At 56.3% G+C, this 56,210-nt stretch carries 53 protein-coding genes, 3 tRNA genes and 1 rRNA gene (1 of these 57 running past the window's edge); 25 read left to right on the top strand and 32 right to left on the bottom strand.

What is annotated here, in order from left to right:
- From coaD to E0L35_RS05275, 6 genes are all read left to right on the top strand, one after another.
- Positions 1–205, top strand: partial view of a pantetheine-phosphate adenylyltransferase gene (coaD, locus tag E0L35_RS05300; RefSeq protein ID WP_027958630.1) — the 3' portion only. The gene continues 290 nt to the left of window position 1, outside the view; 205 of the gene's 495 nt are visible here — the last part of the coding sequence; its start codon lies off the left edge, out of view; its stop codon occupies positions 203–205.
- Between the two features lie 222 nt (positions 206–427).
- Positions 428–676 carry a YfhL family 4Fe-4S dicluster ferredoxin gene (locus E0L35_RS05295; RefSeq protein WP_008957577.1) on the top strand — a complete coding sequence of 83 codons (249 nt, stop codon included), beginning with the start codon at positions 428–430 and terminating at the stop codon, positions 674–676.
- 5 nt (positions 677–681) lie between these two features.
- Positions 682–1,980: an MATE family efflux transporter gene (locus E0L35_RS05290; protein WP_041159403.1), complete on the top strand. Its 1,299-nt coding sequence runs from the start codon at positions 682–684 to the stop codon at positions 1,978–1,980.
- A gap of 158 nt (positions 1,981–2,138) precedes the next feature.
- Positions 2,139–3,449, top strand: coding sequence for a TIGR00366 family protein (locus E0L35_RS05285; RefSeq protein ID WP_022522076.1), 1,311 nt, complete (start codon positions 2,139–2,141; stop codon positions 3,447–3,449).
- A gap of 91 nt (positions 3,450–3,540) precedes the next feature.
- Entirely contained in the window at positions 3,541–4,068 is a 528-nt protein-coding gene (locus E0L35_RS05280) for an acyl-CoA thioesterase (protein WP_009287460.1), read from the top strand.
- 23 nt (positions 4,069–4,091) lie between these two features.
- Complete coding sequence (locus E0L35_RS05275; RefSeq protein WP_138799851.1) at positions 4,092–5,096, top strand: ion transporter; 1,005 nt, start codon at positions 4,092–4,094, stop codon at positions 5,094–5,096.
- A gap of 1 nt (position 5,097) precedes the next feature.
- On the opposite strand, the gene E0L35_RS05270 is transcribed toward E0L35_RS05275, so the two are convergent.
- A complete protein-coding gene (locus E0L35_RS05270) occupies positions 5,098–6,492 on the bottom strand; it encodes a PLP-dependent aminotransferase family protein (protein WP_009287462.1) in 1,395 nt (464 codons plus the stop codon).
- 97 nt (positions 6,493–6,589) lie between these two features.
- Between E0L35_RS05270 and E0L35_RS05265 the strand changes: the two genes are divergently transcribed.
- On the top strand, positions 6,590–7,195 hold the full coding sequence (locus E0L35_RS05265; protein ID WP_022522075.1) for a LysE family translocator: 606 nt from the start codon (positions 6,590–6,592) through the stop codon (positions 7,193–7,195).
- 7 nt (positions 7,196–7,202) lie between these two features.
- Here E0L35_RS05265 and E0L35_RS05260 read toward each other — a convergent pair whose 3' ends face one another.
- On the bottom strand, positions 7,203–7,574 hold the full coding sequence (locus E0L35_RS05260; RefSeq protein ID WP_022522074.1) for an I78 family peptidase inhibitor: 372 nt from the start codon (positions 7,572–7,574) through the stop codon (positions 7,203–7,205).
- A 99-nt stretch (positions 7,575–7,673) separates the two neighbouring features.
- Complete coding sequence (locus tag E0L35_RS05255; protein WP_053856985.1) at positions 7,674–7,805, bottom strand: entericidin A/B family lipoprotein; 132 nt, start codon at positions 7,803–7,805, stop codon at positions 7,674–7,676.
- Positions 7,806–7,979: 174 nt separating this feature from the next.
- Between E0L35_RS05255 and E0L35_RS05250 the strand changes: the two genes are divergently transcribed.
- Complete coding sequence (locus tag E0L35_RS05250) at positions 7,980–8,417, top strand: HIT domain-containing protein (protein ID WP_138799850.1); 438 nt, start codon at positions 7,980–7,982, stop codon at positions 8,415–8,417.
- Here the strand turns inward: E0L35_RS05250 and E0L35_RS05245 are convergent.
- The 4 genes from E0L35_RS05245 to E0L35_RS05230 form a co-directional block, all read right to left on the bottom strand.
- Positions 8,406–9,437, bottom strand: coding sequence for a nickel/cobalt transporter (locus E0L35_RS05245; protein WP_138799849.1), 1,032 nt, complete (start codon positions 9,435–9,437; stop codon positions 8,406–8,408). The genes E0L35_RS05250 and E0L35_RS05245 overlap by 12 nt on opposite strands.
- 79 nt (positions 9,438–9,516) lie before the next feature.
- Positions 9,517–10,176, bottom strand: coding sequence for a DUF1007 family protein (locus E0L35_RS05240; protein WP_022522071.1), 660 nt, complete (start codon positions 10,174–10,176; stop codon positions 9,517–9,519).
- Positions 10,173–10,532: a hypothetical protein gene (locus E0L35_RS05235; protein ID WP_022522070.1), complete on the bottom strand. Its 360-nt coding sequence runs from the start codon at positions 10,530–10,532 to the stop codon at positions 10,173–10,175. Before E0L35_RS05235 ends, E0L35_RS05240 begins: the two co-directional genes overlap by 4 nt.
- Positions 10,529–11,089: a hypothetical protein gene (locus tag E0L35_RS05230; RefSeq protein ID WP_022522069.1), complete on the bottom strand. Its 561-nt coding sequence runs from the start codon at positions 11,087–11,089 to the stop codon at positions 10,529–10,531. The genes E0L35_RS05235 and E0L35_RS05230 overlap by 4 nt, the downstream gene beginning before the upstream one ends.
- 140 nt (positions 11,090–11,229) lie before the next feature.
- Here E0L35_RS05230 and E0L35_RS05225 point away from each other — a divergent pair, with 140 nt between their 5' ends.
- Both E0L35_RS05225 and E0L35_RS05220 read left to right on the top strand, forming a co-directional pair.
- On the top strand, positions 11,230–12,363 hold the full coding sequence (locus tag E0L35_RS05225; protein ID WP_138799848.1) for a glycerate kinase: 1,134 nt from the start codon (positions 11,230–11,232) through the stop codon (positions 12,361–12,363).
- A gap of 246 nt (positions 12,364–12,609) precedes the next feature.
- Positions 12,610–13,086, top strand: a complete 477-nt coding sequence (locus tag E0L35_RS05220) for a Dps family protein (RefSeq protein ID WP_138799847.1) — start codon at positions 12,610–12,612, stop codon at positions 13,084–13,086.
- 69 nt (positions 13,087–13,155) lie between these two features.
- Here the strand turns inward: E0L35_RS05220 and E0L35_RS05215 are convergent, their stop codons facing one another.
- Entirely contained in the window at positions 13,156–14,622 is a 1,467-nt protein-coding gene (locus E0L35_RS05215) for an aminoacyl-histidine dipeptidase (RefSeq protein WP_138799846.1), read from the bottom strand.
- Between the two features lie 27 nt (positions 14,623–14,649).
- Positions 14,650–16,812, bottom strand: a complete 2,163-nt coding sequence (locus E0L35_RS05210; protein WP_249362096.1) for a GNAT family N-acetyltransferase — start codon at positions 16,810–16,812, stop codon at positions 14,650–14,652.
- A gap of 361 nt (positions 16,813–17,173) precedes the next feature.
- Here E0L35_RS05210 and dctP point away from each other — a divergent pair, with 361 nt between their 5' ends.
- The 4 genes from dctP to E0L35_RS05190 all read left to right on the top strand — a co-directional run bounded on the left by dctP (position 17,174) and on the right by E0L35_RS05190 (position 22,076).
- Entirely contained in the window at positions 17,174–18,277 is a 1,104-nt protein-coding gene (gene dctP / locus E0L35_RS05205) for a TRAP transporter substrate-binding protein DctP (RefSeq protein ID WP_009288576.1), read from the top strand.
- Positions 18,278–18,342: 65 nt separating this feature from the next.
- On the top strand, positions 18,343–18,846 hold the full coding sequence (locus E0L35_RS05200; protein ID WP_138799844.1) for a TRAP transporter small permease subunit: 504 nt from the start codon (positions 18,343–18,345) through the stop codon (positions 18,844–18,846).
- On the top strand, positions 18,843–20,180 hold the full coding sequence (locus E0L35_RS05195) for a TRAP transporter large permease subunit (RefSeq protein WP_009288578.1): 1,338 nt from the start codon (positions 18,843–18,845) through the stop codon (positions 20,178–20,180). Before E0L35_RS05200 ends, E0L35_RS05195 begins: the two co-directional genes overlap by 4 nt.
- Positions 20,181–20,390: 210 nt before the next feature.
- Entirely contained in the window at positions 20,391–22,076 is a 1,686-nt protein-coding gene (locus E0L35_RS05190; RefSeq protein WP_022522063.1) for an iron ABC transporter permease, read from the top strand.
- 38 nt (positions 22,077–22,114) lie between these two features.
- Here E0L35_RS05190 and E0L35_RS05185 read toward each other — a convergent pair whose 3' ends face one another.
- A complete protein-coding gene (locus E0L35_RS05185) occupies positions 22,115–23,233 on the bottom strand; it encodes an ABC transporter ATP-binding protein (RefSeq protein WP_022522062.1) in 1,119 nt (372 codons plus the stop codon).
- Positions 23,234–23,476: 243 nt separating this feature from the next.
- On the opposite strand from E0L35_RS05185, the gene E0L35_RS05180 reads away from it, so the two are divergent.
- Entirely contained in the window at positions 23,477–24,502 is a 1,026-nt protein-coding gene (locus E0L35_RS05180) for a Fe(3+) ABC transporter substrate-binding protein (RefSeq protein WP_022522061.1), read from the top strand.
- A gap of 88 nt (positions 24,503–24,590) precedes the next feature.
- Here E0L35_RS05180 and cydC read toward each other — a convergent pair whose 3' ends face one another.
- From cydC to polA, 6 genes are all read right to left on the bottom strand, one after another.
- A complete protein-coding gene (cydC, locus tag E0L35_RS05175; protein ID WP_138799843.1) occupies positions 24,591–26,336 on the bottom strand; it encodes a thiol reductant ABC exporter subunit CydC in 1,746 nt (581 codons plus the stop codon).
- Positions 26,324–28,039, bottom strand: coding sequence for a thiol reductant ABC exporter subunit CydD (cydD, locus tag E0L35_RS05170; protein ID WP_249362095.1), 1,716 nt, complete (start codon positions 28,037–28,039; stop codon positions 26,324–26,326). Before cydD ends, cydC begins: the two co-directional genes overlap by 13 nt.
- Positions 28,023–28,142 carry a cytochrome bd-I oxidase subunit CydX gene (gene cydX, locus E0L35_RS05165; protein ID WP_051052215.1) on the bottom strand — a complete coding sequence of 40 codons (120 nt, stop codon included), beginning with the start codon at positions 28,140–28,142 and terminating at the stop codon, positions 28,023–28,025. Before cydX ends, cydD begins: the two co-directional genes overlap by 17 nt.
- Before the next feature lie 12 nt (positions 28,143–28,154).
- The gene (gene cydB / locus E0L35_RS05160) at positions 28,155–29,297 is read right to left on the bottom strand and encodes a cytochrome d ubiquinol oxidase subunit II (RefSeq protein WP_138799841.1); all 1,143 of its coding nucleotides are present in this window, start codon (positions 29,295–29,297) and stop codon (positions 28,155–28,157) included.
- Complete coding sequence (locus tag E0L35_RS05155; RefSeq protein ID WP_138799840.1) at positions 29,294–30,865, bottom strand: cytochrome ubiquinol oxidase subunit I; 1,572 nt, start codon at positions 30,863–30,865, stop codon at positions 29,294–29,296. The genes cydB and E0L35_RS05155 overlap by 4 nt, the downstream gene beginning before the upstream one ends.
- 236 nt (positions 30,866–31,101) lie before the next feature.
- Entirely contained in the window at positions 31,102–33,891 is a 2,790-nt protein-coding gene (polA, locus tag E0L35_RS05150) for a DNA polymerase I (protein ID WP_138799839.1), read from the bottom strand.
- A gap of 180 nt (positions 33,892–34,071) precedes the next feature.
- On the opposite strand from polA, the gene E0L35_RS05145 reads away from it, so the two are divergent.
- Both E0L35_RS05145 and speA read left to right on the top strand, forming a co-directional pair.
- Positions 34,072–35,031, top strand: a complete 960-nt coding sequence (locus E0L35_RS05145) for a homoserine kinase (protein ID WP_039860825.1) — start codon at positions 34,072–34,074, stop codon at positions 35,029–35,031.
- Complete coding sequence (gene speA / locus E0L35_RS05140; RefSeq protein WP_138799838.1) at positions 35,028–36,956, top strand: biosynthetic arginine decarboxylase; 1,929 nt, start codon at positions 35,028–35,030, stop codon at positions 36,954–36,956. The genes E0L35_RS05145 and speA overlap by 4 nt, the downstream gene beginning before the upstream one ends.
- 137 nt (positions 36,957–37,093) lie before the next feature.
- Here speA and E0L35_RS05135 read toward each other — a convergent pair whose 3' ends face one another.
- Both E0L35_RS05135 and thpD read right to left on the bottom strand, forming a co-directional pair.
- Positions 37,094–37,759 carry a fumarylacetoacetate hydrolase family protein gene (locus tag E0L35_RS05135; protein WP_022522053.1) on the bottom strand — a complete coding sequence of 222 codons (666 nt, stop codon included), beginning with the start codon at positions 37,757–37,759 and terminating at the stop codon, positions 37,094–37,096.
- A 118-nt stretch (positions 37,760–37,877) separates the two neighbouring features.
- Complete coding sequence (thpD, locus tag E0L35_RS05130) at positions 37,878–38,876, bottom strand: ectoine hydroxylase (RefSeq protein ID WP_022522052.1); 999 nt, start codon at positions 38,874–38,876, stop codon at positions 37,878–37,880.
- A gap of 286 nt (positions 38,877–39,162) precedes the next feature.
- On the opposite strand from thpD, the gene E0L35_RS05125 reads away from it, so the two are divergent.
- Positions 39,163–39,621 (top strand): META domain-containing protein, encoded by a 459-nt coding sequence (locus E0L35_RS05125; RefSeq protein ID WP_171051121.1) that lies wholly within the window; start codon positions 39,163–39,165, stop codon positions 39,619–39,621.
- A gap of 53 nt (positions 39,622–39,674) precedes the next feature.
- On the opposite strand, the gene E0L35_RS05120 is transcribed toward E0L35_RS05125, so the two are convergent.
- The 8 genes from E0L35_RS05120 to E0L35_RS05085 all read right to left on the bottom strand — a co-directional run bounded on the left by E0L35_RS05120 (position 39,675) and on the right by E0L35_RS05085 (position 45,456).
- A complete protein-coding gene (locus tag E0L35_RS05120; protein WP_138799836.1) occupies positions 39,675–40,325 on the bottom strand; it encodes a LysE family translocator in 651 nt (216 codons plus the stop codon).
- Positions 40,326–40,548: 223 nt separating this feature from the next.
- Positions 40,549–40,624 (bottom strand) — tRNA-Thr (locus E0L35_RS05115).
- Positions 40,625–40,696: 72 nt separating this feature from the next.
- Positions 40,697–40,771: transfer RNA gene (locus tag E0L35_RS05110), tRNA-Gln, on the bottom strand.
- Between the two features lie 6 nt (positions 40,772–40,777).
- A tRNA-Phe gene (locus E0L35_RS05105) sits at positions 40,778–40,853 on the bottom strand.
- A 214-nt stretch (positions 40,854–41,067) separates the two neighbouring features.
- Complete coding sequence (locus E0L35_RS05100; RefSeq protein WP_022522039.1) at positions 41,068–41,343, bottom strand: oxidative damage protection protein; 276 nt, start codon at positions 41,341–41,343, stop codon at positions 41,068–41,070.
- Positions 41,344–41,402: 59 nt separating this feature from the next.
- A complete protein-coding gene (gene mutY, locus E0L35_RS05095; protein ID WP_022522038.1) occupies positions 41,403–42,497 on the bottom strand; it encodes an A/G-specific adenine glycosylase in 1,095 nt (364 codons plus the stop codon).
- A gap of 137 nt (positions 42,498–42,634) precedes the next feature.
- Positions 42,635–44,974: an AsmA family protein gene (locus tag E0L35_RS05090; protein ID WP_138799835.1), complete on the bottom strand. Its 2,340-nt coding sequence runs from the start codon at positions 44,972–44,974 to the stop codon at positions 42,635–42,637.
- A complete protein-coding gene (locus E0L35_RS05085; RefSeq protein ID WP_009288590.1) occupies positions 44,974–45,456 on the bottom strand; it encodes an acetyl-CoA sensor PanZ family protein in 483 nt (160 codons plus the stop codon). Before E0L35_RS05085 ends, E0L35_RS05090 begins: the two co-directional genes overlap by 1 nt.
- 197 nt (positions 45,457–45,653) lie before the next feature.
- On the opposite strand from E0L35_RS05085, the gene hisB reads away from it, so the two are divergent.
- The 5 genes from hisB (at position 45,654) to E0L35_RS05060 (ending at position 49,028) form a co-directional block, all read left to right on the top strand.
- The gene (gene hisB, locus E0L35_RS05080) at positions 45,654–46,247 is read left to right on the top strand and encodes an imidazoleglycerol-phosphate dehydratase HisB (protein WP_027958866.1); all 594 of its coding nucleotides are present in this window, start codon (positions 45,654–45,656) and stop codon (positions 46,245–46,247) included.
- 76 nt (positions 46,248–46,323) lie between these two features.
- A complete protein-coding gene (gene hisH / locus E0L35_RS05075; RefSeq protein WP_022522036.1) occupies positions 46,324–46,965 on the top strand; it encodes an imidazole glycerol phosphate synthase subunit HisH in 642 nt (213 codons plus the stop codon).
- An 11-nt stretch (positions 46,966–46,976) separates the two neighbouring features.
- Entirely contained in the window at positions 46,977–47,723 is a 747-nt protein-coding gene (hisA, locus tag E0L35_RS05070) for a 1-(5-phosphoribosyl)-5-[(5-phosphoribosylamino)methylideneamino]imidazole-4-carboxamide isomerase (RefSeq protein WP_138799834.1), read from the top strand.
- Complete coding sequence (hisF, locus tag E0L35_RS05065; protein ID WP_138799833.1) at positions 47,720–48,493, top strand: imidazole glycerol phosphate synthase subunit HisF; 774 nt, start codon at positions 47,720–47,722, stop codon at positions 48,491–48,493. The genes hisA and hisF overlap by 4 nt, the downstream gene beginning before the upstream one ends.
- A gap of 28 nt (positions 48,494–48,521) precedes the next feature.
- Positions 48,522–49,028 (top strand): hypothetical protein, encoded by a 507-nt coding sequence (locus E0L35_RS05060; RefSeq protein ID WP_138799832.1) that lies wholly within the window; start codon positions 48,522–48,524, stop codon positions 49,026–49,028.
- 3 nt (positions 49,029–49,031) lie between these two features.
- On the opposite strand, the gene E0L35_RS05055 is transcribed toward E0L35_RS05060, so the two are convergent.
- Positions 49,032–49,634, bottom strand: coding sequence for a YjaG family protein (locus tag E0L35_RS05055; protein WP_022522032.1), 603 nt, complete (start codon positions 49,632–49,634; stop codon positions 49,032–49,034).
- Between the two features lie 122 nt (positions 49,635–49,756).
- Here E0L35_RS05055 and E0L35_RS05050 point away from each other — a divergent pair, with 122 nt between their 5' ends.
- Positions 49,757–50,446 (top strand): type 1 glutamine amidotransferase, encoded by a 690-nt coding sequence (locus E0L35_RS05050; RefSeq protein WP_009288593.1) that lies wholly within the window; start codon positions 49,757–49,759, stop codon positions 50,444–50,446.
- 20 nt (positions 50,447–50,466) lie between these two features.
- Here the strand turns inward: E0L35_RS05050 and mnmH are convergent, their stop codons facing one another.
- From mnmH to E0L35_RS05030, 4 genes are all read right to left on the bottom strand, one after another.
- Complete coding sequence (gene mnmH, locus E0L35_RS05045) at positions 50,467–51,567, bottom strand: tRNA 2-selenouridine(34) synthase MnmH (RefSeq protein ID WP_138799831.1); 1,101 nt, start codon at positions 51,565–51,567, stop codon at positions 50,467–50,469.
- Positions 51,564–52,601 carry a selenide, water dikinase SelD gene (gene selD / locus E0L35_RS05040; protein WP_022522029.1) on the bottom strand — a complete coding sequence of 346 codons (1,038 nt, stop codon included), beginning with the start codon at positions 52,599–52,601 and terminating at the stop codon, positions 51,564–51,566. Before selD ends, mnmH begins: the two co-directional genes overlap by 4 nt.
- Before the next feature lie 56 nt (positions 52,602–52,657).
- The gene (gene radA, locus E0L35_RS05035) at positions 52,658–54,028 is read right to left on the bottom strand and encodes a DNA repair protein RadA (RefSeq protein WP_053857190.1); all 1,371 of its coding nucleotides are present in this window, start codon (positions 54,026–54,028) and stop codon (positions 52,658–52,660) included.
- A gap of 154 nt (positions 54,029–54,182) precedes the next feature.
- A complete protein-coding gene (locus E0L35_RS05030; protein ID WP_022522027.1) occupies positions 54,183–54,629 on the bottom strand; it encodes a copper resistance protein NlpE N-terminal domain-containing protein in 447 nt (148 codons plus the stop codon).
- Positions 54,630–54,795: 166 nt separating this feature from the next.
- Between E0L35_RS05030 and hisC the strand changes: the two genes are divergently transcribed.
- Positions 54,796–55,854 (top strand): histidinol-phosphate transaminase, encoded by a 1,059-nt coding sequence (gene hisC, locus E0L35_RS05025; RefSeq protein WP_138799830.1) that lies wholly within the window; start codon positions 54,796–54,798, stop codon positions 55,852–55,854.
- 236 nt (positions 55,855–56,090) lie between these two features.
- Here hisC and rrf read toward each other — a convergent pair.
- A 5S ribosomal RNA gene (gene rrf, locus E0L35_RS05020) occupies positions 56,091–56,206 on the bottom strand.
- Positions 56,207–56,210: the final 4 nt, after the last annotated feature.

The following is a 56,210-nucleotide window of genomic DNA, read 5'->3' as shown; positions in this document are numbered from 1 at the left end:
CTCTGACTTTGAGTACGAGCTGCAGTTGGCCAATATGAACCGCGCACAAAACCCGGAGCTGGAGAGCGTGTTTTTAACCCCCGCGGTACAAAATTCGTATATCTCTTCAACCATCGTGCGCGAAATTGCCAAGCTTGGCGGCGATATTTCCCCCCTGGTGCATCCTCAGGTCGCCGAAGCGCTGCGTAACCACTACACTAGCTAGCCAACGCCATTGTTGAGTAAAACACTCAGGTATTGCTATTGATACCTTAGGGGTTTGTACGAAAAGTCGCTGAGCGAAGGCCAGACTAGGCAAAAATCGGCGAAAAAACGGAGTTTACAGGGTGTAAATGAGTATTTTGAGCCGATTTTTAACAACGTATGGACGAGCGCAAGCAGTTTTCGTGCAAAGCCCGAGTGTTAATGCCATCTGCGAGGTATGCCCATGGCCCTGATGATTACCGACGAGTGCATTAACTGCGACGTCTGCGAACCCGAGTGCCCCAATGATGCGATCTCCCCCGGTGAGGAGATCTACGTCATCGACCCTAACCTATGCACCGAGTGCGTCGGTCACTATGACGAACCTCAATGCCAACAGGTCTGCCCGGTGGACTGCATTCCGCTTGACCCTGAACGCCACGAAAGCCAAGAACAGTTGATGAAGAAGTACCGCATCATCACTGCCGCCTAAGCCGAATGCGGATTTGGGCCCTTGCTTGGCCAATCATCCTCTCCAATATCACCGTCCCGCTGCTCGGGTTGGTGGATACCGCTGTGGTCGGGCACTTGCCCGACTCCCGCTACTTAGCCGGCGTTACCCTCGGCGCCACACTGTTTAGCTTCCTCTATTGGGGGTTTGGCTTTTTGCGCATGGGTACTACGGGGCTAGTCGCCCAAGCCATGGGGCGCGAGAGCGATACAGACGTGCGCAACCTGCTGGGGCAGTCGCTGATCATGGCGCTGGTGATTGGTAGCCTGCTGATTGTGTTTGCCTCGCCGCTGATTACGCTCGGTTTATGGCTCTTAGATGGTAGTGAAGTAGCGACCGATTTAGCCCGCGAGTACGCCCATATACGCCTCTGGTCTGCACCGGCGGTGCTCGCCAACTACGCCATTCTGGGCTGGTTTTTGGGCCAACAGAACTCCCGCGTTACGCTAATGATTCTACTGCTCACCAACAGCGTTAATATCGTGCTGGATTTATGGTTTGTGGTGGGTCTGGGAATGACCAGCAACGGCGTGGCCTGGGCGAGCGTAATCGCTGACTACAGTGCCCTAGCGTTTGGCAGCTACCTGGTGCTACGCCAGCTAACCCGTCTGGATGGCCATTTTTTGCGCGAGCGTCTGCTGGCACTCGCAGCTTACACAGCCCTGTTTAACGTCAACGCCAACCTATTTGTGCGCACTCTCGGCCTGCTGTTTGCCATGGCGTTCTTTACCGCCCAGGGTGCTCGTCAAGGCGACACAGTGCTTGCTGCCAACGCTGTGCTGCTACAATTTATCATGCTCACCAGCTACGCCCTGGACGGCTTTGCCCACGCTGCCGAATCACTGATTGGGCGCGCCTATGGCCGTCAGGATTGGCAGGAATTTGCCGCCACTGTGCGCGCCGCCGCGCGATTTTCATTATGGACGGCTGGCGCTGCCGCCCTGCTGTTCGCGCTGGGTGGCAATGCGCTTATTGCGCTGCTCACTGGCCTTGAAGAGGTGCGTGCAACTGCGGCGCAGTACTTGCCCTGGATGGTCGTCATGCCGCTGATTGCGGTATGGAGCTACCTCCTTGATGGGGTGTTTATTGGCACCACTGCGGTACGTGAAATGCGTAACAGTATCTTTATTGGCCTAGCCGCCTATCTGCCCATTTGGTGGCTAACCCAGGGACTGGGCAATCATGGGCTCTGGCTGGCGTTTATGCTGTTCACGCTGGTGCGCTCGGCGGTGCTGATCGCCTACTACTATTTTCACTACCATCGCCCCTACCGGTTAAACCATTAGCGTTAAAACAGGCGCAATTAACCTCAACTACGCTAACGTAAGATTAAGCGGGCAGCTTCAACGTGAAAATTTCCGTACTCACCCGTATATTAGCTATGCCGTTACACTTCCAAGACCTTGCTTAGCCACTTCCTAATAATGAATAAAGAGAGCATCCCATGCTTAAAATGATCTCAAAACCGGCGGTAAAGCTGGTGGAGCGCTATCTCCCCGACCCGTATATTTTCGTACTATTGCTGACGTTAATTGCCTCGGCCGCCGCAATCGCCATTGAGCGGCAAACACCGCTGGCAGTACTACGCTTCTGGGGCGATGGATTCTGGGGCTTGCTGACGTTCTCTATGCAAATGCTGCTGGTACTGGTCACCGGTTTTATGCTGGCAAGCTCACCACCAGTAAAACGCATTCTGCAGAAAATAGCCGGTACTGCTAAATCCCCTGGCGGTGCAATCATCCTAGTGACGCTGGTCTCATTGGCGGCCAGCTGGATTAACTGGGGGTTTGGCCTTGTGGTCGGCGCGCTATTTGCCAAAGAACTGGCCCGATTGATCCGCGTTGACTATCGGCTATTAGTGGCCAGTGCTTACTCAGGCTTTGTGGTGTGGCACGGCGGTTTGGCAGGCTCAATACCGCTAACCATCGCTACCGAAGGGCATTTTTCCGCCGATCAAATTGGAGTGATTGGTACCGGCTCTACGATTTTCGCCTTCTTCAACCTCGCTATTGTGGCCTGCCTATTTATTGCCATCCCACTGGTAAACCGCATGATGCTGCCGGATGAGAAGGATAGCGTCTATGTCGACCCAAATGTTCTGAATGAAGAGCCCGAGCCGGTTGGCCGCATTACTCGTCCTGCTGAACGCCTGGAAAATAGCTTTACCCTCGCCCTGCTGGTCGGTGTACCGGGGCTGCTGTTCTTGCTTGATCACTTCCTGCTAAGGGGTGGCGGCTTAAACCTTAACGTCGTTAACTTTATGTTTCTGTTCCTAGCCATTGTGTTGCACCGCACGCCACGCAATCTGCTCAATAGCCTGCACGAAGCTATTAAAGGCGGCGCAGGGATTGTCATCCAATTCCCATTTTATGCTGGCATCATGGCCATTATGGTGCAGTCCGGGCTAGCAGAGAGCATGTCCGAGTGGCTGGTCTCCTTTGCCACCACCAATACACTGCCGTTCTGGTCGTTTATCAGCGCGGGTATTGTCAACCTATTCGTCCCTTCCGGCGGCGGCCAGTGGGCAGTTCAGGCACCGGTGATGCTACCGGCTGCTCAGGCCTTAGGAGCTGATATTCCGCGGGTTGCCATGGCGGTGGCTTGGGGCGATGCCTGGACTAACCTGCTACAGCCCTTCTGGGCACTCCCGGTGCTCGCCATTGCGGGCCTAAAGGCGAAAGATATTATGGGCTTCTGCCTGATTCAGCTTTTTATCACCGGCATTATTATTTCCGTCGGTCTGGTATGGTTTTAAACAACCGCCAATGACTGCCCGTCGCTCCGTTTGCCCAGCATATGAGTAACGGGCAGCCGTTATTGGTCTCACGTAGGAGCAGGAGCACCGAATGACAGACGCCGAAATCAGCGCTAACGCTGCCCTACCTGGGCAGCATGAACTCTCCATGACCGTATTGATGACGCCCGATATGGCGAATTTCAGCGGCAAAGTCCATGGTGGTGCAATTCTTAAAAAGCTCGATGAAGTCGCTTTTGCTTGCGCCAGCCGCTATTCGGGCCACTATGTCGTGACGCTGTCAGTGGATCAGGTGTTGTTTAAGCAGCCGATTCATGTCGGTGAGCTGGTCACCTTTCTGGCCAGCGTTAATCATGTTGGTCGCTCGTCGATGGAAGTGGGCATCAAGGTCGTGGCTGAAGATATTCGTAATAAGCTGATCCGTCATACCAACAGTTGCTACCTCACCATGGTAGCAGTGGACGCTGATGGTAAACCCGCTAGCGTACCGCCGCTCAAGTTGGCCACACCGCTCCAGGAACTGCGTTTTGAAAAGGCGGCACTGCGCAAAAAATTACGCAAACAGGCAGAAAAAGAGGAACTGCTGACCCAGCAGCATTACCAGTCCCAGGCCCATTAAAGACCCAACGACAAGGAGTTCGTATGCCCGCCAGGGAACGCTATCCACACCTGCCTAAAGCGGTTGAATACGCCCATATTGGTTGGGATTTTTTTATCCTGACGCTAGTGGTGATTAATCTATCGCTACTGCTGTTTGATTCGCTGTTTCTGCTTGACCCTATTAACCAGGGCATCGCCAACCTCGCCCCCGGTTTTCACACCTTCTACGATGACGTGATTCATAGCCGTTTTATCACCATCGACCTGGTATTTGTCAGCTTTTTTATCGCCGACGTACTGCTGGGCTGGTCAATCGCGATTGCCGAGCGGCGCTACCACCGCTGGTTTTTCTACCCCTTCGTGCACTGGTACGATGTGCTGGGCTGCATTCCCCTCGCGGGCTTCCGACTACTGCGTATTTTACGCGTTGTATCGTTAATCAATCGGCTGCATCGCATCGGCCTTATTGATGTTACCCACTGGTACATCTATCAATTTGTGGCCAAGTATTACGACATTCTGCTTGAGGAGCTTTCCGACCGCATCGCCCTGCGTCTATTGGGCAATGTACAGCAGCAGATACGCGCCAGCGATTCGCTGACCGAGCGCGTCATTGAACGTGTGATCATGCCCCGCAAAGCTCAGCTGATTCATGAGATCGCTCAGCGGCTGGAGAGCACTATCGGCAAAGCCTACCAGCACAACCGCCAATCCATTATGGCGGCAATCAGTGATTTAGTTAGCCGCACGCTACGGGAAAGCCCCGAGATTCAGCGCCTTAATCGCCTGCCCATGGGGCAGCAGGCCACCAGCGCGATGGAAGCATCACTCAGCGGCGTTGCTCAACGGCTAGTCGATGAGCTGCTGCTAGGCATTCATTCGGATGAGTTTAGGCAGTTAGTGGAGCGCACCGCCGACAGCGGCTTCGACACCTGGCTGACGGTTGACGAAGGCAGCAATCGGGTCACCGAGCAGGTGCTGTACGACGTCCTCGAAATGCTTAAAGACCAGGTGCGCCACCAGGGCTGGAAAGACCGCTACGAGTAATTCACAAAGTGACAGGGGCTAATGGGCGCTCGGTTAAACAGGCGGCGACGATACTCAATGCCTGAATCAGTTCACTGCGATCCGCCGCGGCCCCAACACATAGCCGAATCGCTTGGGGCGCTGGCGTGCTCCCGACACAAAAGGGCTCTGCGCTGCTGACCTTAACGCCCCGCTGCAGTAGCCGTTCACACAGCTCTACGGCCCGGCTCCCCTCTGGCAGCGCAAGCCATACATTGCTGCTGTGCGAACGCCCGCTTAAGGAAAAATCTTTTAGCCATTCGGCAGCCAACTGCTGACGCTCCGCGAGCTCCTGAGTTTGCCAGGTAAGTAATTTTTCCGCCGCGGGCTGATTAATCCAATGGCAAACCACATCGACCATTAGCGGTGGCACCATCCAACTCTGAGCGCGAAGGCCTGTCGCTAACCGCTCGTGCAAGCTTTTAGGCGCACGCAGTACGCCAATTCGTAGCCCACCCGCCAGCACTTTAGCGGTACTAAACACAAACAGCGTGCGCTCCGGCGCAAGCCTGTAAAGGGGTGTACCGCGCTGCTCAGCGGGTAGATACTGCACGCCATCTTCAATCAGCCAGATATCGTAGCGCCGTGCCAACGTTACCAGTCGCTCGCGGCGCGATTCGCTTAAACACGCGCCGGTGGGGTTGTTCTGTTCCGGCGTTAGATAAATCGCTCTAGGTGGCTGCCGGGCACACTGCGCCTCAAGCAGATCCATGCGCATCCCTTCACTGTCTTGACCAATGCCTACCAACTTTAGATGCCCCTGCTGCGCAGCGCTGATGGCACCGGGATAGGTCAAGGCATCAGCGGCCAACAGCTCGCCCGGCCTTAGCAAGGTGCTGAGCGCCAAACTAAGGCCATGCTGCCCACCCTGGGTAATGAGCAGCTCATCGGCCATCAGCGGCATACCCAAAGTATTTAACCAGCGAGCGAGTACTTCACGATGCTCATGACGCCCCTGGGCCTGTTGGTAAGTTACACCACGTGCTAATGCTGCCCCGGATTGACTTAAAGCGACCAGCGCTTCGCTCAACAGCGTCTGCCGCAACGGGTGGGGCGGTGGCAGGCTAAGGCTTAAATCGATCACACCGGCCGTTTCGTCAGCGGGAAACGTCAGGCTAAAAGCATTGTTTTGGTCTTGGCTCTTCACATAGGTGCCGCTACCCACCCGTGCCGACACCCAGCCATTGCGTTCAGCCTCAGCGTATCCCCGGGTTACCGTGCCAATGGTCACACCTAGCGCATCCGCCAAGCGGCGCTGGGGCGGCAATCGCTCCCCTGGCAGTAGTGTTCCCGCCTGGATAGCGGCTTCAATGGCACTGGCAATAGCGCGGTAGCGTGAACCAGAAAATTCAGCTAGCGAAGGCACCCACATTGTCATGGTGACAATAAAACCTTTGACGTCAATTTAAACCCCATTATGCTAGCAAAATCGGCAACAAAACAATCCTTATCACCAAATTGTATGGATACAATAAATGAATAGCGAATGGGTAATCCTCGGTCCGGCCGCGCTCTATATGATGTCGATGACGCTTACCCCAGGGCCGAATAACGTTATGCTTACCGCCTCTGGCGCTAACTTCGGCTTTAGGCGTACGCTGCCGCATATGTGGGGGATTTTAGGCGGCTGCTTTTTGTTGTTTGCAGGTATAGCACTGGGCTTGGGCGTGCTGTTTGAACGCTACCCGGCGATTCAAACAGCACTGCGCTGGATAGGCAGCGCGTATTTGCTCTATTTGGCTTGGAAAATTGCCAGCGCCCCGCCGCCCAATCTTAAGGCGCAGACCCATAGCGTACCCTTCACGTTTTGGCAGGCAGCGGCGTTTCAGTTCGCCAATCCAAAAGCGTGGGTAATGGGGCTGGCACTGATGGCGGGTTTTCTACCCGAAAGCGGCCAACCGGTATTTAATGCGCTGCTACTGGCAGGTTTTGCGGAGATGGTGGCTCTGCCCTGCATTGCCTTATGGGCGGCTTTTGGCACAGCTATTGGGCAGTGGATCAAAAGCGACGGCGCATGGCGGGGGTTCAATATCACCATGGGATTATTGACCGCCGCCTGCGTTGTGCTGATTTTAAGGTGACAAAACGTTAGCCACAGCGCAGATCTTCAATCATATCCTGATCGTCAAGATGCACATTCAAACGATCCGGGCGGTGATCCATGGTGGCCATATCACCAGGGCGAAGTACACGCACTTGTCGCGCACCGCTATCGCTTTGTAACTGTGCAGCGTTAGCCTCATCGAAAGGCTCACCGATAGCCGATTGAATCGCGTCTAAATCACAGGTGGCGGCGTACTCATCACTGGCGCCATTCGCCCCTACCGTTGGCGGCGGTGGCGCTGCGTCTACGTCATCGTTGGCAGGGGAAATCGGCATTTGCGAATTAACACAGGCTGTTAACAGCAGCGCACAAGCGCTAACAGCGGCAAACTTAACCAAAGAAGTACAGGGTTTCATCCTTGAATCTCCAAAAAGTAAGTTATGGGGATAGGCTATAAAACCCCACGGGCCAGGCGTTAGCCTAGCTCGTGGGATGCTACCATCTTTCATGCAACCTTAACTTGCTGCATCCTGGACAGCTTGACCACCCTCTTCAACATCCTGGCCAGCGCCAGCAATAGTATTGCAACCCGTTAGAACGCCCGCTGTTATCAGCAGCATAAAGCTCATGGCTAATAATTTTTTCATTTTCCGTTCTCCTTAACGAATCATTCAACATCGGGAAACTCCACTGGCAGCGTAATTTGCCACTTGGGAGTTTTTTCAGGGTAACAGCGTTTTGGCAATCGCGCTCGCTTTCCCTACTTCACTTCGCGGCTGTTATGCTAATAATTATTTAAACCGCTGCCTGGAGGCTATGATTTGATCAAATTCGAGCTAGATGAACGCCTTGCTGCCGACACCTTACCCATCGCAGACCTGCCGCTTAGCCGCGTGCTGTTAATGAATGACGCGCGCTACCCCTGGGTGGTTCTAGTACCACGCCAGATCTCTATCAGCGAGGTGTTCGAGCTTTCGGCCCATGACCAACAACAGCTTTGGTATGAAGCCACTCAGCTAGGTGAAGCAATGAAAACAGCGCTTAAGGGGGACAAAATCAATATTGCCTCGCTAGGCAATGTGGTTAGCCAACTGCATGTACACGTTGTGCTTAGACGGCACAGCGATGCGACCTGGCCGGCACCGGTATGGGGCAATGGCAGCCCCGAACCCTACGACCTGGATGGCCAGGCGCAGTTACGGGATCAGTTACTGGCACTTATCGACGGCTTGATATATAGACGACTTTTACCCCGTTAATGGGTGGCCTTGACGAGCAGGTGGCTCATTGAGGAGCGGCCCACTGGCAGGCTGTGCGACGCCCGCAACACTAAGCGAAATCCCTAGTACTACTATCAGCGCACCACCGGCCAAGGCCACCCAGCCGGTGGCTTTTTGTACGCTGCGCTGGCTGTACTGCTGCTTGGATAAGCGCCGCTGCGCCCAGCCACGGGCAAAAATGCTCGCCAGGGCAAGCGCTGATACGGTTATCCCAGTGCCGATCGACATGGCCACTACCGATGCTACCCCCACCTCAAACTGACCCAGCAAGCTGGCTGCCCCCAGCATTAATACCGCCCCACTACAGGGACGCATACCAATGGCGCCGACCGTCATCATCGCCGTACGCCAATCTAACGTCTGATGCGGTTCAATATGGTGAGCACCACCGCAACAGTGGCTGTGGTCATGACCATGGCTATGTTCGTGGTTTGGATTATGTTCATGGCCTGGGCTGTGCGAATGAGCCGCTCGCTCCGGCTGATAGGCTCGCCGCAACTGCTTGACGGCCCGCCAGCATAGCCACGCCCCTAACGCCGCCACCAGCAGAAAACTAGCCTGCTCGACCCAGGCAACGCTACCCATGGCCTGCCGGGTTATCCAGCCTAGGCCGTAAACCAGCACAACGACCAGCGCAATGGCGGTCACGCCTTGCAGTAAGGAGGCAGCAAAAGAGAGCCCCAAGGCGCGCTTTACCGCACCGCCGTGGGAGGCTAAGTAGGTCGCCAAGACGGCTTTACCGTGCCCCGGCCCGGCGGCATGAAAGACGCCATAAGCGAAGCTAATGCCTAGCAGGCTCACCCAGGTCGCCATGGTGGGGGTGCGCGACAGTTCGGTAATCGCCAGCGTTAGCGAACGGTGCAGATCACGCTGCCAACCAAGTAGCTGATAGCTCACGCTCTGAAACCCGCCTTGCCAAACGATGATGAGCACTGCTGCGGCTAGCAGCAGACCCAGCATTAACCCTAATTGACGTGTAAAGGGCCGTGTTAAAAACATTTAACCGCTCCACCGAAAAAGCTGTTATAAAGTAACAAGGCCATAAAATAGCACGGCTCTGCCTGTTTTCGAACAGCGCCTAGCGACAATCAACTTGACCGGTTTCGGCAAAATAGCGCCCCAAGCCGGGCTCACCACTCTCATCTTTATCGAGCAGCGCCGCTTGCATCACCAACTCAGGGTCGGGATCCGCGGGGAGAATAGACAACTCACAGACAGGCTCACCGTGAAGTATCAGTGCATCATCCCGTGGCTGGCCACCTTCCTCCTCGTGCACCACTTCGATGTAGTAGGTGGGGTCAAACACTTGGTAGCTAAGCATGGCATCTGTCAGCGGTTGGGGCGCTTCCAGCGGCAGGATAAACATAAAGGTAAGCCGCCCATCCCGCTCCATGGCGGTATATTCGCTTACCTCACCCAACGCCTGGTGTTCACCATTAATACTCACTTCGGTTAAATAGTGCTGCGCGGCGAGATTATCGCGAATCTCTTTGCCAAGCTGATCCAGCCCCTCCTCTAGACTGGCGTTTTCCACCTGCTGTAGTTCTTCAAAAACGACCAGGCTGTAGAAGGGATCCATCCGCCAGGTTTGATGCAGGCCACTCACCATGCCCTGATCATCGGTGATGACCCGCACACTCAGGTCGATCCAGCCGTGAGGGTGGGCACGGGCATCGGGGCTGACCACAAAGCCACTCATACCCAAGCAAACGGCTACTGCGGTACCCGCCCACTTCATGGCGCGACACCTAATTTATGTTGCAAGGCGACAAGCCAAGGGTCGAGCAAATAGGGCGGCAAGGGCTGACTTCCCTTCAGCGCCGACACACTAACGCGGCTGCCCCTGCCCTCTTCGCTTACCTGCAGTTGCAGGCGATACTCCGGCCAGCGGGCAAGGGATGCCTCGGCGCGCCCCAACGACAGATCCGCATGGCGTACCACATAGCCCTGCTCCACCATCAATTCCACGGCTTCGCGGAAGGTTTCCTCTGCAGAGGTAGCGTAAACCAGTTCACGGGGTTCCAAAGGCGTTGTCGTCGCGCAGCCAACCAATCCACCCAGTAGCCCGATTAACAACCAGTGGCGCATTCTCATAACGGCCTCCCAGTCGCAGGGACGGTTTGCGTAAAACTGGTTTGAAAGCGCTGACAGAAATCGTCGTTGCTGGCACTGTAGGATTCACGCAGATCACCCCAGTGATCGAAGCGGCGAATATCTCGGGATATACGTATATGCGTGTCGTCCACCAATAGCGATACACGCTCCACCTCCACCGGCTGCTGGCCCACGCCACCGCCATAACCAATCCCCCCGATGCCAAAACCGACACCGGAACCACCGCGGCCTATGCCCACACCACCAAACAGGCGCATTCCACGCCCATAGCTGTAGGCATCGTCGTAAGGATCATAATAGCCGTGCAGTGGCCGTTCGCGGCTGGCGCTGATCAAGCCCAGGGAAGTATCGGTAGAGTTCAGGGTAAACCCCCACTCGGTGAGCACCTCAACGCTGGTTTCCAGCGCCCGCTCATGGGTGGCGGGGAAATAGCACGAAGCCGCTGGCGCTGGTTCCGCTTGGGGCAGACGGTCAGGAACCACTTGGCAGCCAGCAAGTACCAGCAGACAGGTTAAGCTTATGGGTATCGACTTCATGTTAGTCCCTCTAAATGGGCGAGGCCGCTGGTTTGGCGCAGGCTAGCGCGCTAAGCTCGCCAAAGGTGGTCATACTTAACTGACATTGTAGGGTAATGAAGACACCGTATTGAAGACACCGTTTTGCGGAGATCGTGCTAATGAATGTTTTGCTTTGCCCCGACAGCTTCAAAGATGCACTAAGCGCCCAAGACGCCGCAACTGCCATGGCGCGAGGCGTGCAGCGCGCTGCACCTGAGGCGCACGTTCAAGTCTGCCCTTTAGCGGACGGCGGCGAAGGCAGTCTAGACGCACTCATCGCCGCTACTGGTGCCGAGCGGCGCCAGCTAAACGTTCAAGATGCCCTGGGCCGCCCTCGTCAAGCAGCCTGGGGATGGCTGAGCGACCAGCGTACCGCGTTTATTGAGCTGGCTGAAGCCAGCGGATTACAGCACTTAGCGGCCGACGAGCGTAATGCGCTACACACCTCTACCTTTGGGGTGGGTGAACTACTGCTGGCGGCACTGGATCAAGGTGCAGAAAAAGCGCTGCTGCTGCTTGGCGGCAGCGCCACCAATGACGGCGGCGCAGGCATGCTGCAGGCACTGGGCGCGCGCTTTTTAGATCAACACGGCGAACCGCTTCCCCCCGGCGGCGCGGCGCTTAACCAATTGGCTAGCTTAGAACTCGATGGGCTAGACCCTCGGTTAGCCAAGTTTAGCCTGGAAGCCGCCGTTGATGTGGACAACCCGCTGCTAGGCGAACGTGGTGCCAGCGCGGTATTTGGCCCGCAAAAAGGTGCATCACCTGAAGAAGTCGAGCAGTTGGATCGTGCGCTTGGTCACTTCGGCGATATCAGCGCTCATGCATTAGGCGATGATTATCGAACGCTGCCGGGTGCAGGGGCCGCGGGCGGCATGGGGTTTGCGGCCAAGGCTTTTTTAAATGCCACACTAAAGCCCGGCATTGAGATGATTATGCAGCAGGCCGACATGGCGATGCTCTTGGCCAAAGCAGATCTAGTGATTACCGGCGAAGGCCGTTTGGATGGGCAGAGCCTGGCGGGAAAAACGCCCATTGGCGTTTCCCGTGCCGCCAAACGTCTCCACAAACCCGTTATCGTGCTGGCGGGCAGCCTAGGCGATGGTTGGCAAGCCTGTTTTGATGAAGGCGTCACCGCCGCTTTCGCGTTAGCCGATGGCCCCATGACGTTAGCTGACGCACTACCGCGCACCGCTAAACTGCTGGAAGCGCGCTGTGAAAGCCTGCTTCGTCTGTGGGTACACAGACCTTGAAATGTATGTAGACCTTGAAAAAAGCTCTCGCCGCCAGCATCTATTAAATCAGCAAAGGGTAACGAAAGTGGCTTAATGTCGAAGCACTAATGGCAAAGCGCTAATTTCAAAGTTCTATTTCAAAGATCTATGGCCGCGATGCAAAAAACTTGTTTTGCATCGCTACAGTTACACCCTATTCTGAAAGCACGCATCAACCGCCGCCTACTGTGGCATAAACACTGCGGCATAAAGAGGAAGCAGGATATGACTGACACCAACAGCATTGGCCTACACGAAGGTAGCGCTAGTCAACTCGCAGAAAAGCTCAACCACCTGCTGGCCAATTACCAAATTTTCTATATGAACGTACGCGGCTACCACTGGAATGTTCGCGGTAGCGACTTTTTCGAGCTGCACGCCAAGTTTGAAGAGTTCTACACCGACCTGCTGACCAAAGTGGACGAGGTTGCCGAGCGCATCCTGACCCTGGGTCACAAGCCGGTACACGCTTACAGCGACTACGTAACGCTATCGCGCATTCAGGAAGATAAAGACGTTCACGACGGTAACACCTGCGTCAAAGGCGTGCTCAAAGGGTACCAAACAATCATTGAGCTGCAGCGTGAACTGCTGTCGCTAGCCTCTGACGCCGACGATGAAGGCACCGCCGCACAAGCCGGTGACTACATCCGCGAGCAGGAAAAAACCATCTGGATGCTCAACGCCTATTTAAGCAAGTAAGCGTCATCTTTTGAGCTAAGAACGGCACCTTCGCTGCGTAGGTGCCGTTTTTGTGTTCGCGTGGGACGATCAGCGCTGATCGGCAAGATCCTCGATCAACGCCCGCAGCAGCGGCCAGAACTCTTCCACAGAGGCTAACTCCACCCGCTCATCCGGTGAGTGGGCGCCGCGAATCAGTGGCCCAAAGGAGATCATATCCAGCTGCGGGTATTTGCTGCCAAGAATGCCACACTCGAGCCCCGCATGAATCACCTTCACCTCCGGCTCACGGCCCAGCAGCGCCGCATGGCGGGCTTTAAAGGTCGCTAGAAGCTCGCCATTCGGATTCGGCGCCCAACCTGGGTAGCTGTTCTCAACTTTTACCCGTGCGCCAATCAATCCAAACAGCGCTTGAAAGCGATCCGCCATGGCCACCACCGCACTGTCGTGGAGTGAGCGTACCAGTGCGCAGAGATGTAACCGGCCATTTTCCAGGCTTAGCACGCCCAGGTTATTGGAGGTTTCCACTACGCCTGGCACATCCGCGCTCATCCGCTCGACGCCACAGGGGGCAGCGTGAAGCGCGGCCAGCAGCATAACGCTGGCGTCCAAGGTTAGCGGCTCCGCGTCGGGTATCTCAGTCAGACGTTGGGCGCTAATTTTAAGGCCGCTGTCGCCACTGCCTAACTCTCTTAACAGAATCGTTTCCAACCCGGCGATAGACACCATGGCCGCATCCACTTCATCGGCGGGCAGCGCCACCTGGGCAAAGGCTTCCCGGGGAATCGCATTGCGCAAGGTGCCGCCTTGGTAGCTAATCAAGCGCGCATCAAACGCCTCAAGGGAGCGCAGCACTCTAACCAACAACCGGTTGGCGTTACCCAGCGGCTTATGGATATCCGCGCCGGAGTGGCCACCCTTCAGGCCGGTCAAGACGATTTCGATCACCCGTTCGTGGTCGCCAGCGGCGGCACTGGGCAGTTGGGCATCGACTTCAACGTCGGCCCCGCCCGCACAGCCAATATAGACCTGCCCCCGATCTTCGCTATCCAGGTTGAGTAGCAGCGAACCTTCGAGCCAATTTTCAGCCAGGTTCAGAGCGCCGCCCATGGAGGTCTCTTCTTCCAAGGTGAATAGCGCTTCCAACGGCCCGTGGCGTAAATCAGGGTCTTCCAGCACGGCGAGAATCGCCGCCACGCCCAATCCGTTGTCTGCGCCTAAAGTGGTGCCATCGGCGTGCAGCCAGCCGTCGGCCACATAGGTACTGATCGGGTCGCGGGTAAAGTCGTGAGCATGATCGCTGTTGGCCTGGGCCACCATGTCCAGGTGGCCCTGGAGTACCACGCCGGGCGCCTGTTCGCAGCCGGGAGAGGCTGGCTTAAGCAGGCGTAAATTACCGAAGGTATCCCGGTCGTGGGCGAGGCCTTGGGCATCGGCCCAGCTTTCGAGGGTAGCGACGAGTGCCGCCTCATGCCCAGAGGGGCGCGGCGTATTACAAAGCGTTCGAAAGTGGCGCCAAACCAAGGAGGGCTCAAGCGCGTCAAGATGTGCGTTCATAAAGACTCTTCGTTATCGGTAACCAATCTACTTTACCTCAATGAGGCTGTTGACAGCGAGGCGCAGGGATTTCACTGCGTCGTTATGAGCATCCGCCAGAGCGATATTTTGGAACGCCCAGGCAGATAATTGTTGATGTGCCTGCTGTTGTGTCTCAGTTAAAGCGCGGTGGCTGGCTACGCGGGCCAAGGCTTGCAGAGCCGAGCGGGCAAGAGCGGGGTCGCGATGGGCGGTCGCTACGTCCTCGATATCCTGCCACTCGCGGCCACTCAGTGGCATGCTTGGCATTTGAGCGAGCAGCACTACGAGCACTGCTGCGGGTAGCGCCTTGAGTTCAAAAGCCAGCAGAGCTGGGAGCGCCGTCTGGAAGCGCTCACTAAGATCAGCAAGCACCGCCTCGCCCTCAGAATTCAACGCTTTAGCCACCATGACAGCGAACTCCCCGGTGGATGTCTCCCGAGTAATCCCTAAGCGTACCGGCGTAAAACCCAGCGCCAGCCAAAAGCGCAGCAGTGACGCTTCAGCGCCGAAGGTCGCGCCATAAAGTGCAGCACCTTGCTGCTTGGCAGCGTCCATATCCTCGCCTAGTAACGCTTGCCCCAAGCCTTGGCGTCGCCGCTCGGGGTGGGTAGCGATACGTACCACGCGACGCCAGCGGGCAGTCAATGCCTCACGGCTACCGGCATGGGTTGCCAACGATTGCGCCAACAAATGCCCCTGGGGACGTCGTTCACCGCGGGCGACCCGGTCGGCAATAGTGGCCTCAAAGCCGCCCTCTTCACGGGTGACCAACACCGCTTGAGGTTCACCTGCCTGCTCAATCATGCGTAGCTGAGCACCCGGGCTGTCAAGCAGTTGGCGCAGGTCATTGGGAGAGGTGCGGTAGTGCGACTGTACCAGCAGCCCAAACAGCTTCTCCAACATAGCGTCTTGATGGGCGAGGCGAGCTCGATCAATCACCTTGGTTGCCACTGCGCTGCCATCCGTCTGAGCGCTGGGCAGCGGTGCTTTTAACAACAGCAGTTGATTGACCAGAGCTTCCAACGGGTCGCCGCTGCGCCAGCGGATCGGTGCGTTAAGCGTTAGCGCTTTCCACTGGGGCGTCAGGCGATCAAGGGTCGCGCGAAAGCGCAAGGCGAAGCCTCTTCCCGACCCCTCATAGCCGTGCACCGTGGTGGCAAAAGCAATACGCGGAAAGACCGCGAGCCACTGGCCCAACAGTGCAGCGGGAATCGCCGCCGCCTCATCGACCATTAGATAACTGCCATCACCGCCCTGCTGCTGAGCGTTAACCTGCTCGGTGAGCACATCCGGGGGTAAAAAAATCAGTTCGCTGCCCTCGGCCAACACAAAGTGGCCGGTAGCGACACGACGGCCGTCCGGGCAGAGTGCCGCTACCCGCTCGAACACGCTCTCCACCGCACTCAGCCGCGGCGCGGTTAGCACTACTCGTTGGGCTTTGTGGGTCAGCAGCCGAGCACAAGCAATGCCCAGCGCGGCGCTTTTGCCGCGCCCACGATCAGCGGTTATTACCAACGGGCGGCGGCGCTTTAAGCCAACCAGCTGTGTCACTGCGTAGGCTTGGTCTGAGGTCAGGCAGTCGCTATCGCCACTTGCGGCTTCATCTGCTTTGCGCACAGGCAGTCGAGGTAGATACAGAGTCTGGTCAGCGCGCCAGCGCACTACCTGAGGCGAGGCCTGCAACTGACGCGCCAAGCGCGCCAGGTAGTGGCAGCTCAGCTCTGACCAGTGCCAGGGATGATCAGCAAAACGTGCGTAGTCTGGATCTGGTGACTCTCCCCACGGCTGCGGGGTGAGCAATACCAGCAAACCACCGGCGGTGAGCGTTCCCGCCAGCGCCCCCAAGGCTTCGGGATCAAACCCGGTGCTGTGGGTGTCGAGCACTACCAATTGGTGCTCTGCGCCCAGGCGCGTGCGCGCCTTGCGTGGCGAAAGGTGTTCGCTCCCCACCCATAACGGCGCACTCCAGGGGTGGGCTTGCCATAAAGCCTGCGCAAGGGATTGGCACTGCTCGGCATCGCCGCTTAGCCACACAAGCTGGCGCCAGCGGCGGCGGGCCAAACGCTGCGCATGATGAACCAACGCCGCCACCATCCGCGCTTGCGGTTTATTTTCTAGCACATGGATATTTAACAAATGATTTCCTGCTCCAGCGCGACTGCTTCCCATCACGTTATCCTATTAAGTGTGTAAGTGTGCCGCTAAGCCTCTTATGGAGCACCTTATGCTTACAACTTTGGTTGAATAATTTAACTCCTTTCAACGTTCTTGAGCGACGCAACTACTCGTCCCGACGCCGAAAAAACAACATAACTATTTGTTTTAATTAAACCAACAGGGTTTTCCCATAAAAACCAACGGCTGAAATCTCTTACATTACTGATATTGCACTGCAGCGGGGTTGTTGTGCTAATTTAGCTCTGCAGCGCTAAAACCCATGTTTACGTAAACGTAACCCAGCAGCGCTGCACTTTCCTGCATCCAGGTACCCAACACTAATAACGCCACGCGCCAAACCAGGAAATACATCATGAAAACAATGAACAAATTTGCCCTCACCGGCCTTGCCGCTGGTATTGCCTTCGCTGCCTTAACGACCACCGCCCAAGCACAAGAAGAGTGGACAATGACCAGCACCTGGCCGGAAAACCTTGACCTGATCAAGATTGACCAGCACTGGGTGGAACTGGTCAATCAATTGGCGGGAGAAGAGCTACAGATCAATTTCCGCGCAGGCGGTACGCTGATGCCCGGCACAGAAGTATTTGACGCCACCGAAACGGGCAGCATTGAAGCCGCAGGCGACTGGCCGGGCTATTGGGCCGGCTTGAACCCCGCTTTTTCACCACTGGCCACGACCACCAGCCTGTTTAATGGCGTTGATTACCTTAACTGGATTCAGCAGTGGGGCGGCCGCGAGCTGTACGAAGAGATCTACGGCCAGTTCAACATGGTTTATCTGCCTTACGGCATTACCAACAATGAGTCGGGCTTTATGGGCCGCACCCCGATTGAAAGCATTGCCGACCTGGAAGGCAAGCGTCTGCGCCTTTCGGGCCGCGACCAGGGCCGCGTACTCGAAGAGCTGGGCGGCTCGCAAGTCACTCTGGCGGGTGGTGAAGTCTACCAAGCCATTGAACGCGGCGTTATCGATGCGGGTGAATTCTCCACCCCTGGCGTTGATTTCAATGCCGGTTTTGCCGAAGTGGCGGACTACTGGGCAACCCCCGGTTGGCACCAGTCTGCCAGCGTATTTGGCGTAATGATCAATAAAGACGCCTGGGACGCCCTCTCAGAAGAGACCCAAGAGACTCTGCGTATTGCGGCGGATGCCACCATGGCATGGTCACTAGCCTGGTCTGAGCGCCAGTCGACCGAAGCCACACAGAAGTTCATCGACGCAGGCGTCACGATCAATCAGTTCTCTGAAGAAGATTTGGCGCGCATTCAGGAAGTCACCAACGAAGTGATTCTGCGCGGTGCTTGCGAATCTGCTGACCACGCTAAAGTCTACCAGTCGATGATTGCCTACCTTGAGCACTACGCAACCTGGCGCGATGTTTCCGCTCCTTTCAACATGAGTCGCGTGATGGATAACCTGCCCTCACTGGAAGAGATCGAAGCCTGCCTGTAAGGCGCTTCTGTGCCGCCTTGGTGTTTGCCAGGGCGGTTTTTTTGTGCTGACCGCGGAGATCTTCCATGAATGCGATTGCCAAGGCGATCGATGCCATCAATGAAGCTTTTGGGCGTGTCATCGCTCCATTGATTGCCATCATTACCCTGATTGTTCTTTATGACATTGCGTCACGTTTTCTGTTTGGGCGCCCTAGCGACTGGGCATTTGACGTGACCAAAATGCTGTTTGGCGCCCACTTTATGCTAATGGCGGCCTATGGGCTCAAACATCATGCCCACGTGGAAGTCGATATATTAAAACGTCTGCTGTCGCGCAAAAAGCAAGCGGTGCTTGAAGTGCTTGGTTACCTGATTTTCTTTGTCCCCTTTATCTGGATGCTGATCACCCTGGGCTGGAGCTTCTTTGAACGCGCCTGGAGCCGCGGTGAAACCACCTATGGCATGGTCTCAATCCCGGTCTACCCGATCAAAGGGGTGATTGTGGTCGCCGCTATCCTGATTCTGCTGCAGGCAATTGCCATTGTGCTGCGTGCCATCATGCAGCTTCGTGAGGAGGCATCAGCATGAACCTAAGTCCTGAAGTACTCACGCTGGTGATGTTTGGCGGCCTGATGGTGGGGCTGTTTATGGGCCACCCGTTGGCGTTTGTGCTAGGAGGTGTAGCCGTTATCGGTGCCTTTCTTGGCCCCGGCGAGCGCATTCTCGGCACCCTGATCAACAATATTTTCGGTAACGCCATGGATAACTATGTCCTGGTCGCGATACCGCTATTCATATTGATGGCGAGGTTCTTAAACGACTCTGGTGTTACTGAGAAGATGTTTGACGCCATGCGCCTATTGCTGGCCAACCTGCGCGGTGGCTTGGCGCTTACCGTGGTCATTGTGTCGGTGCTGCTAGCGGCTACCACCGGTATTGTTGGCGCTTCAATTGCGGTAATGGGCATGATTGCTCTGGTGCCGATGCTCAAGTATGGCTACAACAAAGAGCTGAGCGCAGGCGTTATTATGGCCAGCGGCTGCTTAGGCATCTTGATTCCGCCCAGCATCATGCTCATTCTGATGGCCAGCTACTCACCGGTTTCCGTGGGCGCACTGTTTGCTGGCGCGCTGATTCCCGGCCTGCTACTTGGGGTCATGTATGCACTCTACGTACTGATCATCTGCTACATCAAACCGCACTATGGCCCTAAGGTACCAGCCGAAGAACGCGCCGAAGTCAGCACTAAACAACTGCTGATCATGCTGGCCAAGTATGTGCTTCCCCCCATGTCGTTGATCCTGGGCGTGCTGGGCGCGTTATTTACCGGCGTCGCCACCGCCACTGAAGCATCCGCTATCGGCGTCTTTATCGCCTTTATCCTGTTTATGATCTTCGGCGACCGCAAAATCAGCACCTGCTTCTGGACGATGATAGAGGCGGGCAAGACCACCACCATGGTCATGCTGGTACTCGTCGGTGCCACGGCCTTTACCGGTGTGTTCTCGCGTGGTGGCGGCATGACCGTGATTAGCGACCTTGTGCTGGCAATGCCTGGCGGCACCATTGGGGCACTGATCCTGATGCTGTTCCTGGTATTTATCCTGGGCATGTTCCTGGATTGGACCGGCATCGTACTACTGAGCTTCCCGATCATGCTGCCCATCGTCGAAACCATGGGCGTGGATATGCTCTGGTTCGTGGTGATGGTGGCGGTAGTACTGCAGACATCGTTCCTGACCCCGCCCTTTGGCTATGCGCTGTTCTACTTAAAAGGCGTGGCACCACCTGGGGTCGAAATCGTCGATCTGTACAAAGCGGTCGTGCCTTTCGTCGCCTTGATTCTGCTGGCCTGTACGCTAATGGCGTTCTTCCCGTGGTTGATTACCGGCCTGCCTAGAATGCTGTTGGGCGGTTACTAGGCCCTCTGAACTTAAAGCTTAACGTCCAACCATTATGGCCCGCTTCGGCGGGCTTTTTTGCACCACCTACCCGCCTGCAAAGCTGCAGCAGCGCAGCGCCAGTGCTACTATTCACGCCCGTCACTATTTCGTATTGAGTTTCGCATTAAGTGTGCTGCGCTACTTTCCGGCTTTCTATTACTGCTTTTAGTCAAGGCAAGGAGTGTTCGCTTGCTCAGATCCAGCTATCGCGGGCTATTCGCCTTCTCCTCTTCACTTAGCCGTCGCGCTAGCCCCTGGTCGATTGCCCTGATAGCAGTGGCATTCGTAGTGGCGCTGCCTGTGCTGGTGGTATTTGCCCATATCGCAATGCCCACCGATGGCGTTTGGCAACACTTGGCCAGCACCGTACTTGGCCGTTATTTGAACAACACCTTCTGGCTCGTTGTGACCGTAGGACTCGGCACGCTTATCATCGGTACCGGGACGGCCTGGCTGGTGGTCATGTGCCGCTTTCCCGGCAAGCGGCTATTCGAGTGGGCGCTACTGCTGCCGTTAGCAGTACCCACCTACGTTATCGCCTACGCTTACACCGACTTTCTCCAATTTGCTGGGCCGTTACAAAGCCTACTACGCGAGACATTTGGCTGGGAGTATGGCGACTACTACTTTCCCAATATTCGCTCCCTTGGTGGCGCCGCGACGGTGATTACCCTGGTGCTTTACCCCTATGTCTACCTGCTGGCCCGCGCCTCGTTTTTAGAGCAGTCGGTCTGCGTGTTGGATGTGGGCCGCACTCTTGGCCGCGGCCCCTGGAAACTGTTTGCCAGTATCGCCGTACCGTTGGCACGCCCGGCGCTGGTGGGTGGGGTATCGCTGGTTCTGATGGAAACACTTAACGAGTTTGGGGCGGTTCAGTTCTTCGGCGTGGATACCTTTACCACCGGCATCTACCGCACCTGGTTTGGCATGGGTGAACAAGTAGCGGCGGCGCAGCTGGCGGCGTGCCTGCTCACCTTCGTGATTGTGCTAGTGCTGCTGGAACGCTGGTCACGGGGTAAGCGCCGCTACTTCCACACCACCAATCGCTATCAGCAGTTGCCCGAGTACGCGCTGCACGGCTGGCGCGCTGCTGCGGCGACACTAGCCTGCTTGGTGCCGGTGCTGGTGGGTTTTTTACTGCCCAGCGGCATTCTGCTCAATCTAGCCCTGCAAGGGGGCGATTCGCTCTGGGGCTCGCGATTTATTGGCTACGCCTGGAACAGTCTGGGGTTGGCAACAGTGGCTGCGCTAATCGCCGTGGGCTTGGCCGTTGTGCTGAGCTACGGCGTACGCATGCACGATACGACGTTTGCGCGGGTGGCTTCTCGCGTAGCCTCTATGGGCTACGCGATTCCCGGTTCAGTAGTCGCGGTGGGTATTCTGATTCCGTTTGCCTGGTTGGATAACGCCCTCAACACCTGGCTGAATAATCACTATGGCTACATCGTTGGCCTGGTCTTCAGTGGGTCGGCGTTTATTTTGCTATACGCCTACGTCGTGCGCTTTTTAGCTGTCTCGTTCAATGCCGTTGAGGCGAGCTTAGGCAAAGTGACCCCCAGCATGGATGCCGCCTCGCGCACCCTGGGTCAAACGGCGGGGGGCACGCTGCGCCATATTCATACACCAATGATGCGCAGCAGCCTGTTGGCGGCGGGAATTTTAGTCTTCGTTGACGTCATGAAGGAACTGCCCGCGACGATTATTCTGCGCCCCTTCAACTTCGACACCCTGGCCGTGCGGGCGCATAATCTCGCCTCTGACGAGCGATTGGCCGAAGCATCGACCTCGTCATTGGCAATTGTGGTAGTGGGCATCCTGCCGGTCATTCTGCTTAGCATGGCCATGCGCCGCTCACGTCCCGGCGCTCAGTCGTAAAAGCTAAATGCCAAGCACTAATTGCCAAGCACTAATTGCTAGGCCACAAGGGGAAAAACAAATACCTGTGAAAGGTCGAGGTGGATATCCACCGGCTGCCCCTCCGCGGGTAAAAACACCCCAGGTACGCGGGCGTGCAGGTGGGCCTCAAGGCCGTTTCCACCATGGGCACACAGGTGTAGCAGGCTGGTGCGCCCCAGCAGCTTCGCCATTACCACATGGCTATGGCGGTGCTCATCCGCAGGCAGTTCACGCTCAACAATACGCAGCGCCTCAGGGCGAATCATGACCTGGGCGTCGCTGCCTTCCGCTAGCCCACCGGCCGGCACCCGCCCCACGGGCGTGTTAACCGCGCCGTTATGCACCTTGCCCTGTAGTTCATTGACGTCGCCAAAAAAGGTCACGACAAAAGGGTCTTGAGGTGAGCAGTAAAGCTCTCGCGGCGTTCCCGTTTGCACGATCCGGCCATCCCGCATTAGCGCGATGCGATCGGCCATAAACATGGCCTCTTCGGGGTCATGGGTCACCAGCAACGTCGCCGCGCCGACTTTTTTAAGCACGTGCAGCGTATCGTCGCGGATTCGGTCTCGCAGCCGCGCATCAAGGCTTGAAAACGGTTCATCCAACAGCATTAAGCGCGGAGATGGCGCCAGCGCCCGTGCCAGGGCCACCCGCTGCTGCTGCCCCCCTGAAAGCATATGCGGGTAAACATCGATATACGCAGCCATACCCAACTGCTCAAGCAGTTTGGCCGCCCGCTCCCGACGCTCGCGAGAAGCTAAATGTTTAAGTCCAAAGGTGACATTTTCCAAAACGGTTAAGTGGGGGAAAAGTGCCGAGTCTTGAAACGCCAGCCCGACATTGCGTTTCTCAGGCGGCACGTGACGCTGGCCCGGGCCTGCAATATAAATATCCTCTAAGGAAACGCTGCCCTCTTGCAGCACTTCAAGGCCCGCAGCGATACGCAGCAGCGTTGTTTTGCCACAACCAGAGGGCCCCAATAGGCAGACCACCTCGCCTGGAGCAACGCTTAAATCCACCCCTTTTACAACCGTATGGCCATCATAAGCGTGGCGTACATTACGCAGGGTTAACGCCGAAGAGCCAGGCGCTGCCTCAGCAGCCCTTCTTTCAGTTACCTTTAGAGTTGCCGTCATAAATCACCGCTATTAATTAGCACTGTCTGAATAGCACTTTCCAGGTGAGCAAACCGCACCTCTAAAAGACTAAACGCGGATTCAGTACATTTGAAAGTTGTTTGCATTCTATTTTTAATTGCCCCGATATGCACGTACCACCTTTTGGGTAGGCATTTGCTCTTGACTGAAGGCATACGAAACGCTTCAATAACAATGTTAATAATGTAACTTATTATCATTCAATAAATAAGGATGTGCTTGATGAAAACCGTACGCTTTGTTGCTCCGATGGCAGCGATGATGGTGGGCGCTACGTTTGCCGGTCAGGTCGTGGCAGACGAGCTCAACCTTTACTCCGCACGCCACTACGACTCTGACGAGCGCCTGTACGATGCGTTCACCGAAGAGACAGGCATCGAAGTCAACATCCTTGAAGGCGACTCCGATCAACTGATCGAGCGCATTCAGCGCGAAGGTGTGGCCAGCCCTGCAGACATCATGCTCACCGTCGATGCTGGCCGCCTCTGGCGCGCTGAAGATGAAGGCATCTTCCAAAGCGTCGAGTCGGACGTTCTCAACGAGCGCCTGCCCGAAGCCATGCGCCACCCTGACGGCCTGTGGTTCGGCTTTAGTCAGCGCGCACGGGTTATTTTCTATAACCGTGAAAACTTCGATCCGAGCCAGATCACTAGCTACGAAGACCTTGCCGACCCGCAGTTTGAAGGCAAGGTGTGCATTCGTTCTTCCAACAACATTTACAACCAGTCGCTGCTGGCCGCAATGATCGAGCACCACGGCGAAGAGGGTGCTGAAGAGTGGGCCCAGGGCGTGGTCAATAACATGGCGCGGGATCCGGAAGGTGGCGATACCGACCAGATTCTGGGCGTGGCCAGCGGCGAGTGTGACATCGCCGTGGCTAACCACTACTACTATGTTCGCCTGCTAAAATCCGACGACGACGCCGAGCGTGAAGCGGCTCGCAAAGTGGGGATTATTTTCCCCAACCAGGATGACCGCGGCACTCACGTGAACGTTGGCGGAGCCGGTGTGGTGGAAGGTGCGCCTAACCGCGAAAACGCCATTCGCTTCCTCGAATACCTGTCTTCCGACACTGCTCAGGAAATTTTCGCCTCCGGCAACAATGAGTTCCCGGTAGTTGACGGCATCAAGAAAGACCCGGTGCTGGAATCCTGGGGCAACTTCAAAACGGATGACGTGAACATCAGCGTACTGGGTGAGAACAACCCTGAAGCGATCCGCATTTTTGATCGCGTCGGCTGGCGTTAAGCCCCCTGCCCGCATTAAGGGAAGAACCTCGCTAGGCAAAAACGCCTAAGCAGAGGCTAGAAACACCCGCAACTGCGGGTGTTTTGCGTTATAGCGCTTCTAAACATGCTGGCACTGGCGGAAAGCGCCGGGGACGACCATCTTCCTGCATATAGAGGGTACGCACCTGACTTTCAGGCAGCTCTAATGGCACGTGGCTGGAAATAACCAGAATCCCATGCTGTGCGCGGTGCACAAGGCTGGTGACGACATGACGCCGAGTTACCGCGTCAAGCCCGGCTAACGGCTCGTCGAGCAGCAGAATGGGCCGTCGCGCCAGCAGCACGCGTCCCAGGGCGATACGTCTCGCCTGACCTCCAGAGACGGCTGCTCCATACTCGCCCAAAGGTGTCTCAAGCCCCTGGGGCAACCCTCGCGCCCAGGTGCCTAGCGCCAAATCATCAAGAACGCTCCACAGCTCACTATCACCGGCATGACGGGCACCAAGGCGTAGATTTTCCGCCAGACTCATGTCAAACAAATCCCACTGTTGGGGCAGATAGCCGACGGCGTTGTGCATTGACCACTGCTCAATGGGATAACCATTAAGGCAACACTCCCCGGACAGCGGCAGCAACTCGCCGGCCAATACCTGCAACAAGGTCGATTTGCCACACCCCGAGGGGCCACGTAAACAGAGTATTTCACCGCTCTTCAACGCCAGGTTGATACGTTGCGGCCCCACCAATGCTCCAGGCAGGCGTGCTGTTAATTGGCTGACATTTAGCTGCCAGCTGGGCGGTGTGATTTCAGCCTCCTCAATAGCGGCTTGCGCCCTCGGCGCCCCTTCCGCCAGGGTATTGAGGCGATTCCGTGCGGCAAGGCTCGCGTCCAAGGCAAGAAAACTATGGGTCAGTGGTGCCAATATTTCCCCTAATGCCAGGACCGCCAAGACGGCGGCTAACAGCATTGGCACCGTCAAATGGCTGGCCGCTAACAGCGCTTCTGCCTGCCATAGCACACTAACGATGGCAGCTCCCAGCGCCACCTGCTGCAACGCGGTGGTCAGGCTGGCAAGCAGTTGCTGGCCCTCCTGATGCGCCAAGTAGTCGGCGTCCCATTTTTTCACTCGTTGGGCCATCTCTGGCCATCGCCCCCACAGCACTAATGAGGTAATGGCTGCCAAGGGCTCAATCAGTGCCACCCGACGACGCTCAGCAAGTTCGGCCCTCTGGCGTGCCTGATCAATACCACGCCATAACGCCAGTAACGGCAACCCCAGCCAGGCTAACAGCACTCCCGGCAAAGCAGCCCACATCAGGGTGCCACTCAGCCAGTAAAGTCCTGCCATGACAACCGCCACCATTAGCCCGGCCCAGCCCCAGGGCAGGAGCGCCCGCAATACCACCTGATCAAGCTGGTCTATATCGGTCACAAGGCAATGCATAGCGTTGGCCGTACCGTGGTGAGAAGGACTGGAAGCCGCCTGCAATAATGGCTTTTTCCCCAATGCCATGAACAATCGACAACGCAGATCCTTCAGCAATCCTAGCGCGGCATCATGGGACGCTAGGCGTTCACCGTAGCGCCCGGCCGTGCGTACAATGGCGCACAGACGAATCAGCGCTGCGGGGCGAAAATAGTCGAAACCGAAGGCGGTCGCCGTCATCGTACCGGCAACCGCCGCCGCGGTAATAAACCAACCCGAGATAGCCAGCAAGCCAATCACAGCCAGCAGCGTGGCGGCACCTAGCAAGAACGCCAGCGACCAGCCGCCACGCCGAAGCAACAGCAAATCACGCAGCCGGATAGTGGGAGGTTGTTCTGCAGAAGGTGTCTTGTTTAGCCGCAGCATGCGATGGCCTCTTTCGATGACAGCTCAATTTGCCGATCGACCCACTCCAGGCCCGCCGACTCGTGACTGACGATAAGCACGCTACGCCCGCGGCTAAGCTTTCCGATCAATGCATTGAGTTGCCAGGCAGCATCCGGATCAAGGTGGGCCGTGGGCTCATCGAATAGCCAGAGCGCTGCATCACGAAGCAGCAACTGCGCCAATCCCAAACGTTGCAGCTGGCCACCGGAGAGTCCCTGTCCGCGCTCGCCCAGCTGCGTGGCAAGCCCATTACCGCGAAGCAGAATCGGCCACAGCCCGACCAGGTTCAGAACCTCAATAAGCTCTTGATCTGTTTTATCCGGGGCCGCCAAGCGCAGGTTATCTGCAATGCTGCCGGACTGGATCGGTGGTTGCTGACTAAGGTAGCCAAGCTGGCGTTGCCAGGTGGCGCGGGACCACCGGGCAAGTTCGCAACCCTTCGCCTTCAGGCTGCCCTGGTAAGCGCTAAATCCCAACAACGCATGCAAAAGGCTCGACTTGCCCACTCCGCTTTCGCCCTGCACCAATACCCTTTCCCGCGCCGCCAGCGTGAGGTTAAGCGGCGCCAGGCGAAGCCGACCGCCTTCACCCCGAACACTCAGCTCGTTACACTCCACGGTGAAAGACTCGACGTTTCCCGCTACCGGGGGTAGCGGTGCCTCTTGAGGCTGCCAAGTGTCAGCTTCCAGCAGAGGCGTCAACGCCTGCATGGCACCGATTGCTTCCGCCCGGGCATGATAGTCTGTGCCCAATTGGCGAAGCGGCGCATAGAACTCGGGCGCCAGCAGTAAAATAAACAACGCCCCCTGATAGGGCACCGGCACCTCGGCTTTCGCCCAGGGTAAAAGGCCAAGCAGCCCTAAGCCGAGATAAAGCGCCACCAAGGCAATCGCCAACGCGGCAAAAAACTCCAGCACCGCGCTGGATAGAAAGGCAAGTCTAAGCACCCGCATAGTACGCCCACGGTAGGCGTCACTCGCCTGGGCGACCTTGGTCTCTGCTTGGTCAGTTGCTCCCATGCGCTGTAGCGTCGCCATCCCACGAACCAGGTCGAGGAAGCGGCCCCCCATACGCGCCAAGGCGACGAACTGCTGCTGACTGGCACCCGCAGCAGCACGTCCCACCAGGATCATAAATAGTGGCACCAACGGCGCGGTCATTAGCATCAATCCCGCGGCCAGCGGGCTATAAAACGCTACCACCGCCGCTATCAGGCAGGGCACTAGTACCGCCAGCAAGCTCTGTACCCGATAGCGGCTAACGTAGCCGTCCAAGGCATCCACCTGCTCCAGCACCTGAGTGGCCAAGGCGCCATCACTGCCAAATTGGCGCCTAACCGGCCCAAGGTGGCCAAGCTGCGTTAATAACTGGCTGCGTAAGGCGTCACGAGCACGCAGGCTGGCCTGACGAGACAGCCATTCCCGGCCAGCGTGGAGAAAAGGGCGTAGCACCATGCAAATGGCCAGCCCTGCTAGCCAAACCGTCGGATGGCCCGGCGACTCCCTACCCTGCCAAAGCAGTAACCAATGGTGAAAAATAGTGGCCAACAGCCAACTCTGGGCAATCAGCACTACCACGCCGATCATCGCTAGCAGCGTGGCGCCCCGCAACCACCAGCGTTGTGGGGCAAGGCAGCGGTTCAGCCGCTGCCGCGGGTCATTGGCTTCAGTCGCTCCGCTCATGCTCGGATTCGCCTTCATAGCCATTCACTTCAAGCCACATGGCGTTAAGAATGCTGACGGTGGCCGCCAGCGTGACACCCAAAATCCAGGCGAAATACCACATACGATACCCTCCTCAGTAAAGCGCTTTGTCGTTATCACGAATAAACTGCTCGTTCAGGCGTCCACGCATGACCCAGTAACTCCAGGCGGTATACAGCAGCACCAACGGCACGAAAACACACACCACCACAAACATGATCTTGAGCGTCAACTCGCTCGCCGTGGCATCCCACATGGTTAGACTATGGTTGGGGTTCAGCGACGACGGCATCACGAAGGGAAACATCGTAACGCCCGTTGTGACCACCACCATCGCCATGGCGACAGCCGAACTGGTAAATGCCAGCGCATGGCGTCCCAGCTTCATGGTCAGCGCGCAGAGCACAAAACCTAAGACGCCCAGTATTGGCAGTAGCCACAACAGCGGGAAGCGGCTGTAGTTGGTCATCCAGCCGCCAGCACTGACCGCCACGATTTTACCGGTAGTATCGTTGTACCCTTGGGTGTCGATTACGCTAGTCACTTGGTAGCCATCAACGCCCAGGAGCAGCCACACCCCACCCAGCACGAACAGTGCCGCGCATATCAGTGCTGTCAGGCTGCCGATGGCCGCACTACGGCTGCGCAGTTCGCCCTCGGTTTTAAGCTGCAACCAAGCCGCTCCGTGGGTGACGAACATCAGCAGGCTCAACAGCCCGGCCAATAGCGCAAAGGGGTTCAATAGGCCCAGCAAGCCGCCCTGATACTCCAGGCGCAGATAGTCATCGAACTGGAAGGGAACGCCTTGCAAGAGATTGCCAAAAGCGACACCAAAGATCAGCGCGGGAACGGCGGAGCCGATCGTCAAACCCCAATCCCAACGACGGCGCCATGTGGGATTTGCCAACTTGGAGCGATAATCGAACGCCAGGGGGCGAAGAAAAAGCGCGAACAGTGTCAGCATCAAGGCGAGATAGAAGCCGTTGAAGGCCGTTGCGTAAACTGGAGGCCAAGCGGCAAACAGTGCGCCCCCTGCGGTGACCAGCCAGACCTGATTACCGTCCCAATGAGGCGCCATGGAGTTGATCATCACCCGGCGCTCCTCATCGCCGCGCCCGACAACGTTGAGCAAGGCGGCAACGCCCATATCAAAACCATCGGTGACCGCGAAGCCCACCAATAGCACGCCGATCAGCACCCACCAGACAAACCTAAGGGTTTCGTAGTCCATCATCATGCCTCCCGTGCTGGGGTTGAAATTGGATAGTCAGACTCAGCGTCATCATCCAGATAACCGCTACCGGAGGGCCCTTTGCGGGCAAAGTGCTGCATCAGCCACATTTCGATGATGACGAAGATGGTGTAGAGGACGCCAATAGAAATCAGGGTAAACAGCACCTGCTCAGCCGTCAGGCTGGAAATGGCCAAGTGCACCGGCAGTATCTCGCCGATTGCCCACGGCTGACGCCCATATTCGGCCACGAACCAGCCCGCCTCACAGGCAATCCAAGGCAGCGGTAGGCTGAACAGCGCGAAGCGAAGTAGCCACCGGGATTTCTCTGGCTGACGACGTACGCTATGCCAGAAGGCCAGCGCAAACAGCAACAGCATGCTAAAACCCGCGGCGACCATGGCCCGAAAAGACCAGAAAAGCGGCCAAACCTTGGGAATCGACGCTTCAACGGCTTGATCAATTTCGGCTGTGGTCGCATTGGCTACATCGTCGCTATAGGCACTGAGCAGTAGCCCATAACCAAGATCGCTGCGCACTTCCTCGAACCGAGCCATATCCCCTTCGCGCTCTTCATCACTGCGCAGGCGCTGCATGAGAGCGTAGGCTTCCTGGCCATTGACGATGCGTTCGCGGTGCTCTTCCTTAAGCTCCCGAATACCCATCACTTCGGTATCCAGCGAGCGCGTAGCGATCAAGCCCATCATGCCAGGTATGCGGATGGCAAAGTCGGTGTGCTGTTCCGCCTCGTTGGGGAGTCCAAATAGCGTGAAAGCCGCAGGTGCGGGATGGGTTTGCCACTCTGCTTCGATGGCGGCCAGCTTGACCTTCTGCACGTCCCCCAGCTCATAGCCAGACTCATCGCCCAGTACAATGACCGATAGCGCGCTGGCCAACCCGAAGGCAGAAGCAATCGCAAAGCTGCGCCGCGCAAAGGCAATCTCACGCCCCTTGAGCAGGTACCAGCTTGAAATCGCCAACACGAAAATCGCCCCGGTGACGTACCCCGCTGACACGGTATGCACAAATTTGACTTGGGCGACGGGGTTGAGCAGCACCTCTGCAAAGCTGACCAACTCCATACGCATGGTGGCTAGGTTGAGCTCCGACCCTACGGGGTGCTGCATCCAGCCATTGGCTACCAGAATCCACAGGGCTGACATATTGGTCGCCAAGGCCATGAGCCAGGTAACCGCCAGGTGCTTCTCTTTTGACAGGCGATCCCAGCCGAAGAAGAATAGCCCGACCAGCGTCGACTCAAGGAAGAACGCCATCAAGGCTTCTATCGCCAGGGGCGCTCCGAAAATATCGCCGACATAGTGAGAGTAGTACGACCAGTTAGTGCCGAACTGGAACTCCATGGCGATACCGGTCGTTACCCCTAACGCAAAGTTAATACCAAACAGCTTGCCCCAGAATTTGGTCATCTGACGATAAATGGTTTTACCGGTCATGACATAGACCGACTCCATGATCGCCAGAAGTATCGACAGCCCTAGCGTTAAGGGTACAAACAGGAAATGCACCATCGCCGTAAAGGCGAACTGCAACCTGGATAATTCAACAATGTCCATGAGTGACTCCCGATGGATAGCTTAAACACACCTTTCGCCCCACCGGGAAACCACAGACAGGTGCTAACCCAGGCAAAGCGATGTGTATAGGCTATTCCTCCACCCGAGCCAACAATTTGATCTTGATCAATTCCTTACTTAAGCATTGCACTGTTGCGACAATATGCCATCCACCCCCTTCCTCATTCAGAGACGCAGGCGTAAACGAACGAGGCTTGCGGTGTTGGTAGTAGGCATTAGTGCGCTTCATCCCAATTGGCACCGCTCTCCGCTTCTACAATCAGCGGTACTTTCAGCTCAGCCGCGCCCTGCATGCGTTTTTGCACCTGCTCGATAAAGGCCTCGACCTGCTTCTCGGCGACTTCAAACACCAGTTCATCGTGCACCTGCATCACCATCAGCGCATCGAACTCGCCTTCCGCTAACCACGTATCCACATCGATCATCGCCTGCTTGATAATATCGGCGGCAGTGCCCTGCATCGGCGCGTTAATCGCGGTGCGCTCGGCGCCTTGGCGGCGGTTGCGGTTTTGCGACTGAATTTCCGGCAGGTAAAGCCGCCGCCCTAATACAGTTTCGACAAAACCATCCTCCGCCGCTTGCGAGCGAATGCGCTCCATATAGCGTGCCACGCCGGGATAGCGGTCAAAGTAACGATCAATGTAGGTTTGCGCCTGGTTGCGCTCGATATGCAGCTGACGCGACAACCCCCAGGCACTCATGCCGTAGATCAAGCCGAAGTTAATCGCTTTGGCGCTGCGGCGCTGATCGCCCGACACCTTGTCAAGGGAAGTGCCAAACACTTCCGCCGCGGTAGCAGTGTGGATATCACGCCCCTCGGCAAAGGCTTCCAGCAGGCCTTTGTCCTCGGAAAGGTGCGCCATAATACGCAGCTCGATCTGCGAGTAGTCCGCGGCAACAATGCGATAACCGGGGCGGGCAATAAACGCCTGACGAATTTTGCGCCCCTCTTCAGTACGGATGGGAATGTTCTGTAAGTTGGGATCCGACGACGAAAGCCGCCCGGTCGCGGTGACCGCCTGATGATAGCTGGTGTGTACCCGGCCAGTGGCTTTATTGAGCAAACGCGGTAGCTTATCGGTGTAGGTGGACTTCAGCTTGGCCAGCCCCCGGTGCTGCATAATCACCTTGGGCAGCGGGTAATCCAGCGCCAACTCTTCCAGCACACCTTCCGCGGTAGAGGGTGCGCCTTTTGGGGTTTTCTTGAGCACCGGAATTTTCTGCTCTTCAAACAGAATCTGCCCTAACTGCTTGGGTGAGCCGAGATTAAATTCGCGCCCGGCCAGTTCAAACGCCTCGCGTTCTAATTCGCCAATGCGCTGCTCTAACTGCTGGCTCTGTTGATGCAAGCGCTCGGCATCTACCGCTACCCCGTTGCGCTCGATGCGCGAGAGCACCTTGATCAACGGCAGCTCAATATTATCCAGCACCTCCGCCAGACGCCCTTCGCTTTCGACCTGGGGACGCAGCGCTTGCTGCAGCCGCAGGGTGATATCAACATCTTCGCAAGCGTAAGGCGCCGCTTGCTCCAGGGCAATCTGGTTAAAGGTCAGCTGCTTGGCGCCCTTACCGGCAATCTCTTCAAAGGAGATGGTCTTTTCACCCAAATACTTGAGCGCCAGCGAATCCATATCGTGCCGGGTGGCGGTGGAATTGAGCACATAGGAGGCCAGCATGGTGTCAGCAAAAGGGCCTGCCACGGAAATCGCATAGTTGGCCAGCACGGAAATATCGTACTTGAGGTTTTGGCCAATCTTGGTTTTTTTCGGGTCTTCCAGCAGCGGTTTTAGCGCCGCCAACACCGTTTTACGGTCAAGCTGCTTAGGCGCATCCAGGTAGTCGTGGGCAAGCGGAATATAGGCCGCCTCACCCACTTCCAGCGACAAGCCAACGCCAACAATTTCCGCATCCATGTAATTAAGGCTGGTAGTTTCCAGATCGAAACAGAAGCGTTCGGCGTTTTGCAGCCGATCCAGCCAGCGCTCGAAGTCTGCCTGTTCGAGGATGACCTGATCGTCACGAACAGAGGCGTGCACAGAAGCGCTCTCCCCCTCGGACTCGCTACCATCTTCCTCAGCGCTTACGGGCGCAGGCTCGCCGCCTTTAACGTCATCCACGCCTTCGTCTTTGCCTTCCAGCAGCTCACCCAGCCACTGGCGGAATTCCATCTCTTTATACAGGATGACCAGCGCTTCGCGATCCGGATGAGCAATATCCAAATCATCCAAGCCCACCGGCAACTCGCAGTCGACTTTAATGGTGGCCAGCTGATAGGAGAGAAACGCCTGATCGCGATGCTCTTCAAGCTTCTTGGGCAGTGTTTTGGCGCCCCGGAAAGTGAGCGTTTTCACTCGCTCTAAGTCGCCATAAATGGTCTCCAGCCCGCCGCCCATGCCTTGCAGCAGGCCAATGGCGGTCTTCTCACCTACGCCGGGCACACCGGGAATGTTATCGACCTTGTCACCCATCAGAGCGAGAAAATCGATAATCAATGCGGGCGGCAGGCCGAATTTTTCTTCTACGCCCGCCTCATCCAGGGTTTCATCCTTCATGGTGTTCACCAGAGTGATATGGGCATTAACCAGTTGCGCCATATCCTTATCGCCGGTGGAGATCACTGCATCGCGTCCCGCCTGGGTGGCGTGATGGGCCAGGGTGCCAATCACATCGTCCGCCTCTACGCCGTCAACGCAAAGCAGCGGCAGGCCCAGCGCCTTCACGCAGGCGTGCAGCGGAGCGATCTGGCTGCGTAGGTCATCGGGCATCGGCGGGCGGTGCGCTTTATAGTCGCTGTACAGCTCATCACGGAAGGTTTTGCCCGGCGCGTCAAACACCACCGCCATGGGGCTTTCGGGATAATCCTTAATCAGCCGTTTGAGCATGTTTAACACGCCTTTCACCGCGCCCGTTGGCTGACCATTGGAGGTCGTTAGCGGCGGCAGCGCATGAAAGGCACGGTACAGATAAGAAGAGCCATCGACGAGGACGATCGGAGCGCGAGCCATAACCAAGTTCCATTGTTAAATAAGATTGCTTAAAAAGAATTGCCAATAAGAGTGCCTCACATGATACGCGTTGCACAGGCAGCCTGTAGAGCCAAACTCGACTCTCTTATCACAACAACGCTGCCAACTGAGCGACCAAGCCGCTACAATAATGGGCTTAGCAACCTGGGCGAGACTCTCATGGCTGTATTTACTCCGCTTAGCGACGCACAGGTCGCCGCGTTTTTAGAAAAATTTGATGTGGGCAGTTTTGTTTCCCTTAAGGGAGTCGCGAACGGCACCGAAAATTCGACTTTTTTTGTGACTACCGACCGCCGCGAACTGGTATTAACCCTGTTCGAACAGGGCGAACACGCAGAACTGCCGTTCTTTGTCGAACTGCTGGACTATTTGGACGAGCACCGCTTACCGGTGCCCGGCACCATTCATGACCGCGAAGGTATCGCGCTGCATAGCCTGGAGGGCAAGCCGGCGTTGCTATTCCCGCGCCTGCCTGGCCGCCATCCCGAGGCGCCCAATGTAGCCCAGTGCCATGCCTTAGGCGATACTTTGGGTCACCTGCACGTGGTGTCAAAGCGTTTCCCCGGCCACCGCCCCAACCCGCGGGATCTCAACTGGCTGCAGGTGATGCACCATAAAGTATTGAGTTACCTAAGCCCCGCGGATCAAACGTTGATGAAGGATGAAGTCGACGATTTCGAGAGCGCCTTTATGCGACACGGTGAGCTGCCCCAAGGCGCCCTGCACGGTGATCTGTTTCGTGACAACACCCTGTTTGAGGGTGACCAGCTTGGCGGTATTATCGACTTTTATAATGGCTGCACTGGGGATCTCCTGTTTGATCTGGCGATTGTGATCAACGACTGGGCCTCCAACGACGATGGCACTCTCAACGCTGAGCGCTACAATACGCTGTTGAGCGCCTACCTGGCGCGCCGGCCGTTAACGGCGGATGAACGGGAACTGTGGCCCACCATGCTGCGCATGACGGCGCTGCGCTACTGGCTGTCACGCCTGCTGGTGGTCTATGTTGATCCCCCGGCCCACGATTTGACGCCTCACGACCCCGAACGTTTTCGAACCATATTAACTGCGCGCATTGCCCACGGTGCATTGCCGCTACCTGAGGTTTCTGCATGAGTGTGATGGCGACGACTAGCCCTGCCCTTCGCGCACGGCGCACCTGGAATATCGATCAATGGGGTAGCGGTTACTTCGACGTGGATGATCAAGGTCAGGCCCTGGTGCGGCCGCTGGGTAGTGATGCGGAAGGCCCGGCGCTACCGCTGAGCGGCTTGGTTCGCCAGTTGCAGAGCGCTGGGCTGCGGTTGCCTGTACTGGTACGCTTTAGCGATATTCTTCACGACCGGGTGGAGCAGCTGTGTGGTGCTTTTGATGCCGCCATGAGCGACTGCGACTACCAGGGCGGCTACACCGCCGTTTACCCGATTAAAGTGAACCAGCAGCGCAGAGTGGTGGAAGAGATTCTGGCCACCGCCGAGCGCGGCAACGGCCGTGTGGGTCTGGAAGCGGGCAGCAAGCCCGAGTTGCTGGCAGTGCTGGCTTTGTCTGACGGCGGCTCCTCGCTGATTGTCTGCAACGGTTACAAAGACCGCGAGTATGTGCGCTTGGCGCTGCTGGGTGAAAAACTCGGGCACAAGGTCTATTTGGTGGTCGAAAAGCTCTCCGAGCTGCAGTTGATTTTGGAAGAGGCGCGAGAACTGGACGTAACACCGCGTATTGGCCTGCGCGCTCGTCTTGCTTCAGTGGGTAAAGGCAAGTGGCAGAATACCGGCGGTGAGAAGTCTAAGTTCGGCCTCACCGCCAGCCAAATTCTCGAGGTGGTAGACACGCTGCGTCGCGAGGAGGCGCTGGAAAGCCTGCAGCTCGTGCACTTCCACCTGGGTTCCCAGATCGCCAATATTCGCGATATTCAGCGCGGTCTGCGTGAGTGCGCGCGCTTCTACCAGAACCTGATGCAGTTGGGTGCGCCAATTGACACCGTCGATGTAGGTGGCGGCCTGGGTATCGATTACGAAGGCACTCGCTCGCGCAGCTTCTGCTCAGCTAACTATTCGATGCGTGAATACGCCCGCAACGTCGTCAGCGCCTTTGCCCAGCTCTGCCAAGAGGCGAACCTGCCACAGCCTCATCTCATTAGCGAATCCGGCCGTGCGCTAACTGCCCACCACGCGGTGCTGATCACTAACGTGATTGGCGAAGAGCGCATCGACGACACGCCGCCTGAACGGCATTCGGCAGGCGAGAGCCAAGAAGATGCCCAAGTAGAGCTGCTGTGGCGGGTGTTCGAGCAGTTAGCGACCGCCCAAGAGCCGCGCATGCTGGTGGAAGCGTGGCACGATCTGCTTCAAGCGGTTAGCGAACTGCAGGAACGTTTTGTGATGGGTTTGAGTAACATTACCGCCCGCGCTGAAGGTGAGCGGGTGTATATGGCTGCCTGCACACGGCTGCGCACTCAGTTGGATACTCGTAACCGTGCCCATCGCGAAATCATGGATGAACTGGCGGAGAAACTCGCCGATAAACTGTTCGTCAACTTCTCGCTATTCCAGTCGGTGCCTGATGTTTGGGGCATCGAGCAGATATTTCCGGTACTGCCCCTTAGCGGGCTGGATCAAGCGCCCACCCGGCGGGCAGTGATTCAGGATATCACCTGCGACTCCGACGGCCGCATCGACAGCTACGTCGACGGCCAGGGGGTCGAGAGCACCCTACCGCTTCCCGAGTGGGCTTCAGACGATGAACGCTGGCTAGGGTTCTTTCTAGTGGGCGCCTATCAGGAAATTCTTGGCGATCTACACAACCTGTTTGGCGACACCGACTCCGTTGATGCTGCGCTCAATGCCGACGGCGAGTGGACACTATCTAACCCGCTGGCCGGGGACTCGGTGGCCCAGGTACTTGCCTACGTCAACTTCAATGCCAATGTGCTCAAGCAGAAGCTCACCGACCAGCTAGCCGCCAGCGGCTTTACTGCCGACGAGCAAGCGCGCTTTGCGGCGAGCTTAAGCGAAGGTCTGGAAGGCTATACCTATCTTGAATAACCGATCTTGAAAACCAGTCTTGAATAGCCCGTACTGAATGGCACGTATTGGGTTACGCCAAACAGAAGCGCCACCCTGATTTTGGAGTGGCGCTTCTTCACGATCCAACACTGTCCAGCAATTCTCTGCTTTTTTCGCTACTCGACTACGCTGGTTTCAACTACCAAACCACCGGTCAAGGTTAAACGCAGTGATGAACCGCGAACCAGCTCTCCAACGCCTGATGGCGTGCCGGTCAAAATCACATCGCCCGGCTCTAGAGTGAAGTGACGGCTCATTTCGGCTACCAAGGTTGGTATGGCGAAGATCATATCGGAGCCTTCACCGTGCTGGCGCTCTTCACCATCAATCTCAAGCGTGAAAGCCAGCGCGTTCCAGTTAGGAACACGGCTTAGCGGCAGAAACGACGAAAGCGGGCAAGCGCCATCAAAAGCTTTGGCGATTTCCCAGGGATGCCCTTTCTCTTTTAGCTTCGTCTGTACATCACGCAGCGTTAAATCCATCGCCAACCCGATACCGACAATCGCACGCTCGGCCTCATCCAGGGTGGCGTGGGTTAACGTTTCACCCACTAACAGCGCAAGCTCGGCTTCATAATGCACATCACCGCGTGAAAACGGCGGATCCAACGGTTTGGTTAGATCCACAACGCTGGTCGATGGCTTTATGAACAGCAGCGGCTCAGTGGGAACTGGATTATCCAGCTCTTTCGCATGGTCGGCATAATTACGGCCGATGCAGACAACCTTGCCCAGCGGGTGGGGAAACTCCTGGCCATCGGTAAACTGTGGAACAAAACGCATGGCGGGTATTCTCCTTCTCATTATGCGTGCCGCTTTCGCAACGACAGGCGCAACAGTTTACCCCACCTATACGAAGGTTCCACACCCTTCGGCCATGAATTTGTTTCCCCACTGCACGTTAGCGATATTGCTGGGCCTGTTGATCAGGGCTATGAGCCAGGAAATCTGGCCGTTGTTTAGCCGCGGCATAAGGCGCTTGGCAGCGATTATCCTGGCGGTTAAACACGAAGAACACGTTGCTACGCGGGTCAGGCGACAGGTTGGCGTTAGAAGCATGCAGCGTATTGCAATCGAACAGCAGCAAACCACCCGCCTTGCCTTTTGGCGCTTCAATACCGTGTTCCGCCACTAGCTCGGTAAGTGCCTCTGGGCTTGGCACGCCCACTTCCTGCGCTTTCAGCGAGCTTTTGTGGTTATCCTCCGGTGTTTCCCCCACGCACGGTACAAACTTTTTGTGCGAACCGGGGATCAGCATCAACGGACCATTGAACTCATGGTTGTCAGTTAAGATCAGCGATGCGCTAACCGCGTGCATCGCAGGCATGCCATCTTCCGCGTGCCACGTCTCAAAGTCGGAGTGCCAGTTAAAGCCCTTACCGGCAAATCCAGGCTTATAGTTAATACGCGACTGATGCACATAAGGGTCGTCGCCTATGATTTGACGAGCAGCGCCCGCGACACGCTCATCACTGGCCAGCTTTCCCAACCGCTCAGAGAGGAAGTGCACCGCAAATAGCGAGCGGATTTCCTGGCTCTCTGGCTCAGTGACGCTGAAGTCTTGATTGAGGTACTTATCGTTACTCATCAACGCCTTCATTTCCTGACGCAGCCCCTCAAGCTCTGCGCCTTCAATGAGGTTAGGAATAAACAGAAACCCTTTACGTTCAAACTCATCAAGCTGCGCCTGGCTTAACGGGCCGGAAAGTTGACGGCCTTTGACAACCGCATCTTGGCGTGGCAGCCAGGTTTTCTCAGGAGGGGTGGTTAAGCGCGACGGGTAGGCATCCTGTACCTGTTGGCGCTGAACCTGAGTAGTGTGAACGTTAGGCGTATCGGCCATTTCGCTATATTGCTTATGGGCGGTTACAGCATTTAGTGGTGTGCTTTTGACTGTCATCTAATCCACTCCTTGTATGATTAGGTTTCAGATCGAACATATTGCACGTATAAAGATTAGCGTACATATAAATAAAACAGCACGATTCTAACATCGTGCAGGGAGTAGCCTAGACCACTAAAATTTCCTCGCAAGGCATGATTTCTGGTTTGATAACGTAGGTTACGTGAAAAAAATTGAACAGTGGCTTTTTAGGCAATAAGTCACCTAAAAAGCTCACTCCAAGCCACAATGTTTGCGGTTAATGTTGCTCATCTTTTTATCTAACTGAATGGGGAGTCATACTTTGAAAAGGCAGCTACCGATTTATGGATTTATCAGCGCGCTATTAATAACCGCTGGGTGTTCTTCAGCAACAATGGATACCCACGAGACAGCGCATCGCCCTAATGAAGCTTTGATCAACACCTACTGGAAGCTGGTGACGCTTGATGGCGCGCCGGTCGTCCCCCATGAGAATTTCCGTGAAGCACATTTGGTTCTTCATCAAGAGGCTTCTCGCTTAGCCGGCGCTACCGGCTGTAATACCCTGATGGGCAGCTACCGCGAGGAAAACGAGCGCATAGAGTTTGGGCAAATCGCCAGCACTAAAATAGCCTGCCCAAAACCCCAAATGAAAACTGAGCAAGATTTTCTAGCCGCACTCAAGCAGGTAACGGCATGGAGCGTGAATGGCGCGAGGCTTGTACTGCTGGGCGATAACAGTGAACCATTGGCGGTCTTCGAGGCGGTGCATCTTTATTAATCACAAAGAGCGCATCTAAAGGACGCATTTTAAACTCACCAAGCCTAGAAGAATCAGGCCGGGGAGCGCGAAATCAAGAGGCGACCGCCGATCAGAAGAAAGACTAAACCAGAGATGCCTTGGATCGACTTCCATACCCATGGTTTCCTTAACCACTCAGCGACTCTATGCAATGTGACGACAACCATACCGTAGAAGAACAGAGCGATCAGGGCATGGCTGGCTCCCAAACCGAGCCCTCCCAGCCAGTAGTCCGTTCCACCGGCACTCAGGAACTGGGGAAAGGCCGCAACGTAGAAGATAGCGGGCTTGGGGTTGAGAATATTGGTGAGATAGCCCCGCACAAAGGCCTGTTTTTGGCTTATCCTCGGCAATGTTTGACAACCTTTCGCCTGCGACGCGATGGGCGTTTTCGTTAGTGCTGCTCGAAATGCCTTAACGCCAAGCCAAATAAGATATGCAGCGCCCACACATTTTATAATAGTGAATAACGTGACAGAGGCTGCGACGAGTGCCCCAACACCAATGAGCGCCAACGTGGCATGAGATATGATCGCCGCACAGAAGCCCAGGGTCATCAACCCCCCCGTAACACGGCCTTGCGCCGGCGTCGCCTGAAGCAGCAGGATCAGGTTGGCTCCTGGAGAGACTACGATGAGCGTAACGATGGAGAGAAATGCCAAGTAATCATGAAGTGGAATCATCGAGATTCACCCTGAAATGCCAAGCTAAATAGAAATTACGTATTAGCTCACTAGCAAAATTCAGTCCACGAGTGAGCCCAAAACATACTTTATGCTCACTACTTTACTCAATCAACGACATGGAAACTTTATAAATACAGATATCGTAGACACACACGAAAAAGCCGCCCTTTCGGACGGCTTAATCTAATTCTCTAACGTTTAGCTTTTAACCACTTTTCAGTGGTGCCGACACCAGGAGTCGAACCCGGGACCTACTGATTACAAGTCAGTTGCTCTACCAACTGAGCTATGTCGGCGCTTCACGTTTCCTTGAGAACTTGATTGCTTCGCTGTTAGGCTCTGCAATCAACAAGAAATCTTGTTGGCAATGGCTGGGGTACCAGGATTCGAACCTGGGAATGCCGCTACCAAAAAGCGGTGCCTTACCACTTGGCGATACCCCAGCAGTGTGGTGGCCAGAGACGGAATCGAACCGCCGACACGGGGATTTTCAATCCCCTGCTCTACCAACTGAGCTATCTGGCCGCTGCCAACGGTGCGTATTAAACTAAAAACGCCGCTTTCCGTCAACACCTTTGTGAAACTTTCTTGCGATACCGATGCTTAGAGGTCTTTTTTACTACGCCATCTCTGGCTCGGCCTTCGATACACCCATACCTAGAGCCACTGATTACAAGCCAGTTGCTCGACCAAACCACCCGCCACTAGAAGTAGCCTCCTCTCTCTTTATGCCAGCTATTCATGCCTGCGAGGGCGGTACATAGCCTTCGGCTTGGTCGGTTTCCTGGTTGTCCAGGAAGCGCTGCATCTGCTCCATTAGATACGCACGGGATTCGGGGTCGAGCATGTTGAGGTGCTTTTCATTGATCAGGCGGGTTTGCAACGCCTGCCAGGCTTCCCAAGCGGGCTTGGAAACGGTGGCCTGAATCTCCTGCCCCTGCTTACCCGGCAAAGGTGGGAATGGCAGTGCTTCCAACTCTTTTTGGTACTTGCGGCAAAAAACGGTATTGCTCATAACGTGCTCCTGGTTCTGCAACTTCATTCAATGATCTCATCCAATCAGCTAGCAAACGCTTAAGCGTGCCCTGGTGTCGGATTGAGGCTAAAGGGCGTTAGCTGGCTGAGCAGCGCTTTAACGGGAGCAGCAAGGCCCAGTTCAGGCGGATGGTTAACGTCGTACCATACGCCGCTTTCACGAACACCGCCCAGCCTATCGCAGCTCACCGGCTGCGGGGTAATCTCTAAGCGAAAATGGCTGAAGGTGTGGTAAAAGCTAGGCGATGTAGTTCCCCGCTTAGGGTTAACGGCGTTGTCTTCAAGCCAGTCATTGAGCTCGCTGTACTTCTCAAACTGCGGCAAACTCCATAACCCGCCCCACAGACCGCTGGGAGGGCGTTTCTCAAGCCATATCCTGCCTTCCGGGTCACGCAGCATCAGCATGATCGTTTGTCGTGTGGGCAGCGCCTTTTTGGGTTTGGATTCTGGGTAGCGCTTTGGTTCGCCTTGGGCGTAGGCCAAACAGACATCGTTAAATGGGCAGCTAAGGCAGTCCGGTTTGCTGCGTTTACATAGCGTGGCGCCAAAATCCATCATCGCCTGGGTGTAATCCGCCAGGCGCTCTGCTGGGGTGTAATACTCCGCCAGCGCCCACAGCTTTCTCTCCACATCGGGCTTGCCCGGCCAGCCGGGCAGCGCATGCAAACGAGTGAGCGAGCGCTTTACATTGCCATCTAAAATAGCCGCCCGCTGCCCTGTGCTTTGGGCAATGATAGCGCCAGCGGTGGAGCGGCCAATACCAGGCAAAGCGACTAATGCGTCGATACTCTCCGTCGGCAGCTCGCCATTGTGCTCCGCTAACGCAACCTGGGCAGCTTTATGCAAGTTGCGAGCACGGGCATAGTAACCAAGGCCCGTCCAGAGGTGCAGCACTTCATCCTGCGGGGCCTTAGCGAGACTCTCCAGGGTAGGAAAGCGCGCCATAAAACGCTCAAAATAGCCGATAACGGTGGCAACCTGGGTTTGCTGCAGCATGATTTCCGACACCCACACACGGTAGGCGCTACGCGGCGACTGCCACGGTAAGTCGTGACGGCCGTAGCGGTCAAACCAATCCAGTAAGCGTTGTTGGAATTCGTTTGCCGCTAGCCGCGGCGTGGGCATATCTGCCATGCACGCTCCTTAAACAGAAATGGGTATATGAAACAGAAATGGGCAGGCACCAGTGCCAATAAAAAAGCGCCGGCGTTTAGGCCGGCGCAGCACTTACTGTTTCGATAAATGCGTCACTTCACATCCTGCGTCGATGCTCAGTTAAACAGGCTGCGTAGACCATCACGAAGTTCTTGAGCAGCACCTTCGCCAAGGCGTTCATCTAGCTCATCTAAAGAGTCGCCTAGACGCTCCTCCAGCTCTTCATTAACACGATCACCCGCCTCGTTGCGCAGCAGGTCAACCACGGCGGTCTGGAACATCTCACGGTCGAACCGGCACCACTCGGTGCGTTCATCGCCAAGATTACCTTCACAGCGTACGGGCAGCGGCAGTTGTTCTAGGCGCGGGTTAACTTCACAGGCCGCGTCGGCGGTGTCGACCAAGCGGGCATTCGCACGAGTATCAAAGTTCAAGCTGGCAAGATCCAGTTCGCCTTCTCCACGCACATCGATGCCGGGCAGGGTGATCAGCAGGTCGTCACTCTCCACTAAGCCGTTACTGATTTGGAAGGTAGCATCAAAACGCTCAAAGCGAGTATCGGTGTGCCAATCCCGCAAAGTGCCCTGCCCCTCTAACTGGGCAACCAGTTCACACATTTGCTTGGAAATGTTGGTATTTAAAATGGCGCCTTCGTTTAGACGAGCATTAAGCGCGCCATTGAGGTTGCCGATAAGCGCTTCACGGGTATTGCCCTGACTGGTGACATCCCCGGTTAAATTAAAGCGACCGCGCAGTGGTGATGCCTCCTCTTTTTCACTGATCGCTTCAATCAACGGCGCCACCTGAACGTTGTTAATAGTCGGCGATAGCGCCCACTCAAGGATGGAATCCGTAGCATCAACCTGGCCGGTAGCGCTGAGTTCACCCTCATAGAAGCCTGACTCAAACGCCGTTAGCCGATGAACGCCGTCGTCGCCACGCAGTTGCAAGCGTGGATTGTTGAAGGTCAGGCCCGCAAAAATAAGCGTATCCACGCTCAGGTCGCCCTCTAACGCCAGCCCGCTGAGCAACGATTGCGGCACTAATGTGTTGTTTTCCTGAGCAAAGGCTTTGCGTAGCAAGCCGCGACTCGCCTGTTTGGCGGTGGCCTCACCGGGAAGATAGCGATCAAGGTCTAGTTGGTCACCGGCTAAATCGAACGCCAGGCGTGAGCCATTCAGCGCCGCCGTCAGCTCGCCGGTAAAGGTGCTGTCGTCGACGACCAACGAGAGGCTAGGCAAAGAGAATTGCTCGGCATCACCTTCGATAGGACTGGTCATGGCTACATCGCTGAGCGCAGCCTCGCCCGCGGTGGTTAGGGTAACGCCAGCACGGGCAAGCCAGGGGCGTAGCGTAAAGGGGGCAGCGGTTAGCTGACCACGATAACGGGGAGCATCGCGCAACTGCTCAATATTAAGGTGGCCGCTCACCCTTAAGCCATCCGGCCCGGTAAGCTGCAAGTCTTTCAACTGCGCCGTTTGTGCCTGCCAGTCGCCCTCCAGGCCAAAGGCGAGCGCCAACGCCAAGCTGCCCTGCCAGTTATCCGCCTTACGCAGGCCCGTTTCGAGCAGCCCCTCTTTAATGGTGAGCTGCTGCTCGCCCATACGGGCAACCAACTCGGCGGCCTTCAAACTCAGCTGCTGTGGCTCCCTCTCTGCCCCCTTGGTGGTTCGAGTGGTCAGTGCCATATTTTCCAGGGCGAAAAGCTTATCTGCCAACCCAAGCCGCACGCGTGTTTCAAGATTGATATCGCTGGTCAGATCAGGGGCACGCTCCAATACCTCGGCATCGAGCCGGTTATGCTTGGTCAGTGTGAACATAGCCTTCAGCGGAAAGGCGCGCAGCGGGTTAACGTTACTACCCGAGATATTCAGTTGCTGCATACGCCACAGTGCTTGGGTTTGCGCATCGCGGAAGCGAATGTCGGCGTTTTTCACTTCAACGCTGGCAATACTCAACACCACGGCTAAGCTACCGGCGTCCGCATTGGGGCCAGCACTGGCGGGCGCCAGCACCGTTTCAGCCGCGCTTTCATTGTGCTCAGAAAGGCGCTCTAACAAGGGCTCCCAGTTACCCTCACCCTGTTCATCGCGCTCTAAGTTAAGGCGCATACCGTCCAGGGTTAGGCCGTCAACGGCAATTTCCCCGCGCAGTAGCGGGCCGAATGCCACGCTCACCTCGGCGCGGTCAATAGCCGCAAAGGCAGCGCTCTCTTCAGCCTGCTCGGGCAACCAGGCGCGGGCTTTCTCTACACTGACGCCGATACGCGGGTAGAATGACCAGGTAATCGGGCCTTCCAACGCCAAGTTGAGTCCCGTTTGCTCCTCCACGACAGCAGTTAAACGGGGCTTGAAGTCTTCTGGATCCAGAAAGGTGGTCACGTAGACCACGGCGGCGACCGCAACGATGGCGAGAATGCCGACTGCTGCCAGCAAGATACGTAATAGCTGTTTCATTACCCTTTCCCTTGTGGGTCTAACTCAACAAAATCACTGGTGGCGGGCATACCCGCTGCCGGCGTTTCTGGATTGGCCATTGGCCGGTAACCTAGCTTGGAGAGCAGCACGCGGTCGGCCAGTGGTAAAGTGGACGTTTCAATGCGCAGGACACGGCCTTCCTGCTTGGCTTGCTCGCCAAGCAGCGCCATCAAGCGCGAACCGACGCCACGGCGACGGGTGGTTTTGCGCACGCAGAGCTCAGATAGCCACCACGCCCGGTCTGCGCCCTCCTGAACGGCGACGGCCCCCAGCAGCCGATCGTTGAAGAGTGCACAGGCAAAAAAGTGCTGGCCTGCAAAATGTTGCTCAATAAATGGCTCAACCGTTGGGGTGGGCATACGCTCTTGGGGCGCATCCTGATAGATGCGCATAAGATCAAGGCGCACCTGCTCATCGGCTTCCCAACGGGCCTGGTCGACATGGTGCAGTGTCACCGGCATGGTGAAATCCTCTTCGCCAAAGCAGCCTGGCTGCTATTTCTGCCGCAATTGATTACGGCTACATTTCGCGCATTGTAGCGGATGAGGGCGCCGATTCACTATAATGGTCGCTTCGCCACAGGCCGATCAAATCAGTGGTAAGTTGATGATCGCCACCAGCCATCCCTCAGAGTGCGCTTCAGCGCAGGAGATGCAACATGTCAGCGCGTATTGCCACGGTTAGCCGTGACACCAACGAAACGCAGATCAAGGTCAGCGTCAATCTCGACGGCGAAGGCCATCTTAGCTGCCAAACCGGCGTTCCGTTCCTGGATCATATGCTTGATCAAGTTGCTCGCCACGGGATGATCGATCTCGACATCAATGCCACTGGCGACCTGCATATTGACGACCACCATACCGTAGAAGACCTGGGTATTACGCTAGGCCAAGCTTTTTTTGAAGCAATTGGCGATAAACGCGGTATTTACCGTTATGGTCACGCCTATGTTCCTCTTGATGAAGCACTCTCCCGGGTAGTGATCGACTTTTCCGGTCGGCCAGGTCTGTTTATGGATGTTGAATTCACCCGCGACACTATCGGTAGCCTGGACACTCAGTTGTTCTGGGAGTTTTTCCAAGGCTTTGTCAATCACGCCCGCGTGACGCTGCATATCGACAACATCAAAGGCTTTAATGCTCACCATCAGGCGGAAACGATCTTCAAGGCCTTTGGCAGAGCACTCCGCATGGCCGTGATGGAAGACCCGCGCATGGCAGGCCAAATGCCCTCCACCAAAGGGAGCTTATGATGCTGCGCTGTAGCCTGCGCGATGCCACGGGCTTTGCCGTTAGCCCTATTTTGTCCACTTCTCCAAGGAGCGCTTCATGACCATTGCTGTAATCGACTATGGAATGGGCAATCTTCATTCTGTAGCCAAAGCGCTGGAGCATGTGACCCATGAGAATGTCGTCATTACCCGCGACCCGCGCCGTATCCTCGGCGCAACGCGTTTAGTGCTACCGGGCCAAGGGGCCATTCGCGACTGCGTTGGCGAACTTGAGCGCACCGAGTTACGCGGGTTGGTGGAGGATATTTTAACCCGCCAGGCCAAACCGCTGCTGGGTATCTGCGTGGGCCAACAGATGCTACTGGAGCGCAGCGAAGAGAATGGCGGCGTAGAGTGCCTGGGTTTCTTTAAAGGCAGTGTAGATCGTTTTCCTGGCGATATGCGCGACGCCCACGAGCAGCGCTTGAAAGTACCGCACATGGGCTGGAACGTGGTAGAGCAGCACCATGAACACCCACTCTGGGCAGGTATTGATAATCACGAACACTTCTACTTCGTGCATAGCTACTACGTTAATGCCGATGAAGATGCACAAGTATTTGGTACGACCCAATACGGCAAGGTAACCGCCCACGTGGCCATTGGCCGTGACGCGACCTTCGCGGTGCAGTTTCACCCCGAAAAAAGCTCCCGCGCGGGCCTTCGCCTGCTTGAAAACTTTGTCACCTGGACGCCCTGAGAGGATTTTGTATGTTGGTAATTCCCGCTATTGATCTCAAAGACGGCCAGTGTGTCCGATTGAAGCAGGGCCGCATGGAAGACGCGACGTCTTACGGCGATGACCCGGTGGCCATGGCAGCGCGCTGGGTAGAAGCAGGCGCCCGTCGCCTGCACCTAGTAGATTTGAACGGCGCCTTTGAAGGCAAACCGGTGAACGGTGACGCCGTGACGGCTATCGCCCGCGCTTACCCGGATCTGCCGATTCAAATTGGTGGCGGCATTCGCAGTGCGGAAACCATCGAGCACTACTTAAGCGCCGGTGTCTCTTATGTGATTATCGGCACCAAGGCAGTTAAAGAACCCGCTTTTGTGGGCGAGATGTGCCGCGCTTTTCCCGGCCATGTGATCGTTGGACTTGATGCCAAAGATGGCTATGTCGCCACCGACGGCTGGGCAGAGGTCTCCACGGTAAAAGCCACTGAGCTTGCCAAGCGTTTCGCCAACGACGGCGTTTCCAGCATCGTCTATACCGACATTGCCCGCGACGGCATGATGCAAGGCGTCAACGTGGAAGCCACCGCTGCGCTTGCCCGCGAAGGCGGTTTGCCGGTGATTGCCTCCGGTGGTGTGACCAACCTGGACGATATCAAAGCACTCTGCGAGGTTGCTGATAGCGGTATCCTGGGCGCTATTACCGGTCGGGCAATTTACGAAGGCAGCCTGGATGTTGCCGAAGCTCAGCGGCTGAGCGACCAACTGACGGGAGGCGATTCATGAGCCTTACCAAACGCATTATCCCCTGCCTCGACGTAGACGCCGGGCGCGTGGTCAAAGGCGTTAATTTTGTCGGTATTCGCGATGCCGGTGATCCGGTGGAGATTGCCCAGCGCTATAACCAGCAGGGCGCCGATGAAATCACCTTTCTCGACATTACCGCTAGCCACGAAGACCGCGACACGACGGTGGAGATGGTTGAACGCATTGCTGGCGAAGTGTTTATTCCGCTAACCGTCGGCGGCGGCATTCGCAGCTGTGACGACATTCGCACTATGCTGAACGCCGGAGCGGACAAAGTATCGATCAACACCGCAGCGGTCACTAACCCTGAGTTTGTTCGCGAAGCCGCCGAGCGTTTTGGTAGCCAGTGCATTGTGGTGGCGATTGACGCTAAACGGGTCTCTAAAGAGGGAGAAACGCCCCGTTGGGAGATTTTCACTCACGGCGGCCGCCGCCCAACAGGCCTTGACGCCGTTGAATGGGCGAAGAAGATGGTTGAGTTCGGGGCGGGCGAACTACTGCTCACCAGCATGGATCGCGACGGCACCAAGATTGGCTTTGACCTGGGCGTGACCTACGCGATTTCCGAAGCGGTGAGCGTTCCGGTGATAGCCTCAGGCGGTGTGGGCAATCTGGATCACCTAGTGGATGGCGTACTCAAAGGTGGTGCCGATGCAGTGCTGGCCGCCAGTATTTTCCATTTTGGCGAATACACCATCCCTGAAGCTAAGCGCTATATGGCCGAACGCGGTATCGAAATGCGGCTTTAAAATGCTCTCTATCAACCAGGAGCTTCGAATGTTTCGCTCACATCCATGGATGGGATGGCTAGCAGGCTTGCTGTTTAGTATGCCTGCTACCGCATTCTCGCTACCTGATTGGCCACCGTCGTTGGAGTGGGATCACACCCTGGTGCAAACCAGCCTTTATACCCGCCACTTCAGCCCCGACCCGGAACACACTAACCAACAAGACCTGGTTAGCATTGAACTGCATAATCCGAATCACTGGTTAGCGGGCGGGGCTTGGTTCAAAAACTCCTTCGATCAGCCCTCTTGGTACTTCTATGCGGGGCGGGAGTTCCCTCTTTGGCAAACCGATCGGGGGATAAACGTGCGCGCCAAACTCACTGGCGGACTCCTGCGCGGCTATAAAGGCGAGTATCGCGACAAAATTCCGCTCAATCACTTGGAAATCGCCCCGGCCGCACTCCCTAGTATCGGTGTGCAATGGGGCCGGTTTGAATCAGACCTGATCATTTTCGGCACCGCAGGCATGATGATAACCGCAGGGGTGCGCTTTTAGTCGCTACTCCTCAACGTCGTCTAGCGATAAACCCAGATTGCTGATGCCACCATTGCGACCTAATTCACGCACCTCTTTCAGCGACGCCTTATCCAGCGGTTCGCTGACGGCTTCCAATACGGCATCCTGAAAATCGTTTTCGTCGTCCATCAACGGATGGTCGCGAATAATCAGCGCTAGCTTCTGCGCGTCAACCTCGCCTTCAGTAAGCTCTATAAAAGCGCGTACGCCCGCTCGGGATGTGCGGCTAACATCCAGCACGGCCTCTGGGGAGTCGCCTTGCAGGGTGTCCAGCAGCGCTGAGACCGACACTACTGCATCCAGGGCGCGCCGGGCACCAAAGCTGTCATCCTCTTCGGGCGGCTCACACTCGGCTAGCTTTTCCGCTTGGCGGGCAAAGTCGATACTGGCATTGGGCACATTAAGCCGCTCCCAGACCAAACTCAGCACGGTGCCTAGCGTATGGCTATCACCCTGGCCGGTGGTTTGCTGATAAAGCATATAGTTAGGCAGCAAACGCTCACACAACGCCGCCATGAAGGCTTGCTGGGCAGGTAGTGGGAGTTCTTGTAACCGTTGGTAAAAGCCCTGGGGTTTCGACACCATACTGATTTCCTGGATCGCTTGACGTGGGATATTGGTGAAAGTTAGCGGGTACGTTATCGTCTCTCTACGCTTGGGGCGATCCCCAGCGCTTTGATGATTGTACGGCCGGCGAGGAGATTACCATGCATATTCATCTGCTACAGCACGGCCCTGACCATGGCCCCGCCCGTTTAACCGATTGGCTAACCAGTATGGGCCATAGTTACACCGTTTTTCATCTCTACGCAGGCGAGCTAACGCCCCGCCCAAACGAGTCTGATGCACTGATTATACTTGATGGCCCAGAAGAGCTACTCAGCCATCCTCCGGCGTGGTTTAAAGCCGAAGATAAGCTCATCAACCGCTATTTGGATGGCCAAAAACCGCTGTTGGGTATTGGCGTAGGCGCCCACTGGATAGCCCAGGCACTGGGCTCGGTGGTAGCGCCTGGTACCTATACTGAAACAGGCTGGCATACAGTCACCCTAGCGCCGGAAAGCTTGCTGGATTTACCCGAAACATTCAGCGCTTTTATGTGGCATCGCTATGTCTTCAGTTTACCCGACGATGCGCTGCCCCTAGGCGGTAGCGAAGCTGCACCGCTGCAAGGGTTTGCATGGGACAGAGGTCGTGTCATCGGCCTGCTGTGCCACCTGGAAGCCACTGCGGCTAGCGTGAAACAGCTACTGGGCACAGCCGAGTGGCCTGGAGCATCACCTTCCACTACCCGCTATGTTCAGGATGCGGCCCAAATATTAGAAGACCCCAACCGCTTTATTCACCTCGCGCCACAGCTCGACCGACTGATGACCCAGTGGCTTAAAGCAGCGTAACAGTAAAAGCTATAAGGCCGTCAGCGGTTCCACTGCCTGGCGGCCTCTAGGCAGCTATCCCAATCGCCCACATGAATCTCTGGCGGCGCAGCGTCGCGCTGCTTCTCTAAATGGTAGCGGTAGAGCGGGTCGTAGTACTCGGTGAGCAGCGGCGCAAGCCAGGCTTCATGGGCTTGGGGGTTGCCCTGGGCATGCTCTTTGAATGCCAGCGCCTGCAGCCGCTGTAAGCGCTGAAGGCGCGCGTTACCCAAGCGTTTTCCTAGTCGGATAAGAGAATTACTTAACTGCGCCTGCATTAATTGCCAGCCCTGGTAGGCCCCATGACGAGCGGCATAGGCCTGCTCCAGGTCGATAATATAGTCCTGCTGAATCTGAGCAAGGCGCCAATCCAGCGGCATTTCGATACGCACCCGCGGCGCTTGCTGCTGCGCCCGCCAGAAGTTCAAGGGAATATTGGCGCTGCCAATCTGACGGGACTCATCTTCGATGACCAGCCCTTCCATCAGCCCGATTAGCCGCTTGGCCAGCGCATGCTCAAAGTTGATTTGAGTAGCAGGCTCTTCAGGTCTGCGTCCAAAAGCAGAACCTTTGTGGTGCGCATAAGCTTCCAGGTCGACGCCATTATCGAGCTGATTAATCAGCGCTGTTTTTGCACACCCGGTGAGCCCGGCAACAACCAGCATTGGCTGAAGCGCGGCCGTATCAATGCGCTCACAGAGCGCTTGGCGCATAGCCTTCCAGCCACCCTCCAGCCGTGGCCTGGAGATACCGGCCTCTTCCAGCCACTGCTGAGCAATTTGCGAGCGCAGTCCACCGCGAAAGCAGTAAATCAATGCATCTGGGTATTCGGCTAAGTACTTCTGCCACGCTGCGACCCGAGCCTGCTTGACCTCGCCGCTGACTAAACGCTCACCTAGTTCAATCGCCGCGGCTTGACCATGCTTCTTATAAGCGATGCCCACCTGATGACGCTCGTCATCGACCATTAAGGGCAAATTGACGGCACCGGGCAGCGCGCCCTGGGCAAACTCCACCGGGGCGCGCACATCTATTAGCGGTCGCTCTTCTCTAATTAAACCCAATACCGCCGGTGTGGTGGCTGGAGTTGTGGCCAGTATCACCCGACCACCTCGATGGAGGCTTTACCCTGGCGCGCCTTCATGACGCCGAATGACTGTAACGACAGGCCGAATTCGCGACCAATACGCTCAACGTCATCCTCCCAGGCGGGGTCAACGCTGAGCAGCAGGCCGCCGGAAGTCTGGGGGTCACATAACCACTGCCAGTGGGCTTCATCCATGGCCGGCAGGCTTTCCCCCAGCGCATCACGATTGCGCAGCGTACCACCGGGCACAGCGCCTTGGCGGCGGTAGGACTCTGCCTCGGCCAGACGAGGCAACTTACGGAAATCAATCTGGGCCATGACGTTACTGGCCTGGCACATTTCAGCAAGGTGGCCCGCCAATCCGAAGCCAGTGACATCAGTCATGGCGTTCACCCCTTTCACATCGGCAAGCTTCACACCAATGCTATTGGGCTTGAGCATCGTTTCACGGGCAAGACCATGGTGGCCCATTTCCAGCAAGCCACGTTTCTCTGCTGTGGTTAGCATGCCCACGCCTAACGGCTTGGTTAAAAACAGTAGATCACCCGGCTTGGCGGTGCTGTTTAGCTTGAGCTTATCCAGGTCGACTAAGCCGTTTACCGCGAGTCCGAAAATCGGCTCGGGCGCATCAATGGAGTGACCGCCCGCCAGGGCAACGCCTAATTCGCGACATACCGCCTGGGCGCCGGCCATTACGTCACCAGCCACTTCAGCGCTTAGCTTATCCAGCGGCCAGCCGAGAATACCTAACGCCATCACCGGCGTGCCGCCCATGGCGTAAACATCGCTGATGGCATTGGTCGCCGCGATACGGCCAAAATCGAAGGGATCATCGACAATGGGCATAAAGAAGTCCGTGGTGGCAATCATGCCCCGCCCATCGCCCAGATCGTAGACAGCCGCATCTTCGCGTCCCTGATTGCCGACGATAAGCCGCTTATGGCCCGCCGCAGGCCCTGCCTTGGCAAGAATGCCATCCAGCACGTCCGGGGCGATTTTGCAGCCACAGCCCGCGCCGTGGCTATATTGGGTCAAGCGAATCGAACTCATCGTGTCTCTCCTTGGCACTTGGGGAATATCATCAGTTTAACCCAGTATCGTCCAGGCTACAGGGCGTCCAGCGCATCGCTGAGTTTATCAACAGCGATCACTTCCATACCCTTAGGCGCCTGCTTGGGTGCGTTAGCGCGCGGTACAATGGCGCGGAGAAAACCGTGCTTGGCCGCTTCGGCAATGCGTTCTTGACCACTGGGCACCGGGCGTATCTCGCCCGATAGCCCAACCTCACCAAACACCACTAGCTCTTTGGGTAGCGCGCGATTTTGCAGGCTAGAAACCACGGCTAGCAACACCGCCAAGTCGGCGCTGGTTTCGAGCACTTTGACACCGCCGACGACATTCAAGAACACATCCTGGTCACCGGTAAACAATCCACCGTGGCGATTAAGTACTGCCAGCAGCATAGCCAGGCGGTTTTGATCAACGCCGACGGCGACACGGCGAGGGTTACCCAGCGCGGACTCATCCACCAGCGCCTGTACCTCCACCAGAATCGGCCGTGTGCCTTCCCAGACCACCATGACTAAACTACCTGGCGCCTGCTCCTCCTGGCGAGAAAGAAAGATTGCGCTGGGGTTTTTAACTTCTTTAAGGCCCTGTTCAAGCATAGCGAAGACGCCTAGCTCGTTGACGGCACCAAAGCGGTTTTTCTGCCCTCGCAGGGTACGAAAGCGTGAGTCGGCGCCCCCCTCTAATAGCAGCGAGGCATCAATCATATGCTCAAGCACTTTAGGGCCCGCCAGCGAACCGTCCTTAGTGACGTGACCTACCAGCAGCAAAACCGTATTAGTCTTTTTGGCGAAGCGCGTTAGCGCCGCGGCTGACTCGCGCACCTGGGCAACGCCACCGGGTGCAGAACTGATATCTTCCAGATGCATGGTTTGGATGGAGTCAATCACCAGAATCTCTGGCTTCTCCCGCTCAGACACCGCCAAGATGGTTTCCACGCTGGTCTCAGCCAACATTTTCAAGCCATTGGTAGGCAACTGTAGGCGGTGCGCACGCATCGCTACCTGGGAGAGCGACTCCTCACCGGTTACATAGAGGATACGCCGCTGCTGGGCCAACTTGCAGGCCGTTTGCAATAGCAGGGTCGATTTACCCGCGCCAGGATTGCCACCCAAAAGCACCGCCGAGCCGGGCACCAACCCACCGCCCAGCACGCGATCAAACTCTGCGAAAGTGGAGCTCATGCGGGGTACTTCGCTAAGATCAACATTGCCCAGGTCGATCACTTCGCGTGACAGATCACCCGCGTAACCAGATCGACCGGGGGCTGCGCCGCCGCCAGGGCGAGCGCTCGCCAAGTGCACTTCACTAAGCGTGTTCCACTCTTGGCAACTGCTACATTGCCCCTGCCACTTACGGTATTCGGCGCCGCACTCGGTACACACAAAGGCGCTTTTGGCTTTGGCCACTGCCATTACACTCCTACTGTTGCTGTCACTAAGTGGCAACTTACGCTTGGCTGCCGCTAGTATTCATCACTTACTGTCGCGTACTTTATATTCATGAGTGCCAGCAAACACAAAAGGCGGCCAGTGGCCGCCTTTTGTACTACTGGCTAACGTCTTATTGACGCTTTAGCTGCAGCATTTCACCATTTTCAAAGCGGCGACGCTCTGGGTCAATCAACTCCAACGTGCTCTCATCAATACGCATGAAGTAGTAGATTTGACCATCGCCATCTGGCGTCAGTTCGTAAACAGTGGCGTCCGGATCGGAAGGCGTACCGGTTAGCACTTCCCAGTTACCCGCGTAGTTTTCATCCGGCGGTGTTTGAGGGTGGTTACGGTAAGAAGCGTTCAGTGTGAAGGTGCGTTCTTCAGCCGCGCTCATCTCTTCACCCACCATCGTGACATCCAGATCGATACCATCGCAATTGCGGCAAGGTAATGAACCTTGGTAATTTTGCTGTGCGGCAGCTGCCTCTTCTTGCTGCTGCTCCATGGGGCTGCTTGCACAGCCAGCCAGCAGTGCCAACATGGCCGAACCGGCCAGCAAACTCTTAAGTTGCATAGAGTGTCTCCTTAATCTCGTGTTGGACATCACATTTATTTACGCGCACTTATGACAGCATAACCGCTACAAGGTGCGACGCACACCCCTAGCGATGCGAATGCTTGCGCTAAGTTAGCCTTCAAGCGACCATGGTGTACCTTGCTAGGATAATCAGGTTACCCACATGAGCCAATACTGGAGTCCGGCCGTTCGCGAACTTACGCCTTACGTGCCCGGCGAGCAGCCACGCGAGCAGCTTGTAAAGCTCAATACCAATGAAAACCCTTACCCACCTGCCCCAGGCGTCGGTGAGGCACTGCGCGAGTACGCGACCGATCATCTACGCCTCTACCCTGACCCAACCTCTGCAGCGCTGCGTGAAGCGTTAGCGGAGACGTTTCAGGTAGCGAGTAGCCAAGTGTTTGTCGGTAATGGTTCCGATGAGGTGCTAGCGTTTGCCTTTCAGGCATTTTTCCGCCATGGCGCACCACTAGACGTACCCACGATCACCTATAGCTTCTACCCCGTGTACGCCAATCTTTATGGCGTTGAGCTGCGAAAGCATCCGCTCAATAAGCAGTGGGAAGTCGATATTGATGCGCTTGGAGCGGATACTAGCCGCAGCGGCGTTATTTTCGCTAACCCCAACGCCCCTACTGGCCACGCGCATTCGCTTGCGACTATCGAGGCGCTGCTAAAGCGCGTCACTGATCGAGTAGTGCTTGTGGACGAGGCGTATGTCGATTTCGGCGCAGAGAGTGCTGTTGCGCTGATTGATCGCTACCCTAACCTTCTCGTCACCGGTACGTTTTCTAAATCACGCAGTTTGGCAGGCTTGCGGCTAGGCTATGCGGTGGGCTCAGAGGAGTTGATCGATGGCCTGTTGCGGGTAAAAGACTCCTTTAACTCTTTTCCAGTGGATAGTTTGGCAAGCTTAGTAGGCATCGCCGCACTCAAAGATGTCGAGCATTTTGAAGCCTGCCGCGAGCGTGTTATCACCACCCGTGAACGCACTCACCGGCGCCTTGAAGCGTTGGGATTTGAAGTATTGCCCTCTAAGGCTAACTTTGTGCTCGCCCAGCACCCTAACCACGAAGGCGCGCAGCTATTTGCTGGCCTACGCGAGCGGGGCATTCTGGTGCGCCATTTTAATACCTCAGACCTCAACAACTTCCTACGCATCACCATCGGCACCGATGATGAGATGGATAGTTTGATTGAGGCGTTAGAGATGCTTCTCTAGTGAGGTGTGAGGTGTGAGGTGTGAGGTGTGAGGTGTGAGGTGTGAGGTGTGAGGTGTGAGGTGTGAGGTGTGAGGTGTGAGGTGGAACAGGATATTCGTTAGCTACCCCTACACCACCGTTTTCTACCCACTATTCCCCCTCACTCCTCACTATTTACCCCTCACGCCTTCCCCCTCACGACCATGCAAAAAAAATCCCCCAGAGCATCAGCCCCGGGGGATTTTTTCAAATAAGTGCCTGACGATGACCTACTCTCGCATGGGGAGACCCCACACTACCATCGGCGCTAAGCGGTTTCACTTCTGAGTTCGGCAAGGGATCAGGTGGTTCACGCGTGCTATGGTCGTCAGGCGTA

It is taken from the genome of Halomonas sp. ATBC28, assembly GCF_005937175.1.
Taxonomy (GTDB): Bacteria; Pseudomonadota; Gammaproteobacteria; order Pseudomonadales; family Halomonadaceae; genus Vreelandella; species Vreelandella titanicae.
The sequence above is the reverse complement of the archived record's forward strand: the minus strand, read 5'-3'. Positions and strand labels throughout refer to the sequence as shown.

Excerpts from the sequence above, each read along its gene's own strand:
- E0L35_RS05295 (WP_008957577.1), top strand. The coding sequence starts at position 428 with ATGGCCCTGATGATTACCGACGAGTGCATTAACTGCGACGTCTGCGAA.
- E0L35_RS05290 (WP_041159403.1), top strand. The coding sequence starts at position 682 with ATGCGGATTTGGGCCCTTGCTTGGCCAATCATCCTCTCCAATATCACC.
- E0L35_RS05285 (WP_022522076.1), top strand. The coding sequence starts at position 2,139 with ATGCTTAAAATGATCTCAAAACCGGCGGTAAAGCTGGTGGAGCGCTAT.
- E0L35_RS05280 (WP_009287460.1), top strand. The coding sequence starts at position 3,541 with ATGACAGACGCCGAAATCAGCGCTAACGCTGCCCTACCTGGGCAGCAT.
- E0L35_RS05275 (WP_138799851.1), top strand. The coding sequence starts at position 4,092 with ATGCCCGCCAGGGAACGCTATCCACACCTGCCTAAAGCGGTTGAATAC.
- E0L35_RS05270 (WP_009287462.1), bottom strand. The coding sequence starts at position 6,492 with ATGACAATGTGGGTGCCTTCGCTAGCTGAATTTTCTGGTTCACGCTAC.
- E0L35_RS05265 (WP_022522075.1), top strand. The coding sequence starts at position 6,590 with ATGAATAGCGAATGGGTAATCCTCGGTCCGGCCGCGCTCTATATGATG.
- E0L35_RS05260 (WP_022522074.1), bottom strand. The coding sequence starts at position 7,574 with ATGAAACCCTGTACTTCTTTGGTTAAGTTTGCCGCTGTTAGCGCTTGT.
- E0L35_RS05255 (WP_053856985.1), bottom strand. The coding sequence starts at position 7,805 with ATGAAAAAATTATTAGCCATGAGCTTTATGCTGCTGATAACAGCGGGC.
- E0L35_RS05245 (WP_138799849.1), bottom strand. The coding sequence starts at position 9,437 with ATGTTTTTAACACGGCCCTTTACACGTCAATTAGGGTTAATGCTGGGT.
- E0L35_RS05240 (WP_022522071.1), bottom strand. The coding sequence starts at position 10,176 with ATGAAGTGGGCGGGTACCGCAGTAGCCGTTTGCTTGGGTATGAGTGGC.
- E0L35_RS05235 (WP_022522070.1), bottom strand. The coding sequence starts at position 10,532 with ATGAGAATGCGCCACTGGTTGTTAATCGGGCTACTGGGTGGATTGGTT.
- E0L35_RS05230 (WP_022522069.1), bottom strand. The coding sequence starts at position 11,089 with ATGAAGTCGATACCCATAAGCTTAACCTGTCTGCTGGTACTTGCTGGC.
- E0L35_RS05225 (WP_138799848.1), top strand. The coding sequence starts at position 11,230 with ATGAATGTTTTGCTTTGCCCCGACAGCTTCAAAGATGCACTAAGCGCC.
- E0L35_RS05220 (WP_138799847.1), top strand. The coding sequence starts at position 12,610 with ATGACTGACACCAACAGCATTGGCCTACACGAAGGTAGCGCTAGTCAA.
- E0L35_RS05215 (WP_138799846.1), bottom strand. The coding sequence starts at position 14,622 with ATGAACGCACATCTTGACGCGCTTGAGCCCTCCTTGGTTTGGCGCCAC.
- E0L35_RS05210 (WP_249362096.1), bottom strand. The coding sequence starts at position 16,812 with ATGGGAAGCAGTCGCGCTGGAGCAGGAAATCATTTGTTAAATATCCAT.
- dctP (WP_009288576.1), top strand. The coding sequence starts at position 17,174 with ATGAAAACAATGAACAAATTTGCCCTCACCGGCCTTGCCGCTGGTATT.
- E0L35_RS05200 (WP_138799844.1), top strand. The coding sequence starts at position 18,343 with ATGAATGCGATTGCCAAGGCGATCGATGCCATCAATGAAGCTTTTGGG.
- E0L35_RS05195 (WP_009288578.1), top strand. The coding sequence starts at position 18,843 with ATGAACCTAAGTCCTGAAGTACTCACGCTGGTGATGTTTGGCGGCCTG.
- E0L35_RS05185 (WP_022522062.1), bottom strand. The coding sequence starts at position 23,233 with ATGACGGCAACTCTAAAGGTAACTGAAAGAAGGGCTGCTGAGGCAGCG.
- E0L35_RS05180 (WP_022522061.1), top strand. The coding sequence starts at position 23,477 with ATGAAAACCGTACGCTTTGTTGCTCCGATGGCAGCGATGATGGTGGGC.
- cydC (WP_138799843.1), bottom strand. The coding sequence starts at position 26,336 with ATGCTGCGGCTAAACAAGACACCTTCTGCAGAACAACCTCCCACTATC.
- cydD (WP_249362095.1), bottom strand. The coding sequence starts at position 28,039 with ATGAGCGGAGCGACTGAAGCCAATGACCCGCGGCAGCGGCTGAACCGC.
- cydX (WP_051052215.1), bottom strand. The coding sequence starts at position 28,142 with ATGTGGTATTTCGCCTGGATTTTGGGTGTCACGCTGGCGGCCACCGTC.
- cydB (WP_138799841.1), bottom strand. The coding sequence starts at position 29,297 with ATGATGATGGACTACGAAACCCTTAGGTTTGTCTGGTGGGTGCTGATC.
- E0L35_RS05155 (WP_138799840.1), bottom strand. The coding sequence starts at position 30,865 with ATGGACATTGTTGAATTATCCAGGTTGCAGTTCGCCTTTACGGCGATG.
- polA (WP_138799839.1), bottom strand. The coding sequence starts at position 33,891 with ATGGCTCGCGCTCCGATCGTCCTCGTCGATGGCTCTTCTTATCTGTAC.
- E0L35_RS05145 (WP_039860825.1), top strand. The coding sequence starts at position 34,072 with ATGGCTGTATTTACTCCGCTTAGCGACGCACAGGTCGCCGCGTTTTTA.
- speA (WP_138799838.1), top strand. The coding sequence starts at position 35,028 with ATGAGTGTGATGGCGACGACTAGCCCTGCCCTTCGCGCACGGCGCACC.
- E0L35_RS05135 (WP_022522053.1), bottom strand. The coding sequence starts at position 37,759 with ATGCGTTTTGTTCCACAGTTTACCGATGGCCAGGAGTTTCCCCACCCG.
- thpD (WP_022522052.1), bottom strand. The coding sequence starts at position 38,876 with ATGACAGTCAAAAGCACACCACTAAATGCTGTAACCGCCCATAAGCAA.
- E0L35_RS05120 (WP_138799836.1), bottom strand. The coding sequence starts at position 40,325 with ATGATTCCACTTCATGATTACTTGGCATTTCTCTCCATCGTTACGCTC.
- E0L35_RS05100 (WP_022522039.1), bottom strand. The coding sequence starts at position 41,343 with ATGAGCAATACCGTTTTTTGCCGCAAGTACCAAAAAGAGTTGGAAGCA.
- mutY (WP_022522038.1), bottom strand. The coding sequence starts at position 42,497 with ATGGCAGATATGCCCACGCCGCGGCTAGCGGCAAACGAATTCCAACAA.
- E0L35_RS05090 (WP_138799835.1), bottom strand. The coding sequence starts at position 44,974 with ATGAAACAGCTATTACGTATCTTGCTGGCAGCAGTCGGCATTCTCGCC.
- E0L35_RS05085 (WP_009288590.1), bottom strand. The coding sequence starts at position 45,456 with ATGCCGGTGACACTGCACCATGTCGACCAGGCCCGTTGGGAAGCCGAT.
- hisB (WP_027958866.1), top strand. The coding sequence starts at position 45,654 with ATGTCAGCGCGTATTGCCACGGTTAGCCGTGACACCAACGAAACGCAG.
- hisH (WP_022522036.1), top strand. The coding sequence starts at position 46,324 with ATGACCATTGCTGTAATCGACTATGGAATGGGCAATCTTCATTCTGTA.
- hisA (WP_138799834.1), top strand. The coding sequence starts at position 46,977 with ATGTTGGTAATTCCCGCTATTGATCTCAAAGACGGCCAGTGTGTCCGA.
- hisF (WP_138799833.1), top strand. The coding sequence starts at position 47,720 with ATGAGCCTTACCAAACGCATTATCCCCTGCCTCGACGTAGACGCCGGG.
- E0L35_RS05060 (WP_138799832.1), top strand. The coding sequence starts at position 48,522 with ATGTTTCGCTCACATCCATGGATGGGATGGCTAGCAGGCTTGCTGTTT.
- E0L35_RS05055 (WP_022522032.1), bottom strand. The coding sequence starts at position 49,634 with ATGGTGTCGAAACCCCAGGGCTTTTACCAACGGTTACAAGAACTCCCA.
- E0L35_RS05050 (WP_009288593.1), top strand. The coding sequence starts at position 49,757 with ATGCATATTCATCTGCTACAGCACGGCCCTGACCATGGCCCCGCCCGT.
- selD (WP_022522029.1), bottom strand. The coding sequence starts at position 52,601 with ATGAGTTCGATTCGCTTGACCCAATATAGCCACGGCGCGGGCTGTGGC.
- E0L35_RS05030 (WP_022522027.1), bottom strand. The coding sequence starts at position 54,629 with ATGCAACTTAAGAGTTTGCTGGCCGGTTCGGCCATGTTGGCACTGCTG.
- hisC (WP_138799830.1), top strand. The coding sequence starts at position 54,796 with ATGAGCCAATACTGGAGTCCGGCCGTTCGCGAACTTACGCCTTACGTG.